Origin of the sequence: Phycobacter sedimenti (assembly GCF_038148855.1) — a bacterium.
Taxonomy (GTDB): Bacteria; Pseudomonadota; Alphaproteobacteria; order Rhodobacterales; family Rhodobacteraceae; genus Phycobacter; species Phycobacter sedimenti.
In genome coordinates this window covers 8,361-62,188 of the sequence record NZ_JBBVGR010000006.1, presented here as the reverse complement: position 1 = coordinate 62,188, position 53,828 = coordinate 8,361, and the positions used below count along the sequence as shown (strand labels likewise).

Genomic DNA, 53,828 nt, shown 5'->3' with positions numbered 1-53,828 from the left:
GTATGATGATGATGCACTCCAACAACCGGGAAGAGATCGAAGAAGCCTTTGCGGGCGACATCATCGCGCTGGCGGGTCTGAAAGACACCACCACCGGTGACACCCTCTGCGATGCGAAGGAACCGGTGGTTCTGGAAACCATGACCTTCCCCGATCCGGTGATCGAGATCGCGGTCGAGCCCAAAACCAAGGGCGACCAGGAGAAAATGTCCCAGGGTCTGGCCCGTCTGGCCGCTGAAGATCCGTCCTTCCGTGTTGAGACCGACCTCGAGTCCGGTCAGACCATCATGAAGGGCATGGGCGAACTTCACCTGGACATCCTGGTGGATCGTCTCAAGCGTGAATTCAAAGTGGAAGCCAACATCGGTGCCCCGCAGGTGGCCTACCGCGAGACCATCGGTCACGAGGTCGAGCACACCTACACCCACAAGAAACAGTCGGGTGGTTCGGGTCAGTTCGCCGAGGTGAAGCTGATCATCTCGCCGACCGAAGCCGGCGAAGGCTACTCCTTCGAATCCCGCATCGTTGGCGGTGCTGTTCCGAAGGAATACATCCCCGGTGTTGAAAAAGGCATCCAGTCCGTCATGGACAGCGGCCCGCTGGCCGGCTTCCCCGTGATCGACTTCAAGGTTGCCCTGATCGACGGTAAGTTCCACGACGTTGACTCCAGCGTTCTGGCCTTCGAAATCGCAGCCCGTATGGCCATGCGTGAAGGTATGAAGAAAGCTGGCGCCAAACTACTGGAACCGATCATGAAAGTCGAAGTGATCACCCCGGAAGAATACACCGGTGGTATCATCGGCGACCTCACCTCCCGTCGTGGTCAGGTGTCGGGCCAGGAGAACCGCGGTAACGCGATCGCGATCAACGCCTTCGTGCCGCTGGCGAACATGTTCGGTTACATCAACACTCTGCGTTCGATGTCCTCGGGCCGCGCCCAGTTCACCATGCTGTTCGATCACTACGATCCGGTTCCGAACAATATCTCCGAAGAGATCCAGGCGAAATACGCGTAAGCGTCATGACATTGGAAGGTTCGCGGCCCGCGCGGACCTTCTTCCAACCAAAAGGAGGCCACCATGGCTAAGGAAAAGTTTGAGCGTAATAAACCGCACGTCAACATCGGCACCATCGGCCACGTTGACCACGGCAAGACCACGCTGACCGCAGCGATCACCAAGTACTTTGGTGACTTCAAGGCGTATGACCAGATTGACGGCGCGCCCGAAGAAAAGGCCCGCGGCATCACCATCTCGACCGCGCACGTTGAGTATGAAACCGACGCGCGTCACTACGCCCACGTCGACTGCCCCGGCCACGCCGACTACGTGAAGAACATGATCACCGGTGCGGCGCAGATGGACGGCGCGATCCTGGTTGTGAACGCAGCCGACGGCCCGATGCCCCAGACCCGGGAGCACATCCTGCTGGCGCGTCAGGTTGGCGTGCCTGCGCTGGTCGTGTTCATGAACAAGGTTGACCAGGTTGACGACGAAGAGCTGCTCGAGCTCGTCGAAATGGAAATCCGCGAACTGCTGTCGTCCTACGACTTCCCCGGCGACGATATTCCGATCGTTGCAGGCTCCGCCCTGGCGGCGATGGAAGGCCGTGACCCGGAAATCGGCGAGAACAAGATCCGCGAACTGATGGCAGCCGTGGACGAGTACATCCCGACCCCGGCACGTGCTGTCGACCAGCCGTTCCTGATGCCGATCGAAGACGTGTTCTCGATCTCCGGCCGTGGTACCGTTGTGACCGGCCGTGTCGAGCGTGGCGTGATCAACGTTGGCGACGAAATCGAAATCGTCGGCATCAAAGACACCACCAAGACCACCTGCACCGGCGTTGAAATGTTCCGCAAGCTGCTGGACCGCGGTGAAGCAGGCGACAACATCGGCGCGCTGCTGCGCGGTATCGACCGTGAGTCGGTTGAGCGTGGCCAGGTTCTGTGTAAGCCGGGCTCCGTGACCCCGCACACCAAGTTCGAAGCCGAAGCCTATATCCTGACCAAGGAAGAAGGCGGTCGTCACACCCCGTTCTTTGCGAACTACCGTCCGCAGTTCTACTTCCGCACCACCGACGTGACCGGCACCGTGACCCTGCCGGAAGGCACCGAGATGGTGATGCCGGGCGACAACCTGAAGTTCTCGGTTGAGCTGATCGCGCCGATCGCGATGGAAGACGGTCTGCGCTTCGCCATCCGCGAAGGCGGCCGCACCGTCGGCGCTGGCGTCGTTTCCAAAATCATTGAATAATGATTTTGGGAACAGTGGGTGACAGGCGATTTTCCATCGGAAAATCTGCCGAGAACCCACAGCGTTCCAAATAGAAAGGGCCTCCCTCGGGAGGCCCTTTTTTTGTTCATAGAATGAGATATCCTAGCTACAGAGGAAGTTGGAAGGTCATTTCATGTTGGTCAACGTGCCAAGTGCGGAAGGGCTGAATGAAGCTGCACTAAGAAGCTACTTTGACGTTTGGATGCGGACGGTAGAGATCTACACTGATTTCGCGGAAAGCCACGACTTGAACGTCGGAGACCTTCAAGCCGAACATGCCCATAAAGAACTTTGGGATGAGTACTCGAATGACGCTCAACAAGAAATTAGCCATCTAATTTCAATGCTATTGCAAGCAATTGAGCTCCGCCTAAAGTCTCTTGTAGCACAGGTCAGTCCCTATCTTCTGTTGCTGAATGGTTCTTTTCAGTTTTCCCGAAAGGAAGCGCAGATAGACTTTGCAAGTTTGAAAACTCTGGACGCTATAGATCTACCTCGCGCAGTTATCGCTCTTACTGATTACGAATTGCCTCAGTCCTTTGAGCCAAGGTTTGATGAATTGAGGAGGATTAGAAATAGGATGATGCATCTCGGCGTACATGAAGCAGCTTTTGAACCTAGCGAACTGATTGCAACATTGGTGGAAGTTTATGCTATCCTATGGAGAGAGGGAGAATGGCTCACCAATAGAGTAAAATATGACGGCAAAAGCGCACGGCGTTTTTTTCATGACTACGAATGGTCGTCGCCTGTGTCAGACGCAATGGCTGATTTGCGACACTTGCAAGCATTAATGAGCAATGAAATGTTCAAGATGTGCATAGGCGCAAAGAAGTCAAGCATTCAGATTTTCTGCCCCCACTGCCTCGAAAGTGCGGCCAGCGAACTTCGACGCGAACTAGGGTGCGCAACTGCCATTCAGACGGGTCACGATAGCGCGAAGTGTTTGATGTGCCAGGCTGACTTAACAATTGCGCTGGCAAGCGAGCCTTGCTCAGATTGTGGGAGCGTGCACTTTGTTACGATTCCTCAAGACGAATGTGCTCTCGTCTGTTGTAAACAATGCGGATGCTACTGATCCTATTTCCTGTTTGCAGTGTCGCTACCATTCTTCGTTGCCCTTGTTTCGTAGACCTAAATACATCCCAAACCCACCGTCCGCCCCACCCGCAACCGTTTCGCGCGCGAAACATCTTGCTCCCCCGGTCCAACGGGTGTAACAGGCCCCATCCCGCATGTCGGGAACAGGGCGGGGTGATTCCCGCCCTTTGGGTTCGATGAGGGCGCGCGGTGGTCGTGGGCCCTCCTCTCAACTCCAACGCCTACAAAAGGCTGACGAAATGCAAAGTCAAAACATTCGCATTCGGCTGAAGGCTTTTGATTACCGTGTACTGGATGCCAGCACACAGGAAATCGTGAACACTGCAAAGCGCACCGGCGCGCAGGTTCGTGGCCCGATCCCGCTTCCGAACAAGATCGAGAAATTCACCGTTCTGCGTGGTCCCCACGTGGACAAGAAATCCCGTGACCAGTTCGAAATCCGCACGCACAAGCGCCTGCTGGATATCGTTGATCCGACTCCCCAGACCGTGGACGCGCTGATGAAGCTCGACCTCGCCGCTGGTGTGGACGTCGAGATCAAGCTGCAGTCGTAAGATCGGAGGGTAATGAATATGCGCTCTGGTATTATCGCAAAGAAAGTCGGCATGACCCGGCTGTTCATGGAAGACGGCAAGCAGATCCCTGTCACCGTTCTTCACCTGGACGGTCTGCAGGTCGTTGCTCAGCGTACCGAAGACAAAGACGGCTACACCGCCGTTCAGCTGGGTGCAGGTTCGGCCAAGGTAAAGCGCGTCTCCAAGGCGATGCGTGGTCACTTTGCCGCTGCAAAGGTTGAGCCCAAGCGGAAGCTGGTCGAATTCCGCGTTCCCGCCGATGCCCTGATCGAAGTTGGCGCCGAAATCTCGGCTGAGCACTTCCTGACAGGTCAGAAAGTGGACGTGACCGGCACCTCGATCGGTAAAGGTTTCGCAGGCGCCATGAAGCGCTGGAACTTTGGTGGTCTGCGCGCCTCGCACGGTGTTTCGATCTCCCACCGTTCGCACGGCTCCACCGGCCAGTGTCAGGATCCCGGCAAGGTCTTCAAAGGCAAGAAAATGGCCGGCCACATGGGTGCTGCCCGCGTGACCACCCAGAACCTCGAAGTCGTGAAAACCGACGCCGAGCGTGGCCTGGTGTTCATCAAAGGCGCCGTGCCCGGTCCGAAATCCGGTTGGGTAACCGTCAAGGATGCCGTCAAGAAGAAAGCGCCCGAAGGTCTGCCCTTCCCGGCAGGTCTGAAGGCCGCAGCAACCGAAGCACCGGCGGAATCTCCCGCGGAAGGTGGTGAAGCATGAAACTTGATGTGATCAAACTCGACGGCGGCAAGGCAGGCGACATCGAACTGTCCGAAGACCTGTTCGGTCTGGAGCCGCGTGCGGACATCCTGCACCGTGTGGTCCGCTGGCAGCGCAACAACGCGCAGGCCGGTACCCACAAGGTCAAGACCCGCTCGGAGACCTCCTACTCGACCAAGAAGATCTACCGCCAGAAGGGCACCGGTGGCGCACGCCATGGTGACCGCAACGCGCCGATCTTCCGCAAGGGTGGTATCTACAAGGGTCCGACCCCGCGCAGCCACGGCCACGAGCTGACCAAGAAGTTCCGCAAGCTGGGCCTGCGCCACGCGCTGTCCGCCAAGGCAAAAGCGGGTGAACTGGTCGTGATCGAGGACGCAACCGCGGAAGGCAAGACCGCTGCTCTGGCCAAACAGGTGAAAAACCTGGGCTGGAAGCGCGCGCTGGTCATCGACGGTGCCTCGGTGAACGAGGGTTTCCTCAAAGCATCGCGCAACATCGAAGGTCTGGATATCCTGCCGACGATGGGTGCAAACGTCTATGACATCCTCAAGCGTGACACCCTGGTGATCACCAAGGCGGGTGTCGAAGCACTGGAGGCTCGACTGAAATGAGCGCGAAGGCAGAACACTACGACGTGATCCGCAAGCCGATCATCACCGAGAAATCCACCATGGCGTCTGAAGCCGGTGCAGTGGTTTTCGAAGTGGCGATCGACAGCAACAAGCCCCAGATCAAGGAGGCCGTCGAGGCGCTCTTTGGTGTGAAGGTCAAAGCGGTCAACACCACCATCACCAAGGGTAAGGTCAAACGTTTCCGCGGCCAGATCGGCCGTCGCAAGGACGTCAAGAAAGCCTATGTGACCCTGGAAGAAGGCAACACCATCGACGTGTCCACCGGACTCTGAGATCTGTTCCCTTTGCAAAGATCGAAGGCCCTCGCGAAAGCGGGGGCCTTTTTCGTTGTGCTAATTCATAAAGCTTCATATGTTCACCTTGAGGTTGATTTCTTGCAGTTCGAGCTGTTTGGGGTGAAGGTGCCATCTAGGACTGAATTTGATCGAAGGGTTGAGAAGTGGATTTCGGGAAATCCGAATTGGCTTCAGAGACTTGCTGCAAGTTGCGCGTTTGTTAGGTACAATAGACTGCCAGCAGGTTTCCGCCTTTCGGGCTTGCTGCATTGGGTCTCAAAGTTCGGCCCCATGGCTGCAGTGCCGGGCCTGTCTCATTTTGTGTATGGCACAATAACACTTTTTCAGGCCGGAACGGCCACAGCGGTGTTATTCGTCGTCTACTTGGTGACAAGCGTTTTCGATGCTCGCTCTGCGACCAGAGCCAAGGCCGTTAGTCTTGCTTCAGCGGAGGCATGGATCCGGTTTGGGGATCTTGTGAACTCAGTTAAGTCAGAGGCCACCCCGTTGGAAAATAAGGACATAAGCATCACTTCTGCGCTTGGCGTAATTGAAGCATATGCTCGTCAGGTGACAAGATCCCTAAAGGGTGAAGTCTCGGTCAGTCTGGCTCTCTATACGGGCGAAGCAAAGGATCAAATGTTGATCCGACATCGCAATACAGGCAACGAGAGACCTGTAAATCGCTCTCTTAAGAAGTTGGAAAGAGTTTTGGGGCATATTGCTTGCACTTATGGTCCACAGCCACGAGTTGTGCCGGATCTAAAAAAGTTCGGGAAAGAGGCTTACTTTAGTCCTACGCAATCCTCGTGCAACTACCGTTCAATTGTCCTGATACCTGTTGAGGCCAAGTCTACTAGGCAGATAATCGGGTTCATATCGGTGGATTGTGCAAGGCCGCACGCGTTTCATGGCGCCATAGCAGAAAAATTGGTGGTGACAACTGAGCCACTAGTGGCGCATATTGAGGAACAACACTAGGAGGATCGTATGGGTTGGGTCGTTTTACGTTCGCCGCAAGGCGTTGCGAATTCTTCGGCAGGGTCTAATTCTGTTCGCGCCAACAAACTATACAAACTCAAGCAAGCGGCCAAGAAGATCCGCGAGGATCATGCGGCTGGCAAGATCTCCGCTGACGAAGCCGCGAGGCAAATATCTGAGTTGTACTCGATGAACTCTGCGGGTGAGAAATTGTCAGGGCCGTCACTGTTAAGTGCGTAGGTCGATGACGTTGGGCATAGGCTGTCTCACGGGAGTGACGCGGAAAGCAGCCGTTTTGAGCTGTAGCCCATTGCCACCCCCGCCAACCTCTGCTACATCGCACCAATCCTGAAGGCCTCGGATTCGTCCGGGGCTGTCTCTTTTGTCGGGATGCTGAATAACCTGGGACCTTCGGGGCCCTTTAGATCGGTCACCTGACCCGCCGCATGCGGCACATCAGGGGGCTTTAACATAGCGGGTCCAAAGACAAGAACCTAAGGGCCTGCACGCTAAACGGAAGACAGAAAGCATGGCACTTAAGTCGTATAAACCGACGACGCCGGGCCAGCGTGGGCTGGTTCTGATCGACCGTTCGGAGCTTTGGAAAGGGCGTCCGGTCAAGTCTCTCACTGAGGGTCTGACCAAATCGGGCGGCCGGAACAACACCGGACGGATCACTTCTCGCCGCCGTGGTGGTGGCGCAAAGCGTCTTTACCGGATCGTTGACTTCAAACGGAACAAATTTGATGTCGCCGCAACCGTCGAGCGCATTGAATATGACCCCAACCGGACTGCCTTCATCGCATTGGTGAAGTATGAGGACGGCGAGCAGGCCTATATCCTGGCCCCTCAGCGTCTGGCAGTTGGTGACAAGGTCATTGCCTCCGCAAAGGCAGACATCAAGCCGGGCAACGCGATGCCGTTCTCGGGCATGCCGATCGGTACCATCATCCACAACATCGAAATGAAGCCCGGCAAAGGCGGCCAGATCGCCCGTGCAGCCGGTACTTATGCTCAGTTCGTTGGCCGTGACGGTGGTTACGCACAGATCCGCCTGTCCTCGGGCGAGCTGCGCATGGTCCGTCAGGAATGCATGGCAACCGTTGGTGCGGTTTCCAACCCCGACAACAGCAACCAGAACTTCGGCAAAGCCGGCCGTATGCGCCACAAGGGCAAGCGTCCTTCGGTGCGTGGTGTGGTCATGAACCCGATCGATCACCCGCACGGTGGTGGTGAAGGTCGTACCTCTGGTGGTCGTCACCCGGTGACCCCGTGGGGCAAGCCGACCAAGGGTAAGCGTACCCGCAACAAAAACAAAGCGTCGCAGAAGCTCATCATCCGCTCGCGTCACGCCAAGAAGAAGGGGCGTTAACATATGTCTCGCTCTGTATGGAAAGGTCCTTTCGTTGACAGCTATGTGCTTAAGAAAGCCGAAGCTGCACGTGAATCGGGCCGCAATGAAGTGATCAAGATCTGGTCGCGTCGCAGCACCATTCTGCCCCAGTTCGTGGGTCTGACCTTTGGTGTCTACAACGGCCAGAAACACATCCCTGTCAACGTCTCGGAAGACATGATCGGTCAGAAGTTTGGTGAGTATTCGCCGACCCGGACCTATTATGGTCATGCTGCGGACAAGAAAGCGAAGCGGAAGTAAGTCATGGGCAAGGTAAAAAATCCCCGCCGCGTGGCCGACAACGAAGCAATGGCGAAAACCCGCATGCTTCGCACCAGCCCGCAGAAACTTAACCTGGTGGCTCAGATGATCCGTGGCAAGAAAGTGGACAAGGCCCTGACGGACCTGACTTTCTCCAACAAGCGGATCGCGCAGGACGTGAAGAAATGCCTTCAGTCCGCCATCGCGAACGCCGAGAACAACCACAACCTGGACGTCGATGAACTGATCGTCGCCGAGGCATGGGTTGGCAAGAACATGACCATGAAGCGCGGTCGCCCGCGTGCCCGTGGCCGTTTCGGCAAGATCCTGAAGCCGTTCGCTGAGATCACCATCAAGGTGCGTCAAGTTGAGGAGCAAGCCTAATGGGACATAAAGTCAATCCGGTCGGCATGCGCCTTCAGGTCAACCGCACCTGGGACAGCCGTTGGTACGCCGACACCAAGGACTACGGTGATCTTCTGCTGGAAGATCTCAAGATCCGTGAGTTCATCAAGGACGAGTGCAAGCAGGCAGGCGTTGCCCGCGTGATCATCGAGCGCCCCCACAAGAAGTGCCGTGTGACCATTCACACCGCGCGTCCGGGCGTGATCATCGGCAAGAAAGGCGCCGACATCGAAGTGCTGCGCAAGAAGCTCGCCGCGATGACCGACTCGGAACTGCACCTCAACATCGTTGAAGTACGCAAGCCCGAGCTCGACGCTCAGCTGGTTGGTGAGTCCATCGCTCAGCAGCTGGAGCGCCGCGTGTCCTTCCGTCGCGCGATGAAACGTGCCGTTCAGAACGCAATGCGCATGGGCGCCCTGGGTATCCGGGTGAACGTCGCTGGTCGTCTGGGTGGTGCAGAAATCGCCCGTACCGAATGGTACCGTGAAGGCCGTGTGCCGCTGCACACCCTGCGCGCCGACATCGATTACGCTCACTCCGAAGCCATGACCCCCTATGGGATCATCGGGATCAAGGTCTGGATCTTCAAAGGCGAGATCATGGAGCATGACCCGCAGGCGCGTGATCGTAAGTCTCAGGAAATCCAGGACGGCCCTGCACCCCGTGGTGCTGGTGGCGGTCGTCGCTAAGGAGGGTATGAGATGCTTCAACCCAAGCGTACGAAATTCCGCAAGATGCACAAAGGCCGGATCTCCGGCCAGGCAAAAGGCGGTTCGGATCTGAACTTCGGCACCTACGGTCTCAAGGCTCTCGAGCCCGAGCGCGTGACTGCACGTCAGATCGAAGCCGCACGTCGTGCCATGACGCGTCACATGAAGCGTCAGGGCCGCGTCTGGATCCGTATCTTCCCGGATACCCCCGTGACCTCCAAGCCCGTCGAAGTTCGTATGGGTAAAGGTAAGGGCTCCGTGGACTACTGGGCCTGCAAGGTGAAGCCCGGTCGCGTGATGTTCGAAATCGATGGCGTCAATGACGACATCGCCCGTGAGGCCCTTCGCCTTGCCGCGATGAAGCTGCCGATCAAGACCCGCGTTGTTGTCCGCGAAGACTGGTAAGTCCGGTTTTATCGCAACAATAGAACCCCCCGCCGAGCGATCGGCGGGGGTTTTTCTTTGCCCTGCAGGCTAGGTCTGTCGCCCTGAAAAGAGCGTGATGCACTCGATGCTGTTGGGCATGGGGGGGGAGGACTGCCATTACATTGTGACGGCAGGGCTCTGTTGTCGTGCACGATAGGGTGGGAGTGGGCGAGCTCGGTCGGCGGATTGCAGGGACCACGAAAACGGCCCGCAGGAAAACCTGCGGGCCGCCATGTCAACTGTCGTGCAGCTTGGGCCTTATGCGGCCCAGCTATCCTTGCTGACCGCTGATCCTGCTGTACCGCCCTTGGAATCTTTCAGACGGAAGCCCGAGATCGCAGTCAACAGGTTGTCCGCCTCCTGACGCAGCAACTGACCGGCAGCGGCCGTTTCTTCCAGCATGGCCGCGCCCTTCTGGGTGTCACTGTCCAGCGCCTCAACGGCGACGTTAACTTCGGAGAGGCCGTTGGACTGATCCACGGTGTTCTCGGCGATGACATTCGCCTTTTCAACGACCAGTTGGATCGCCTGGACGATGGCTTCCAGCGCGGTGCCTGTTTCATCGACCAGATCAACGCCAGAGGTGACTTCGGCGGTACTGGTGGCGATAAGGCTGTTGATTTCACGGGCGGCATCGGAGGACCTTTGTGCAAGGGCGCGCACTTCGGAGGCGACCACAGCAAATCCGCGGCCTGCTTCGCCGGCGCGCGCGGCTTCCACCCCGGCGTTCAGCGCCAGAAGGTTGGTCTGGAAAGCCACATCGTCGATCATGCCGGTGATCTTGGAGATCGCGTCCGAGGATTCCTTGATCCGGTGCATGGCTGCGACCGTGTCCTTCGCAACATCGCGGGTTTGTTCTGCTTTGGACTGGGCAGAATTCACAATCTCCCGCGTTTCCTGTGCGCTTTTTGCGGTGCCGCGCACCGTGTCGCTCACGGTTTGCAGGGCTGCGGCGGTTTCTTCGAGCGATGCGGCCGTGGTCTCCCCGCGGCGCGATGCATCATCCACAGCGGCAGAGATTTCGGCCGCCGTGTTGTGCAGCATGCTGCTGCTGGAGGTGAGCTGCGCCATCATCCCGCTCAGCGAGTCGGTAAGGTGATCGATGTCATTGGCGATGTCGTGGAAGATGCCCTTGTGCCCAGCGGGCATGGCTTGGGTCAGATCGCCCTTGGACAGGGCCGCCAGTACTTTCTGAACATCGCCGAGCCCTTTTTCGGCCACTTCTCCGATCGTGTTCATGCCCTTGCCGAGTTCGGCAAAGGTTCCGCCATCCTTCGCAACCGTGACGCGCTTTGAAAAGTCACCTTCGGCGCAGGCCGAGATCACGGTCGCGATCTCCTGGGTCAGCTGGTGTTTGGTCTCTTCGGCGGTGCGGAAGTTCCCTACGGCGGTGCTGATGGCCGAGAGTTCGTGAATGCGCGAGTTCGGGATCTTCGGGCTGAAATCGGCCTTGATCATCTGTTTGAGAACAAGGTCGATCTGCTTGAGCGGACGGGAGATGCCACGGGCCAGCAGGAGGGCGACGAGAACAAAGACCACGCCCCCGGCAATTCCAGCCTGAAGGGAGGTGCGCTGTGCTTTCTGGCTGAGAACAGTGGACTCTGCCAGGGTTTCCTCCAGAACGACGCGCACGTCCGCATGCACCTGTTCCAGTACCGGTTCGGCTTCGGCGTAGTGGGCGGAGACCTCACCGCGCAACCCGTCTTCGCGCAGGGTTTCATCCACAAAGGCGGCAAAGGACTGCTGATAGGTCGCAAGAAGTGCCTTGATCGCCGCTTCCTGATCCGCGTTTCCATAGTAGTTCGACGGGAAAGTGAGGAATTCGTCGACACGGGCATTCAGGCGGTCGAGATACTTCGAGGTTTTGCGCATGATGAAGTCTTTTTCGTGGCGACGCATCATCAGCATTTTGACCTGCATTTCAGGCTGATTGAGGGTCTCCAACTCGCCTTCGACATTGCGGACAGCCTCACGCAACTGTCCCTCAAGCCCCGAGTTCTCATCAAGACCCAGGCTGAGGTTGCTGTCGACGAGGCGTGCAAAAGCGGCGGTGTACCCGTCAATGGAGGTCGCGATCTGTTCCAGCGCAGCGCGCTTTCCCCTCAACTCGGGATGTGTTTCCATCAATTTCCCGGCGCGTTCGATATGAGATTGCATCGCGGCAATGGTCGCCGCGTGTTTCTCAACGTAGCGTTCATCACGCCGCAGCAGGAAATCCTTTTCCGAGCGGCGCGCCATCAGGAAGTCGATGCGGATTTCGTCGAGCGTTAGATATAGCTCTTCGATGGTCGCGACCTCTTTCTGGATGTCGTCGCGCACTTGGTGGGTGAAAAGGGAGGTTCCTGCCAGTGCGATCATGATCGCCCCACCCAAGGCAATAATGGACAGGATGGCGAGGTTTATCGAAACCTTGAAATTCATTTGGGGGTACTCGTTTCTTAGGGATGCATGCGTCACGGCATCCTTCGAGCTTACGTTGCGGAAATTAACATACTGTTGAATGACCCATGCAGCAAAGTGAGTTCTGTCATGCCTGCGTCACACATCGGAGGTTCCGGAGGCGTGCCCAAGCTGCCCTTTGAAGGCAGGACTCGCAATGGCGCCCGGTCCGCGCTAAGAGGCGGCATGGCTCAGATCGACTCTCTCTTCGTAACCCGTCTTTACCGCGCGTCCCTTTCTGAACACGGACCCAAGATCGACGCGGGCGAACTTGAAAACTCCTGCCTCGTCATTGCGACCGATGACGAGGCCGGCCAGGACTGGTGCGAGGAGAACGGCTATCCCGGCTATACCTCCTATGCCTCGCTGACCGATCTGCCCTGGCGGTTCCCGATCTTTGCTGATCTGGTGAAATCGCTCGATGCCCATGTGGCGGCCTTTGCCGAGGATCTGGAACTGGATCTTGATGACCGCAAACTGGTCCTGGAGGATCTCTGGATCAACATCCTGCCCGAGGGCGGCACCCACGCCAGTCACATTCACCCGCATTCGGTGATCTCGGGCACCACCTATGTGTCGATGCCCGAAGGCGCCAGCGCGCTGAAGCTGGAAGATCCGCGCCATGCGATGATGATGGCCCACCCCCCGCGCCGCAAGGATTGCCGCCAGGAGCTGAAGACATTCGTCTACCAGTCGCCCAAGGTTGGCGATGTCCTTCTGTGGGAAAGCTTCATCCGCCACGAGGTGCCTCTGAACCTGGCCGAGGACGAGCGGATTTCGGTGAGCTTTAACTACAAGTGGGAATGAGCGTCGTTCGGTCCTGCTCAGATCAAGCCTGAAGAGCTCGTATCTGGAGGTCTTTGGTGGGGCGGGGACGGGTGAGCTTGGTCCAATTTTAAGTAAGCGGATTGCCGAAGCGCCCCCATCCTTCATCGCTTTTTTACGCGCGACTGAAAGGTTCGGCAGAAACCTCGAACCCTCAGGTGCGTAATGTTGAGATTCCCCGATCACGCCGCTGCCAAACCGGCTATTCCAAAACATGTAATGGTCAAATGGCTCCTGGAGACTTTTCAGCGCCCTTACTTTTTCGTGCATATCCCCAAATGCGGCGGCACTTCTGTTGTCGATGCTCTGCAAGACTTCTACCTGCATGGGAAGGCATCGGTGTGGCGGAAACAGATCGGCACGAAACGGTGGGACAAACAGCAGACATTTGCTTTGGTGCGCCGCCCTTATGAGCGCATCTGTTCGCTTTACCGATACGCTTCGGAGATCGGAGCAAATGAAGCGGACTTTGCCGACCTGCCGCTCAACGAGTGGATTGAACGCTCCCTCGATGGCCGTGATCCGCAGCATCTTGCCGATACGCCAATGACACTGCACCCTTGCTTGCCCTGGGTCGTGGATGCAAATGGCGCGCCGCTGGTAAAGCTCATTATCCGTCTCGAGGAGGTCAACCAGGACTGGCCGCTGATCCAGCGTTTCATCGGCCGCGACATAGAATTGGCGGTCAAGAACAAGACCAAACATATGCCCGGAACAGGCGTTGCGGATCTGTCGGACCGGAGCATTGAGTTGATCGAATCCTACTATGCGGTGGATTTTGACAATTTTGGCTATGAGCGCCTTGGTGCTGAGAGGAAGCTGAAGCCGCGAGAAGAGGCACCCCTGGTCGGCATTACCTCTGGCGTCCGCTGCTGAGCGGACCGCTGCCCATGTTCTTTGCGCCGTTCACTGGTGCGCCCGCAGCAAGCTACCCCGGTGGGCAGGGGCAAGCGAATGCCTCTCTTCCGATACCCTGAAGAAGCATTCCGTCCAGGCCGCGGCGGGCATCTCAAACTGAAGCCCAGCCGTGCAGCCGTTTGCCAGCTATTGTGGCAAGGCTGCAGATCGCGGCAGTCACCGGATGCTTTTGACGGCGCCCTCCACCCGCAAATCTTTCCCTTGCCCCCATCTGCCATCTCTCCTATATGGACCCATCACCGCGCTCAGTGATGAGTCGCGGTGATCCATTTTTCGTGCCCGGAACACTTCGGACACGGGCGACATAACCCACCAGACCCAAGGGTGACCCGTCAAAAGGGGCCCTCTGGTGCCAAGGAAAAGGAACAAAGGCGATGAACGCCAATGATCTGCGCGAAAAGACCGTGGACGAGCTCCGCGATCTGCTTGCATCCATGAAAAAAGAGAGCTTCAACCTGCGCTTTCAGCAGGCAACCGGTCAGCTGGAAAACACCGCTGCAGTGCGCAACGCGCGCCGTAACGCAGCCAAGGTGAAAACCATCCTGAACGAAAAAGCTGCCGCAGCGGCTGAATAAGGAGCTACTCAGATGCCCAAACGTATCCTGCAAGGCGTCGTGACCTCCGACGCAAACGCACAGACCGTGACTGTCTCCGTAGAGCGCCGCTTTACGCATCCGGTTCTGAAGAAAACCATCCGTAAGTCCAAGAAATACCGGGCTCACGATGAAAAGAACGCTTTCAAGGTCGGCGACACCGTACGCATCATCGAATGCGCGCCGCGCTCGAAAACGAAACGTTGGGAAGTTCTGGAAGCCTAAGAGCCTGTAACAAGGCTCCTGGCGACTAGGCTTTTCAGCACAGTCGAAACCCTGGGGGATTCCGCCACGCATCGGCGCCCCAAAGGTCGGGAGAAACCACATGATCCAGATGCAAACCAATCTGGATGTTGCTGACAACTCCGGCGCACGCCGAGTTCAGTGCATCAAGGTTCTGGGTGGTTCCAAGCGTAAATACGCATCCGTTGGCGACATCATCGTCGTCTCGGTCAAGGAAGCCATCCCGCGCGGCCGCGTGAAGAAAGGTGACGTCCGTAAGGCCGTCGTCGTGCGCACCGCCAAAGAAGTCCGCCGCGAAGACGGTACCGCGATCCGCTTCGATCGCAACGCCGCCGTCATCCTGAACAACAACAACGAGCCGGTGGGTACCCGTATCTTTGGCCCGGTTGTTCGTGAGCTGCGCGCGAAGAACTTCATGAAAATCATCTCGCTTGCTCCGGAGGTGCTGTAATCATGGCTGCTAAACTCCGCAAAGGCGACAAGGTCGTCGTGCTGGCCGGTAAGGACAAGGGCAAGGAAGGGACTATCACTTCCGTTGACCCGAAGGCCGGTAAAGCTGTCGTCGATGGCGTGAACATGGCGATCCGCCACACCCGCGCGAGCCAGACAAGCCAAGGCGGCCGCCTGCCCAAGGCTCTGCCGATCGACCTGTCGAACCTGGCACTGCTGGATGCAAACGGCAAAGCAACCCGCGTTGGCTTCCGCATGGAAGGCGACAAGAAAGTGCGTTTTGCCAAGACCACGGGGGACGTGATCGATGCTTGATACCGCAAACTACACCCCGCGTCTGAAAGACCTCTACAAGGACACCATCCGTGGCGCCCTCAAAGAGGAATTCAGCTACAAGAACGAGATGATGATCCCCAAGCTGGACAAGATCGTTCTGAACATCGGCTGTGGCCGTGCTGCCGTCAAAGACAGCAAGAAAGCCAAGTCCGCTCAGGCCGACCTGACCGCAATCGCGGGCCAGAAGGCACTGACCACCATGGCCAAGAATTCCATCGCCGGCTTCCGCGTTCGCGAAGGCATGCCGATGGGTGCCAAGGTGACCCTGCGTGGCGACCGGATGTACGAATTCCTGGATCGTCTGATCACCATCGCAATGCCCCGTATCCGCGACTTCCGCGGTGTTTCGGGCAATTCGTTCGATGGTCGTGGCAACTACGCCATGGGCCTGAAAGAACACATGGTGTTCCCCGAGATCGACTTCGACAAGATCGACGAACCCTGGGGCATGGACATTGTGATTGCCACCACCGCGAACACCGACGCGGAAGCAAAGGCGCTGTTGAAAGCTTTCAACATGCCCTTCAACAGCTAAGCGCGGGAAGGAAGAGACATGGCTAAGAAAAGCATGATCGAACGCGAGAAGAAGCGCGAGCGCCTGGTGGCTCAGTATGCCGCAAAGCGCGCCGAGCTGAAAGAAATCGCAAATGACGAAAGCCGCCCGATGGAAGAGCGTTTCAAAGCGCGTCTGAAACTGGCGAAATTGCCGCGCAACTCGTCGGCAACCCGTCTTCACAATCGCTGCCAGCTGACCGGCCGTCCGCACGCTTACTATCGTAAGCTGAAGATCAGCCGTATCGCTCTGCGGGAACTGGGCTCGAATGGCCAGATCCCCGGCATGGTGAAATCGAGCTGGTAAGGGAGAGACTGATATGAACGATCCTATCGGCGATATGCTCACCCGTATCCGTAACTCTCAGATGCGCGGCAAATCCACCGTCATGACCCCGGCTTCCAAGCTGCGGGCATGGGTTCTGGATGTGCTGGCGGACGAGGGCTACATCCGCGGCTATGAGAAGACCACTGGTGAAAATGGCCACCCGGCTATTGAAATCAGCCTCAAATATTTCGATGGCGAACCTGTCATTCGCGAACTGAAGCGGGTCTCCAAACCCGGTCGTCGCGTTTACATGGGCGTCGATGACATCCCGTCGGTCCGTCAGGGCCTGGGCGTGTCGATTGTCTCCACCTCCAAAGGTGTGATGTCGGACGCAAACGCACGCGCAGCCAACGTCGGCGGCGAAGTGCTCTGCACCGTCTTCTAAGGAGGCTTATTGATGTCCCGTATTGGTAAGAAACCGGTCGAACTGCCCAGCGGTGTCTCCGCGAGCGTTTCCGGCCAGACCGTCGAAGTGAAAGGCCCGAAAGGGACCCGCAGCTTCACCGCCACCGACGACGTGACCCTGTCCGTTGAGGACAACATTGTGAAGATCGAGCCGCGCGGCAAGTCCAAGCGTGCCCGTCAGCAATGGGGTATGTCCCGTACCATGGTCGCGAACCTCGTGACCGGCGTGACCACCGGCTTCAAGAAAGAGCTGGAGATCCAGGGTGTGGGTTACCGGGCTCAGGTGCAGGGCAACACCCTGAAGCTGAACCTGGGCTACAGCCACGATGTCGACTTCGTTGCTCCGGAAGGTGTCACCATCACCGCGCCGAAGCAGACCGAAATCGTTGTGGAAGGTAACGACCAGCAGCAGGTTGGCGAAGTCGCGGCGAAAATCCGCGAATGGCGCCGCCCCGAGCCGTACAAAGGCAAGGGTATCCGCTACAAGGGCGAGTTTATCTTCCGCAAGGAAGGCAAGAAGAAGTAAGGACAAGCAAAATGGCAAACAGCAAACGTACCCTGTTTCTGAAGCGTCGCCTGCGCGTCCGGAACAAGCTTCGCAAGGTCAACGCAGGTCGTCTGCGTCTTTCCGTGCATCGCTCGAACAAGAACATCTCTGTTCAGCTGATCGACGATGTTGCGGGCAAGACTCTGGCAGCGGCATCGACCCTGGAAAAAGATCTCGGCTTTGTTGGCAAGAACAACATCGAAGCCGCCACCAAAGTGGGCTCGGTCATCGCCGAGCGTGCAAAGGCGGCCGGCGTCTCCGAGGCCTATTTCGATCGTGGTGGCTTCCTGTTCCACGGCAAGGTGAAGGCTCTGGCCGACGCCGCGCGTGAAGGCGGTCTGAAGATCTAAAGTAATGTGGGCGGCGCGCTGTGCCGCCCCGATGATCCGGGGGCAGGGCAGGTCTCTGCCTTGCTCACCAGGATTGGCAAAACCGGCGCCTGCTTTTGTGACGCGCCAGTCAGAAAGGAATGCCTGATGGCAGAACGTGAAAACCGCCGTGGCCGTGGCCGCCGCGAAGAGGAAACACCGGAATTCGCAGATCGCCTGGTCGCGATCAACCGCGTTTCGAAGACCGTTAAAGGCGGTAAGCGCTTTGGCTTTGCCGCGCTCGTCGTTGTCGGCGATCAGAAAGGCCGCGTCGGCTTTGGCAAGGGTAAGGCGAAAGAAGTGCCCGAGGCCATCCGCAAGGCAACCGAGCAGGCCAAGCGTCAGATGATCCGTGTGCCTCTGAAAGAGGGCCGCACCCTGCACCACGACATGAACGGTCGTCACGGTGCCGGCAAAGTCGTCATGCGCACCGCGCCTGAAGGTACCGGTATCATCGCCGGTGGTCCGATGCGTGCCGTATTCGAGATGCTCGGCATCAAGGATGTTGTGTCCAAGTCGATCGGCTCGCAGAACCCCTACAACATGATCCGCGCAACCATCAACGGCCTGACCAAAGAGCAGAGCCCGCGTTCGGTTGCACAGCGTCGTGGCAAAAAGGTCGCCGACATCCTGCCTAAGCGGGACGAAGCACCGGCTGCCGAAGCCGCTGAAGCGTAAGGAGACGGACACATGGCCAAGACCATCGTTGTAAAGCAGATCGGTTCTCCGATCCGCCGCCCCGCCAAACAGCGCCAGACGCTGATCGGCCTGGGCCTGAACAAGATGCACAAGACCCGCGAGCTGGAAGACACCCCGGCCGTGCGTGGGATGATCAACAAGATCCCCCACATGGTCGAGATCGTCGAAGAAAAAGACTAAGCCCTTTGGGATTGTCTCGAAAACGCCTCCGCATCGCGGGGGCGTTTTTGCATGAGAAGGCGGGAGTGCGGGGGGCTGCTGTACCAGGGCAGAATGTTCTGGCTCAGGCCGGAAGATCCGGCCAGAGACTGGTATCTAGGGCCGCGAGGAATTCGCCAAGGTCGCCTGAATGGTTCCGCCAGGTTCCGACAGACCGTTGGTGGACGGGTTGTCGGATTTGCGATGCACTGGCCGTCAGGGTCGGCGCATCGCTGTCCTGCGGGGCGGCCATTTCGGGTGCCCAGGTCAGCCCGCAGAAGTCCGCGATGGATTTGCTTGCGCCAACCGGATCAGACACGAGGTCCTCGTAGGCGAGCGTAATGATCTGATCGGGAAAGACCTTGGTCCAGTGATCCATCAACCGCGCGTAAAGCCCGAAGCGATGCGCCATTGCGGCCTGATCATAGGTGTAGGCCAAGGCACGACCCGAAAAGAACGATTTCCACATCGACAGCGCGACATCGCGTGGATCGCGCCTCACATGGACGATCCTGCACTGAGGGTAGGCTGTACACAGGAAACCGATGTAGCGGTAGTTCTCAGGCATCTTGTCTACATAGGCGAGGGTATCCGGACCAAGCTCCGGGAGCATGGCTCTATCCTGCCTGACGAAAGCCTCGGCGGCTTGCGCATCGAACGGAAGATCGTTGGCCAGGCTGTCCTGAACCAGCACGCCTGTGGCTGCGCGCTCGCCCAGTGTGGCGACATTCGCAAGTCGGCTCAGCATGGCTTCGACCAGGGATGTTCCGGATCGGGGCAGGCCGAGGACGTATATCGGGAAGGGGCCCTGGGGGTGCTCGACCAAGGCTGCCGTGGCCGTGGGAAACCGCGCCAGGATGCGACCGGTCTCTTCGGTGTCCTGCTGGGCATCATATGGGAACAGCTTTGCGAGGATCCCATTTGCCAGGTGCCGGGACTTGGCGGCCGCGCTTTTGTTTCCGCCAGCCTCCTGAATCCGTGACAGGGCGAAGTGCAATTCGGCAGCGCCGCTTGAGCCCGCGCGCTCATTTTTCAGGGCTTTCGTCACCGGCGCCTCGAGCGAGGTGAGCTCCTCGCGGTCAAGAAGCCGTGTCAGTTGATGAAAGGCTTGAGGATGGGAAGGGTCAAGCCGCAGGATGGCGAGAAATTGTTCTTTGGCCCGCCGGTAGTCCCCCGCTTCGACAAACGAGGTGCCGAGCCGCAATCGTGCTCCAATATGGGACGGAGCAAGTTGGACGGCTCGTTCAACCATCTGATGTCCGTCCTTGTGGCGGTTTTGCCTCGCCAGTGGCAGGCTGATGTTCACAAGGGTTTCCACATTGTCGGGATCCACCGCCAACGCTGCCTCAAAAGCAGAAATCGCCTCGATTTCGCGCCCCTGACTGTTAAGGATGAGCCCGCGCAGGTTCAGCGCGGGCGCAAAGGCGGGATTCAGAACCAGCGCCTGATCGATTGCTGCCTCCGCATCCACCAAGGCGCCGATCTGGAACTGGGCCTGCGCCAGAAAGAAACAGGCCTTCGAATCGGTGTCGCGCAAGGGGGAGGCGAGCTTGATGGCCAGTTCGAAACGCCCTGCCAAAATCAGTGTCTGCGCAAGGTTGTGACGCGCGTCGATAAAACCCGGATCGATCTTCAAGGCGCGCTGAAACTGGACAATCGCCTCGGGAAGCTTGGTCATTGCCGACAGGCAGATACCGGCGATGTTCAATGGAATCGGGTCGCGGGGGTATGCCTTTTGCAGGCGTTTTGCCAATTTCAAAGCCGATTTATAGGCCCCGGAGTTGAGGTGTGAAGTTACCGCGCTCAGGTCTCGTGTCGGTATCATCCAGAAATCGCCTTATCACTATGCCGTTACACTGCGATGTGTACGTTCGCGTGGGCAGATTCAATGTGAATTCCTTCTCAAACCAGCCGCAGACCGGCATTTTTTTTGTGGGAGCTGCGTGAGAGTTCTTCGCGAAGCCAAAATGCCGCTCAATTCATAACCATTCCCAAAACGCATAACAGCAAGTCACCGGTGTTGGTTGTTGATGTAGAACGCGCATCCTATGTCGGCGTTTCCTGAAAATGACACTTGTTTACCGGGCATGGGGTCCGCGTGAATGAAGAGAGAACGATCACGATGGCATATACAACACTGACAGCCGACCGCGGCCCAACACCGGTGGCACGCCTGCGCCAGATTGCGCAGTCCCTTCGCGCCGCATTGAAGCAGCGTTCCGAATATCGCCGCACGTATCGGGCGTTGCAGAACCTTACCGATCGCGAACTTGCAGACATCGGCCTGCATCGCTGCGACATAGTAGACGTAGCCCGTTGCAACGTCTTTGGCCGTTGAACGCATCGGGCGTTTACTTTCCCGACGCAGGATTTGTGAAGGTCGGTGCGGCAGGCATGTGACGCGCCTTGGCTGACCCGCGCTTTTTGACGCGCTGCTTGCTCCGTTTAAGGCGGTGTGATACCATTTCAACGGGCAGTGGGCTCCATCGTTTGAGAGCGGCCATGTGGTACCGAGTAGATGCGCAGAACGTGTTGAGAGAGGTCAGCCCGGATTGGGATGACTACGCAGTCGAGGCCAGAGCGTCAGGCGCCTCTGAGTACACAGTTCTAAACAGACCGTTGTGGGGCTTTGTCGCCGACATTGACACCCAGGCGTTTCTGAATGCTCTGTTCTTTCATGTAAGACAAACCGACGCAGCGATTGCTCTGCGATATCGATGCGATGGTCCGAATATTCGGCGCTGGTTTCAAATGAGAATTGAGCCAACGCGCGGTCAAGGCATTTTTGTTAGCCATGAATTACAGAAATCCGAGGCTGGATCATCGGTCGTAAAAATCCCACTGCTGGACGTAACGTGTCAGTGCACTCAGTGCCTGCGCTATCATGCCAACCAGCAGTGGATTGAAGGAACACTCAGCGATCCCGGACCGGATACGCTAATTGCCCGCCGGGTGTGCCCCGAATGCCGAGCCCGCGCGATTGCCGCTATTTCCGAGCAACCCAGTGTGAGCGCGCTTTACGCTTGACCCACCGCTCGGGACCTTGTTGCTGTGGGGTTGAAACAATCACGCCTGGGGGCTATACGCCCCCGGTGTCCTCCAGTGGCACAGAATCAAAATCAAGAAACGCCGTGTCTGTCCCATCACGCTTCGCGGGGCACGTCCGGCTTTAGGAGAAGCGATATGAAACTCAATGAACTGCGCGACAATCCAGGCGCCACCAAGAAACGCACCCGTGTTGGCCGTGGCCCCGGCTCCGGCAAGGGCAAGATGGGTGGCCGCGGTATCAAAGGTCAGAAATCCCGTTCGGGTGTGGCCATCAATGGCTACGAAGGCGGCCAGATGCCGCTCTATCAGCGTCTGCCCAAGCGTGGCTTCAACAAGCCGAACCGCAAGGCATTTGCCGTTGTGAACCTCGGCCTGATCCAGAAATTCATCGACGCTGGCAAGCTGGACGCTGCAACCATCACCGAAGATTCGCTGGTCGAATCCGGTCTGGTGCGGCGCAAGAAGGACGGGATCCGGATCCTCGCCAAGGGTGAGTTCTCGGCCAAGTCCAACATCACTGTCACCGGCGCTTCCAAAGCGGCCGTTGAGGCAGTTGAAAAAGCGGGCGGCACCGTGACCGTGGCAACTGCAGCCGCTGCTGAGTAACGCCTTGTGAGCGGCGTCGATGCCGCTTACATAGGTCATCAGTTTTCCCATACGCCGTCCGAGCCGGAAAACGGTCCGGGCGGCGTTTTCGCAAAAAGAGACCCATTTCATGGTATCAGCAGCAGAACAAATGGCGGCGAACACCAGCTGGTCCGCACTTGGCAAGGCGACGGATCTGCGCAATCGCATCCTGTTCACCCTCGGCCTTTTGATCGTCTACCGCCTTGGCACCTTCATCCCGGTCCCCGGAATTGACGCCGGCGCGCTTCGCGAGTTCATGGAGTCGGCCGGGCAGGGCATTGGCGGCATGGTGTCGATGTTCACCGGTGGTGCGCTTGGTCGGATGGGGATCTTTGCCCTCGGGATCATGCCCTACATCTCCGCCTCGATCATTGTTCAGCTTCTGACCTCGATGGTTCCGGCATTGGAGCAGCTCAAGAAAGAAGGCGAGCAGGGCCGCAAGAAGATCAACCAGTACACCCGCTATGGCACCGTTGCTCTGGCAACTGCGCAGGCCTATGGTCTTGCGGTTTCGCTGGAGGCGGGCAATCTGGCCCATGATCCCGGCATGTACTTCCGTATGGCCTGTCTGATCACCCTGGTGGGCGGCACCATGTTCCTGATGTGGCTCGGTGAGCAGATCACCCAGCGCGGCATCGGCAACGGCATTTCGCTGATTATCTTCGTCGGCATTATCGCCGAGGTCCCGGCAGCCATCGCCCAGTTCTTTGCCTCTGGCCGGTCTGGCGCCATCAGCCCCGCCGTTCTGATCGGTGTGATCGTGATGGTGGTTGCTGTCATCATGTTCGTGGTCTTCATGGAGCGCGCACTGCGCAAGATCCATATCCAGTATCCCCGCCGCCAGGTCGGCATGAAGGTCTATGACGGCGGCTCGTCTCACCTGCCGGTGAAAGTGAACCCGGCCAGCGTCATTCCGGCGATCTTTGCCAGCTCGCTGTTGCTGTTGCCGGTGACCATCTCGACCTTCTCGACCGACTCGAGCACGGGGCCGGTGATGTCCTGGCTGCTGGCGAACTTTGGCCCCGGTCAGCCGCTTTACCTGTTGTTCTTTGTCGCGATGATCGTGTTCTTTGCCTACTTCTACACGTTCAACGTTGCCTTCAAGCCTGAGGAAGTTGCGACCAACCTCAAGAACCAGAACGGATTCGTTCCGGGCATTCGCCCGGGCAAGAAAACCGCCGAATATATCGAGTATGTCGTCAACCGGATCCTGGTGCTGGGCTCGGCTTATCTGGCAGCGGTCTGTATCCTGCCTGAAATCCTGCGCGGCCAGTTTGCGATCCCGGTCTATTTCGGCGGCACCTCGGTTCTGATCGTGGTCTCGGTGACCATGGATACGATCCAGCAGGCGCAAAGCCATCTTCTGGCCCATCAGTATGAGGGTCTGATCGAGAAGAGCCAGCTGCGGGGCCGCAACAAGAAACGCACGAAACGGGGGCCTGCTCGCCGATGAACATCATTCTCTTGGGCCCGCCGGGCGCCGGTAAGGGCACCCAGGCCCGTCATCTTGTCGAAACCCGTGGAATGGTGCAGCTCAGCACCGGTGACATGCTGCGCGAGGCACAGGCCAGCGGCAGCGAGATGGGCAAGAAAGTTGCCGAGGTCATCGCCCGCGGTGAGCTGGTCACCGATGAGATCGTGATCGGCCTGATCCGGGAAAAGATCGCCGAAGGCGCAGATGGTGGCTTCATCTTTGATGGCTTCCCGCGCACCTTGGCCCAGGCCGACGCGCTGACCGTCCTGCTGTCAGACATGGGGCAAAGCCTCGATGCGGTTGTGGAGATGTCGGTGGATGATGCTGCGCTTGTCGCGCGTATCACCGGCCGGTCCACCTGCGGCGACTGCGGTGAAGTCTATCACGACGAGACCAAACCATGGCCAGCCGATGGCAAATGCTCCAATTGTGGCGGCACCAACATCAAGCGCCGCGCGGACGACAACGAGGACAGCCTCAAGACTCGTCTGATGGAGTATTACAAGAAGACCTCGCCGCTGATCGGATACTACTATGCCAAGGGCAAACTGAAGAAGGTCGACGGCTTGGCATCGATCGGGGATGTTCAGGCCGCGATTGCAAAGATCCTTGGCTGAGCCGATTTGACGCGAAACCTTGAATGAGCCGGGTATGCCCCGGCTCTTTTCATGTCAGGGATTTGAGACTGGAAAACCTGACAAAACCGGAAACCTGCATGTTTCTTTTGTGCCCGGGTTGACGTGATTGGCAAATCCACATAGGGAAGCCCATCCCTATTGGGAATCAACCCAGGCGGCGGGACTATTTCTGCCGTTTGACTACCTCGAGACAAGCTTGACGATCCGGCGGACCTGCCATTGTTGAGCGTTGTGAAAAAAGGTTCTGGAGCTACGGAACCGCAACGAAAGGAAAGTGACACGTGGCACGTATTGCCGGCGTAAACATCCCGACTGCCAAACGGGTCCCCATCGCCCTCACCTATATCACCGGTATCGGTACAACCTCCGCTCAGGCCATCTGCGAAGCAGTGGGCATCGACGCAAGCCGTCGTGTGAACGAGCTGTCCGACTCCGAAGTTCTGGCCATCCGCGAGCACATCGATGCGAACTACACCGTTGAAGGTGACTTGCGTCGTGAAGTGCAGATGAACATCAAGCGTCTGATGGATCTGGGCTGCTACCGTGGCCTGCGCCACCGCCGCAACCTGCCGGTTCGCGGTCAGCGGACCCACACCAACGCACGCACCCGCAAAGGCCCCGCAAAGGCAATTGCCGGTAAGAAGAAATAAGGGAGGATCCGGAACATGGCACGCGATAAATCCCGCATTAAGCGCAAAGAGCGCAAGAACATCGCCACAGGTGTTGCGCATGTGAACTCTTCGTTCAACAACACCAAGATCCTGATCTCCGACGTTCAGGGCAATGCGATCTCCTGGTCCTCCGCCGGCACCATGGGCTTCAAGGGCTCCCGTAAGTCCACGCCCTATGCCGCGCAGATGGCTGCCGAGGACGCAGGCAAGAAAGCTCAGGAACACGGCGTAAAGACCCTTGAGGTCGAAGTTCAGGGTCCCGGTTCGGGCCGTGAATCCGCGCTGCGCGCCTTGGCTGCAATCGGTTTCAACATCACCTCGATCCGTGATGTGACCCCGATCGCCCACAACGGCTGCCGCCCGCCGAAGCGCCGCCGCGTCTAATATTTCAGACTATTGCTGGGGCCCCGCCGGATGTGTCGGGCCCCAGTCCGTCATTTTGAACCTCGGGCGTCCGCACCTTTGGACATGGGGCGTGGACAGGAATGGAGGGATTGCATGATCCATAAAAATTGGGCCGAATTGATCAAGCCGACGCAGCTTGAAGTGAAGCCGGGAAATGATCCTGCGCGTCAGGCAACCGTTGTTGCCGAACCGCTGGAGCGTGGCTTTGGTCTGACCCTCGGCAACGCGCTGCGCCGCGTTCTGATGAGCTCGCTGCAAGGCGCCGCCATCACCAGCGTCCAGATCGACAACGTTCTGCACGAGTTCTCCAGCGTGGCTGGCGTACGTGAGGACGTGACCGACATCATCCTGAACCTCAAGGGCGTGTCCCTGCGCATGGAAGTCGAAGGCCCCAAGCGCCTGTCGATCAACGCCAAGGGTCCGGCAATCGTGACCGCCGGTGACATCTCCGAAAGCGCCGGGATCGAGGTTCTGAACCGCGATCACGTGATCTGCCACCTGGACGATGGCGCGGATCTGTTCATGGAGCTGACCGTCAACACCGGTAAAGGCTATGTCTCTGCCGAGAAGAACAAGCCGGAAGATGCACCCATCGGTCTGATCCCGATCGATGCGATCTACTCGCCGGTCAAGAAGGTCTCCTATGACGTTCAGCCGACCCGTGAAGGCCAGGTTCTGGACTACGACAAGCTGACCATGAAAGTGGAAACCGATGGCTCTGTCACGCCGGATGATGCTGTGGCCTACGCTGCGCGCATTCTGCAGGATCAGCTGTCGATCTTCGTGAACTTCGAAGAACCCGAGTCTGCTGGCCGTCAGGACGAAGACGACGGTCTCGAGTTCAACCCGCTTCTCTTGAAGAAAGTGGACGAGTTGGAACTGTCGGTGCGGTCTGCAAACTGCCTGAAGAACGACAACATCGTCTACATCGGCGATCTGATCCAGAAAACCGAAGCAGAGATGCTGCGCACCCCGAACTTTGGCCGCAAGTCCCTGAACGAGATCAAGGAAGTGCTGTCGGGCATGGGCCTGCACCTTGGCATGGACGTCGAGGACTGGCCGCCGGACAACATCGAAGATCTGGCCAAGAAGTTCGAAGATTCGTTCTAAGAATATGGGGGAGGGCTTCGGCCCTCCCCAGCCTCAAATGCCCACAGTGGTGGGGACGACCCGGGCACACCCGCCCCAAGGAGAGCGGCTGACACGCATCGGCCGCCAGACAAAGCAAAACCTTTAGAAGGAACTAGAAAATGCGTCACGCACGTGGATACCGCCGCCTGAACCGCACCCATGAGCACCGCAAGGCTCTGTTTGCAAACATGGCTGGCTCGCTCATCGAGCATGAGCAGATCAAAACCACTCTGCCCAAGGCAAAAGAACTGCGCCCGATCGTTGAAAAACTGATCACCCTGGCGAAAAAAGGCGACCTGCATTCGCGCCGCAACGCTGCGTCGCGTCTGAAGGAAGACCAGTATGTCACCAAACTGTTCGACATCCTGGGCCCCCGCTACAAGGACCGTCAGGGCGGCTACGTTCGCATCCTGAAGGCCGGTTTCCGGTATGGCGACATGGCTCCGATGGCGATCATCGAATTCGTTGATCGTGACGTGAACGCCAAGGGCGCAGCCGACAAGGCACGCCTTGCCGAAGCCGAAGCGGCAGCTGACGAAGAATAAGAACGCGGTCCATTTGGACTGACATTCTGACCCTCCCAGCCTGTCTGGGAGGGTTTTTTCGTGTCCGGGCGTGCAGCATCAAATCCGCCGATCCCTTTTGGAGGTGGTTGCATTCCCCAACGGCGCTCCGCATATCCTGAGGGAACAAGGCGAATAGGGCGATGAGGGTGAAATGATCCGCGCAGTATTGATTGCAGTAACGCTGCTCTTTGGCATGCAGGCCGCAGCAGAGACGCGAGTGCCGCAGTCACAGGCCGAAATCTCTCTGGGGTTCGCGCCCCTTGTGAAAGAGGCCGCCCCGGCGGTGGTGAATATCTACGCCAAGATCGTCACGCAGACGCGGCAACGCTCGCCCTTTGCCGGTGATCCCTTCTTTGATGACTTTTTCCGCAACTTTGCCAATCCACGCCCGCGGGTGCAGAACTCGCTCGGTTCGGGAGTGATCCTGTCCGAGGATGGCATCGTCGTATCGAACTATCACGTGGTCGGCATGGCCACCGAAATCCGGGTCGTGACCACGGATCGTAGGGAATATGGCGCCGAAGTCATCCTGGCGGATCAGGCCAGCGATTTGGCGATCCTGCGGCTGGAGGGGGCAGAGGACCTCCCGTTCCTTCGACTTCGGGACAGTGACCGGGTCGAGGTGGGCGAGTTGGCGCTGGCCATTGGCAACCCCTTTGGTGTAGGACAGACGGTCAGCAGCGGCATCATCTCTGGGCTTGCCCGCACCGGGACAGGCACCGGGGAAGGCTTTGGCTACTACATTCAGACCGATGCGCCGATCAATCCGGGCAACTCGGGCGGTGCTCTCATTGACGTGAACGGCGATCTGATCGGGATCAACACCCGGATCCTCAGCCGCTCGGGCGGCTCCAACGGAATCGGCTTTGCGATTCCTTCGAATCTGGTGCGGGAGTTCCTGCATCAGGCCCGCAGCGGTGTCGAATCCTTTGAACGCCCCTGGGCGGGCATGACAGGGCAGCCGGTGGATGCGGATCTGGCGGCCTCTTTCGGTATGGATCTGCCCGAGGGAATGGTGATCTCGGAATTGCACCCGGAAAGCCCCTTTGCCAAGGCTGGCTTTGAAGTGGGTGATATAGTCACCTCGGTTGATGGAGAGCCGGTGAACTCCCCTTCGGAAATGGTGTTTCGCATGACCATCGCGGGTCTTGGCGGGACATCGGAGGTTGAGCGCCTGCGCGGCGGAACGCGCGAGGTGGTGGCGGTTGCGATGTATACTGCGCCGGATGAACCAAAGGCGGCTCTTGTCGAACTGGGGGAGCGCAGCGTTCTGCCGGGGCTCAAGGTTGCGGGTGTGAACCCGCGGGTCATCGTCGATCTGCAGTTGCCCTTGTCAGCCAAAGGCGTCGTTGTGGTCGATCCCGGCCCCTATGGCGCCCGGGCAGGACTGCAGCGGGGTGATTTGCTTTTGGGCATCAACCGCGAAGAAGTCACAAGTCCCGGGGAGGTTGCGGATGCCCTTGCCGAGACCGGGCGCTGGCTGTCGATGGACCTGTTGCGCCGGGGCCAGCGCGTCAGTCTGCGCATGCGGCTTTGAGCAATGTCGGATCTCTTTGATAGCGAGCCGGGCACTGCACCGGATGGGCCAGAGCCAAACCGCCCTCTGGCGGACCGGTTGCGCCCCAAGTCCCTGTCGGAGGTGATCGGTCAGAGCCAAGTTCTTGGCCCCGAGGCGCCTTTGGGGGTCATGCTGGCATCGCGGTCGCTGTCTTCACTGATTTTCTGGGGCCCGCCGGGCGTGGGCAAGACCACCATCGCGCGGCTTCTGGCCAAGGAAACCGATCTGCATTTTGTGCAAATCTCGGCCATCTTTACAGGCGTGCCGGACCTCAAAAAGGTGTTCGAAGCGGCCAAACACAGGCGCGCCAACGGGCAGGGAACGCTCCTCTTCGTTGATGAGATCCACCGTTTCAACAAGGCACAGCAGGACGGCTTTCTGCCACATATGGAGGATGGCACCATCCTTCTGGTCGGCGCCACCACCGAGAACCCCAGTTTCGAGCTCAATGCAGCGCTTTTGTCCCGCGCGCAGGTCCTGGTGCTGGAGCGCCTGCCGCTCACTGAGCTAGAGTTGCTGACGCAGCGCGCCGAGAAAGAACTCGGGCGGGCGCTGCCGCTGACCGGAGATGCGCGCGATGCCCTGCAGGAGATGGCCGATGGCGATGGGCGGGCGCTCCTTAATCTGATTGAGCAGGTCGCGGCCTGGCGGGTCGAGGCACCCCTGGGCCGCGAGGCATTGGCAACGCGACTGATGCGGCGGGCCGCGAAATACGACAAGTCCGGTGATGAACACTACAACCTCATTTCGGCCCTGCATAAATCCGTGCGCGGCTCGGACCCGGATGCCGCGCTTTACTGGTTCGCACGCATGCTGGAGGGCGGAGAAGATCCCCGCTATCTGGCCCGGCGCCTGACGCGTATGGCGGTCGAGGATATCGCGCTCGCTGACCCGCAGGCGCAGGCGGTCTGCCTCCAGGCCTGGGAAACCTACGAGCGGATCGGCAGTCCAGAGGGAGAGCTGGCGCTGGCGCAGGCGGTGATCTATCTGGCGCTCGCGCCCAAGACCAACGCGGGCTATATGGCCTACAAGGCGGCGCGGCGTCTGGCCAAGGAAACCGGCAGCGCACCGCCGCCCAAACATATCCTCAATGCCCCGACCAAGTTGATGTCGGAGCAGGGCTATGGCGAGGGCTATGCATATGACCACGATGCCGAAGACGGGTTTTCAGGGCAGAACTACTTTCCCGAGGGCGTGAAACGCCCGGTCCTCTATCAGCCGGTCGAACGCGGGTTCGAGCGTGAGCTGAAACGCCGGACCGAGTTCTTTGCCAAGCTACGGCTGCAGCGGGGCAGCTGACCGGTTACGCCGTTACCTCGATCCAGGTGCCCATGCCGGCCGCGTGATGGGACAGCATGTGGCAATGCAGCAGCCATTTGCCGGGATTATGGGCGTTGAAAGCAATTGTGCGCGTCTCGCCCCGCATCATCAGCAGCGTGTCGCGCAAGGGGCCAAGGCCGCCGTCCGGCAAGACTTCGGCAAAATGCATCCCGTGCAGGTGCATGGCATGGGGAAAGGCGGTGTCGTTGGCCATGGTGATCTGGACGCTCTCACCAAGCGCGGCGCGCACAAGCGGTGTATCTGGCCTGCCAACAACCCCGTTGAAGGCCCAGAACTGCCCGGCCTGCGCGAGGGATCGCATGTCTTGTTCCTTTCCCTGCCAGTTTGCCGATTGCATCCCGCCCATGGCGCCGCCCTCCATGCGCAGGCTCGCTGCGCGTGCACTTTCCAGATCAATCGGATGGTCGGGGTTTGGCGGCAGCGGCGCGGACGTGCCACGCGTGGCTGAGGTTCCGGCAGAGATCGGGAAGATGGCCTGCGCATAGCCGCCATCGCGCTCGAACTGGATGAGGAAAGCGTCTTCTCCCGCATTGGCGGTCACATCGACGATCAGATCGATCCGCTGTGCAGGGGCCAACAGCATCCGGTCTGGGATGGCCTCTGGTGTGGTGAGCGGCATGCCGTCATAGGCCATGATCCGGCCGGTCAATCCCTGCAGGCCCAGCGCAAAGATGCGGGCATTTGCGCTGTTGATCAGCCGCAGCCGCAGCCGCTCACCCTGCGCCACCGGAAAGCTTGCCTCCATTTGGCCATTGGTCAGCATCACGTTGCCCAACCTTCCGGCGTGGGAGCGGTCATGGGGATGGGCGAATTGCGGATCGACTGAGGCATCGCTGGCCAGGCGGATGTCATCCAGCATCAGCACAAGATCCTGATCCACATCGGGTGCCTCGTCTTCCGCGATGATCAGCGGCCCTTGCAGCCCGCGCTCCACCTGTTCGACGGATTGCGCGTGGGAGTGGTACCAATAGGTGCCCGCATCGGGCAGGGCAAAATCGTAGGTGAACGTGCCACCCGGAGCGATCGGATCCTGCGTCAGGCCAGGTACACCGTCCATCGCATTCTCGATCCGAATGCCGTGCCAGTGCATCGAGGTGGCCTGAGGCAGGGCATTGTCGATTTCCACCCGCATCCGTTCCCCTCGGCGCGCCCGTAACGCCGGGCCGGGAACGCTGCCGTTGACACCCCAGAGATCCGTTTTGCCATACTGGGCAGGCGCGACTTGCAAGAGCGTCGGCGCCAGCCGCAGCCGATGCGCAGGTGCAGAGGCAAGGCTCATCCGAGGCAAGAGTGGCAGGCTGGCAAGCCCGGCAAGCAGGGATCTACGGGTCGGCATGGCGTCTCCTTTGGCTGTCTTGCCATTCAACGTAGACAAGGCATGCCCCTTGGCAAGATTTCTACCTACTGGAAGGTTGCCATGTTTCTTGTGCAGTGCGGCTTTGCGGCGGGAAGGGCGTGGAAAACTTGACATCCCGCGCCAGCCGCGCGACAGACCGCGCATGTATCCAACCGTTCTATATGTCGCCCTGGGCGGGGCTATTGGCGCTGCGCTGCGTTATCTTGCCGGGCTGGGCGTGGTGCGCCTGATTGGTCATTCAGAGTTTCCGCTCGCGATCATCACCGTCAACGTGATCGGCTCTTTCCTGATGGGCGCCTTTGTGGTTGCCGCCGCGCACAAGGGGCTGACCCATCTCGGCCCCTTCGTGATGACAGGTGTCCTTGGCGGGTTCACCACCTTCTCGGCGTTTTCGCTGGAGACGGCGAACCTGATCGAACGGGGTGCAATGGGGCAGGCGGCCCTTTATATTGCGCTGTCTGTGGGGCTGTCCGTCGGCAGTCTGTTTCTTGGCCTGATGGCCGCCAGAGGAGTATTCGCATGAGCGGCGTTCAGACCATTACCGTCACCGAAGAGGACGCAGGCCAGCGCGTGGACCGCTGGCTGCGGCGTCTGTTCCCGCATGTGAGCCAGGGGCGGATCGAAAAGATGTGCCGCAAGGGCGAGCTGCGCATCGATGGCGGGCGCGTCAAGGCCAGCACGCGGGTCGAGGCGGGCCAATCGGTGCGGGTGCCTCCACTGCCCTCGGCGGATCATCAGCCCATGACGCCGGAAAAGCGGCGCATATCTGATGCCGATGCCAAGATGATCCGCGACTGCGTGATCTACAAGGACGACGATGTGATTGTTCTGAACAAGCCGCACGGTCTGGCCGTGCAGGGGGGCAGCGGCACCACGAAACACGTGGATGGCCTGGCCGAGGCGCTGTGCTTTGACTACGAGGAAAAGCCGCGGCTGGTGCACAGGCTGGACAAGGATACCTCGGGCGTTCTCGTGCTGGCGCGCACCCGCGCAGCGGCGCAGGCGCTGACAGCCGCCTTCCGGCATCGCAACACGCGCAAGATCTACTGGGCGCTGGTGGCTGGTGTGCCTACGCCCTACCTGGGTGAAATCAAGGCGGGCCTTGTGAAGGCAGGCGGGCATGGGCGTAGCGGCGAAGGCGAAAAGATGATCGCCATTCATCCGTCCGAGATCGACAGCACGCCCGGCGCCAAACGTGCCCATACGCTTTACGCGACGCTTTACCGTGTGGCGGGGCGCGCCTCCTGGGTGGCGATGGAGCCCATCACGGGCCGCACCCACCAGCTGCGGGCGCATATGGCCGAGATCGGCCACCCCATTGTGGGCGATGGGAAATATGGTGGCTCTGGTCAGGAAAACCTTGGCGATGGCTGGGGCGCGCAACTGGGCGGGATCATCAGCAAGAAGCTGCATCTGCATTGCCGTCGCATGGCCTTTGAACACCCCACCACCAAGAAGACGATTTCGGTCACGGCAGAGCTGCCCGATCACATGAAGGATAGCTGGGAGACCTTCGGCTGGACCGAGGATCTGGCGGCGGAGGATCCCTTCGAGGAACTGCAATGAACGCGCCTCTGCGGCTGGTTCTCTTTGACGTGGATGGTACGCTGGCGGATAGCCAGGGCGCGATCACCGGAGCGATGGCAGAGGCATTCGCCGCGGTGGACCTGCCCATGCCGCCGCGGGATGCGATCCTGTCGATCGTGGGACTTTCCTTGCCGCAGGCCATGGCGCAATTGGCACCGGACGCCGATCCGTCGCTTCAGGGCGCGCTGGTCGAGGGTTACAAACAGGCCTACAAGTCTGCGCGCGAACAGGAGGGGGCGGGGCACTCTCCCCTGTTTCCCGGTGCCCGTGCAACACTTGAGGCGCTGCATGCGGTGCCCGAATACCTGCTCGGCGTGGCCACCGGAAAATCCCAGCGCGGGCTGGATGCGCTGATTGCGGCGCACCGGCTTGACTGTTTCGTTACCCGGCAGGTGGCAGATCATCACCCCTCCAAACCGCATCCCTCGATGGTTCTGACGGCTCTGGCCGAAACCGGGGTCGAGCCACAGCATGCGGTGATGATCGGGGATACGAGTTTTGATATGGACATGGGCCGGGCGGCCGGGGTGACGACGATTGCAGTCGATTGGGGGTATCACCCGGCGGAGCGGCTGGTCGCGGACCACAGGATCGGCGATTTCACCGAACTGGCGCCGCTTCTGAAACAGATCTGGAAGGCATGAGACGATGAGTGAATGGGCACCGAAACGATTTTGGAAAACCACCTCTGTCGCGGAGCTTGAGGATGGATACACGGTAGAGCTGGACGGGCGGCGCGTTCGCACTCCTGCAAAGTCTGCCCTGATCGTCCCATCCCTGCAGATGGCTGAGGCCGTTGCCTCAGAATGGGACGCGCAGAGCGAATCAGTTGATCCCTCGACGATGCCGTTCACGCGCTCTGCAAATGCTGCGCTCGACAAGGTGACACATCAGCACACTGAGGTCGCCGACATGTTGGCGGACTATGGGGACACCGATCTGCTGTGCTATCGCGCAGAGAACCCACAGGAGCTGGTGGCGCGTCAGGCCGAGGAATGGGACCCGGCGCTGGATTGGGCGCATGTGGCCTTGGGTGCGCGGTTGGCCCCCCGCAGCGGTATTCTGCACACACCGCAGGATGCTGAGGCCCTGGCCCTCCTGCGCACCCGTGTGTATGCGTTAACCCCTTTTCAACTTGCGGCTTTTCACGATCTGGTTTGCATGTCGGGGTCGTTGATACTGGGATTTGCCGCCGCTCACGGCTGGCGTGAAGCGGATGAAATCTGGGAGATGTCCCGGCTTGATGAGCGCTGGCAGGAAGAGCAATGGGGGGTGGATGACGAAGCGCGAGAATCGTCCGAGCTCAAAAAAGCAGCCTTCATGCACGCGAAACGGTTCTACCAGTTTTCATCCTGAGACATGAAATTGCTGTGGGGGCGGGCAAAGCGAAAAAATTTAACAATCGCCCCCTGTGTTCGCCATGCGTCCATCGAAATTGGTGATCGTGCCCTTGACGTTTGTTTATGAATCCGCCCAAACTTCCTTGCGATTTAGGTGTTTTCCCTAGGTCACACCGCTCCGGCGTTTACCCGTCGGTAAAAAAACCGCCAAAACAGGCGGAACATCAGGAAGAGGTAAAAATGAACAAATCCGTATTTTTGGGCGCGCTGACCGTTGCCGGTGTTGCTGCTGGTGCAGCTGCTGCCGGCACGCTGGACGATGTGAAAGCCCGCGGCAAACTGAACTGCGGCGTCACCACCGGTCTGGTCGGTTTTGCTGCTCCGAATGCGAATGGGGAATGGGAAGGTTTTGACGTCGCTGTCTGCCGTGCCGTCGCTGCGGCCGTGCTGGGCGACTCGACCGCTGTCGAATTCGTGCCGACCACCGGCAAAACCCGCTTCACGGCTCTGGCCTCGGGTGAAATCGACATGCTGGCGCGCAACACCACCTGGACCTTCTCGCGCGATGTCGACCTGAAGTTCGAATTCACCGGCGTGAACTACTACGACGGTCAGGGCTTCATGGTTCCCAAAGAGCTGGGCGTGTCCTCGGCCAAGGAACTGGACGGCGCAACCGTTTGCATCCAGACCGGCACCACCACCGAGCTGAACCTGGCGGACTTCTTCCGCTCGAACAACATCAGCTACGAGCCGGTTCCGATCGAAACCAACGCCGAAGCACAGCAGCAGTACCTGGCTGGCGCCTGTGACGTCTACACCACCGACGCTTCCGGTCTGGCGGCAACCCGCGCGACCTTTGACGACCCCTCCGCGCACGTCCTGCTGCCCGAGATCATCTCCAAAGAGCCGCTCGGCCCGCTTGTCCGCCACGGCGACAACGAATGGGGTGACGTGGTCCGCTGGACGCTGAACGCGCTGATCACCGCCGAAGAATTGGGCGTGACCTCTGCCAACCTGGCGGAAATGTCCGCAGGCACCACCAACCCGGAAATCAACCGTCTGCTGGGTACCGAAGGCACCCTGGGCGAGATGCTGGGTCTGTCGGCTGACTGGGCGAAAAACGCGATCGCCGCTGGCGGCAACTACGGTGAAGTGTTTGCCAAGAACATCGGTGAAGACACCCCGATCGGTCTTGCGCGCGGCCTGAACGCACAGTGGACCGAAGGTGGCCTGCTGTACTCGCCGCCCTTCCGCTAAACACACCAAGGAGAGGGCGCGGGTTCATTCCGCGCCCTTTTCCTAACCATATGAAAGCTTCGGATTTCTGCGGAGCGGGGAATAACCCCGCCGTGACATAAATTCGCTGCCTCGGGGATCTCTTTACATGTCAACTCTTACTGACCCTCCACAGGAGCAGTTTCGGCTGTCCATGTTGGTCAACGATACCCGCTATCGTTCGTTGACCTTCCAGGCCATCGCCGCGATCCTGCTGGCCCTGTCGATCTGGTATCTGGGCAACAACCTGATCCAGAACCTGCGCGCCGCAGGTCTCAACATCTCATACGACTTCCTCGGCAATCCCGCCGGCTACGATATCAACCAGCGCCTTGTCGAATATGACAACCAGGACAGCCATGGTCGCGCGGCTCTGGTTGGTATCCTGAACACGCTTCTGGTTGCCTTTCTTGCCTGTATCACCGCCACCATATTCGGCGTGATTGCCGGCGTTCTGCGCCTTTCCAACAACTGGCTCGTTTCCAAGCTGATGGCGGTCTATGTCGAGATCTTCCGGAACATTCCGGTTCTGATCTGGATCATCATCATTTTCACCATCATGACGGCGGCGCTGCCTGGCCCCAGGGAATTTCGGGGAGATAGCCCGGATGCAAGCATGGCGCTGGATCTCTTTGCCTTCACAAACCGTGGCGTCTACATCCCGATGCCCTGGTTCGAGAGCGGACTGTTTGCTTCGGCGGCGATGAACTGGCTGCTGGTGCTGGCGGTTCTTTTCGGCTCGTTCTTTGCGACCCGCAAGATCGATGCCTGGGCGACCCAGAAACAGGAAGCAACGGGCGTTCGCCCCAAGACCCTGCTGATGGTGCTGGGCGTGTGGCTGATTCCGTTCCTGCTTTTGATGGTCATCATGGGACTGACCTGGGAAGTACCCGCGCTGAAGGGCTTCAACTTCCAGGGTGGCATCAAGATCGGCGGGCCGCTGATCGCACTGTGGTTTGCGCTGTCGATCTATACCGGTGCCTTTATCGCCGAGAACGTGCGGGCCGGTATCCAGGCGATCTCCAAAGGTCAGACCGAGGCCGCTGCGGCTCTGGGTCTGCGTCCCGGACGCATCATGAACCTGGTGATCCTGCCGCAGGCGCTGCGGGTGATCATCCCACCGCTGATTTCGCAGTATCTCAACATCACCAAGAACTCCTCGCTGGCGATCGCCGTGGGCTATGCGGATATCACCGCGACCTTGGGCGGCATCACCCTCAACCAGACGGGCCGCGCGATCGAATGCGTGCTGCTGCTGATGCTCTTCTATCTCACCGCATCGCTGGTCATCTCGATGGTGATGAACATCTACAACGCCTCCGTGAAGCTGAAGGAGCGCTGAGCCATGAGTGACAAGACATCTGATTCGATCGCCTTTGTCGCCAAAGGCACCATTCCACCGTCGCCGCCGCCTGCCAGCCAGGCCGGGGTGGTCAAATGGCTGCGGGAAAACCTGTTCTCCAGCGTTCCGAACGGGATCCTCACGCTGGTTGCCTTGACAGTGATCTACCTGATCCTGCAGAAAACCGTGCCCTGGCTGTTCAACGGCGTCTGGACGACCACCTCTCTGAACGAGTGCCGCGAGGTGCTTGATGGCAAAGTGGGCGCCTGTTTCTCGGTCCTGACCGAGCGCTGGCATCAGCTCCTCTACGGGTTCAAATACCCGGCTGAGTTCTACTGGCGTCCGAATCTGGCCCTGGTTCTGCTGCTGGTTGCCGTGGCCCCGGTCCTGTTCTTTGACCTGCCGCGCAAGATGCTGATCTTTACCGGCCTCTATCCCTTTATCGCCTTCTGGCTGATCTGGGGCGGGACCATCATGGCGCCGATCATTGCTCTCTTGGGCTTTGTTGCCGGGGGGGTGGTGTTTCAGGTCTATGGTCGTGGTTCCTTTGCTGCGGGCTTTTTCGGGGGTATCGCAGCTGCGCTGATCATCTGGGCGCTGGGCGGGATGCTGATCCCTGAAGGGGCCTCGGAGAACGCCATGCTGCAGGCCGTGCCCTCGCGCGATCTGGGCGGCTTCATGCTGAACCTGATGCTGGGTGTGACCTGTGTGTCGCTGTCCCTGCCGCTGGGCATTGCCCTGGCGCTGGGCCGTCAGTCGAACATGCCGCTGATCAAGTGGATCTGCGTCGTCTTCATCGAGTTCGTGCGGGGCGTGCCGCTGATCACGCTTCTGTTCGTGGCTTCGGTGATGCTGGCCTACTTCTTCCCGCCGGATGCCACCGTGGACCTGTTCCTGCGCGTGGTCATCATGATCACCATGTTCTCGGCAGCCTATATCGCCGAGGTGATCCGGGGTGGCCTTGCTGCATTGCCCAAGGGCCAGTACGAGGCAGCGGATTCGCTGGGTCTCGACTACCCGCAGGCGATGCGTCTGATCATCCTGCCGCAGGCGCTGAAGATCTCGATCCCCGGTATCGTGAACGTGGCTGTTGGCCTGTTCAAGGACACCACGCTGGTTTCGGTCATCTCGATGTTCGACCTCGTGGGCATGATCCGCGGGCCGATCCTGGCTTCGACCGAATGGAACGGCGTCTACTGGGAGCTTCTGGGCTTTGCCGCGCTCCTGTTCTTCGTCGTCTGCTACGGCATCTCTCAATACTCGCAATGGCTGGAACGCCGTCTTGCGACCGATCACCGATAAGGAGGCCAAGATATGACTGGCACTTCACAAATGCAGGTATCCGACAAAGTCGCGATCACCATTGACGGAATGAACAAGTGGTACGGCTCTTTCCACGTGCTGCGGGACATCAACCTGACGGTCTACGAGGGGGAGCGGATCGTCATCTGTGGCCCCTCTGGATCTGGTAAATCGACCCTGATCCGCTGCATCAACGCGCTGGAAGAACACCAGCAGGGTTCGATTACCGTGGACGGGACGCTGCTGTCGTCGGATCTGAAGAACATCGACAAGATCCGGTCCGAGGTTGGCATGTGCTTCCAGCACTTCAACCTGTTCCCGCACCTGACCATCCTCGAGAACTGCACGCTGGCACCGATCTGGGTCCGCAAGACGCCCAAGAGGGAAGCCGAAGAACGTGCGATGCACTTCCTCGAGAAGGTCAAGATCCCGGATCAGGCCAACAAGTACCCCGGTCAGCTTTCCGGTGGTCAGCAGCAGCGTGTGGCCATCGCGCGCAGCCTGTGCATGATGCCGCGCATCATGCTGTTCGATGAACCGACATCGGCGCTGGATCCCGAGATGATCAAGGAGGTGCTCGACACCATGATCGAACTCGCGGAGGAAGGTATGACCATGCTGTGCGTAACGCACGAGATGGGTTTTGCCCGTCAGGTGGCGAACCGCGTGATCTTCATGGATGCGGGCCAGATCGTGGAACAGAACGAGCCGGAGGCCTTCTTCAACAACCCGCAAAGCGAGCGGACGCAGCTGTTCCTGAGCCAGATCCTCGGGCACTAAGCTCCGGGATTATAGGGCACAAAAAGACCCGCCGGGATGCCCCGGCGGGTTTTTCTGTTTGTAGGGGGCGCTCAGGCGCCCAAGAGTTCACGCGGGACGGTGAAGTCGACCACCTTGCCGCTGCTCCAGGTCAGATCGTTCCAGGTGTCGATGTCGAACCTGGCGATCAGCGTTGCGCCGGTTGGAAAATCGTCAAAGCGCGAGTGGTCCGGAGGATGGTTCACGATGGCATGGGCAAAGGCGGCAATGCCGGGATTGTGCCCCAGGATCATCGTTTGCGGATGGGCGGCTTCCCTCAGTACCTGAAAGATGATGTCCGAGCTGGCATGATACAGCCGCTCGGTAAATACGGCAGGCGCCTCTATGCCCATCAGATCGTATGTCTCCCGCGTGCGCTGCGCTGAGGAGGACAGAACCTGCGTTGGCAGCTGTTTGATATCCCTAAGCCAATCCCCAAGCGCTTTGGCCGAGGCCCGGCCCCGTTTGTTCAGCGGGCGGGAATGATCGCTGGGGGCGCTGGTGTCCCAGGCAGATTTTGCGTGGCGGGTCAGAATGAGGGTACAGGTCATGTCTTGTGGAAATAACTCATGTGATGGGCTGACTGCGCCGGGGCGCGGTCTGCGCCCTGGCTAAGGGGGCAGGCAAGCCTGGCAAGGCAACCGTTTGAAAGGCAGTGGAGCCCGTTCGGGGTCTCCAGGTGGCTGTGGCAGGCTGACAGGTCATAGGGACCTGCGTCAACCAGTGCGTGTACGGGGCAGGTCGTCAAGCAGGGACGGCCCGTACAGGTTTCGCACGGGGAGCGCTGCAATGGCGGTGCCGGTATTTCGATGTCCTGCCGCAAATGCAGCGCGCCCCTGTAAGATATCAACATGCCAACAGTATCATGGACCAGCATATGCGACGGGGATGTGAAAGCCCGGCCCGATGCCAGGGCCCAGCTCACAAAAGGACGATAGGGCGGCCCGCCAAAAGGATAATGCGTTGCAGCATCAAACTGCTGCCCCAGCCGATCAACCACGCGGCGAGACCATCGATCCAGAGGATCCGGTCTGCCGTCCAGAAACTCGGGCGTGTTTTGCAGGCGTGTCCAGCTGTCTTGCCCGGTCAGGCCAAGCAGGATCAGCGTCCCCGAGGTCAGCTCCTGTGTCGGTGTCCTGGCCGGATTGACTGCACCAAGGACGTCAAGGTGATGCTTGTGCGCAGCGTCCAGTATCTCCTGATATGTGACAACTGCTTTCATGGAGGCTCCTTGCGCGTACCCATGATCTTACTGGCGGATGAGAGGTTTCCAAAAGAAAACCGCCCTGCAGGGGGCGGTTTATGTCGTCATGAGGCAGAGGGCTGGTCAGGCGCGGATCATCGAGCCGGCACCGTGGTCGGTAAACAGTTCCAAGAGAACTGCATTTGGAACCCGCCCATCCACGATGGTACAGGCGCGCACACCATTGCGTACGGCGGCCAGGGCGGTTTCGGTCTTGGGGATCATGCCGCCCGCGATCACGCCGGATTCGGTCATCGCCTCGACATCCGCCGCCTTGAGTTCGGTCACCACCTCGCCGTCAGCGTTTTTTACTCCCGAGACATCTGTCAGCAGCAAGAGCCGGTCGGCGTTGAGCGATTCGGCGACCGCCCCGGCTGCGGTGTCGCCGTTGATGTTGAAGGTCTCCCCGTCGCGGCCTGCGCCGATGGGGGCAATGACCGGAATGATCTCTTTTTCGAAGAGATGACGCAGCACGGTCGGGTTCATCTCGACCGGCGTTCCGACAAACCCGAGGTCCGGGTTGGTCATTTCGCAGGTGATCAGGTTGGCATCCTTGCCCGAGAGGCCCACGGCCATGCCGCCCTGGGCGTTGATGGCCTGCACGATGCGTTTGTTCACAAGGCCGGACAGCACCATCTCCACGACGTCCATCGTCGCCTTGTCTGTGACCCGCTTGCCGTTGACGAACTCCGACTGGATCTGGAGCTTGTCGAGCATCGAATTGATCATCGGCCCGCCGCCATGCACGATGACAGGGTTCACCCCGACCTGGCGCAGCAGCACGATATCGCGGGCAAAGGTCTCCATCGCCTCGTCGCTGCCCATGGCGTGGCCGCCCAGCTTGATGACGATGATGGCATCGTCATAGCGCTGCATGTAGGGCAGGGCGCTGGACAAAGTCTCGGCGGTGGCAATCCAATCGCGGTTCATATCTTGTTTCTTCATAGCTGGGGTCCCTTTGGCGCACCGTGTTACGCGGTTCTGCGCCTCCTGCCAAGTGGGCGTTGCAGCGGCCGACGGGAATGATAGGGTCGCAGCATCCATCCCTCAGAGCGGAACACACCCCATGAGCCAGAAGACGCTTTTGCTCACCGGAGCCAGTCGCGGCATCGGTCATGCGACCGTGCGCCATTTCAACGCCGAAGGCTGGCGGGTCATCACCTGCTCGCGCCAGCCTTTCCCGCAGGAATGTCCCTGGGGCGGCGGAGAGGAAAACCACGTCCAGCTGGATCTCTCGGATCCCAGCGACACGATCAATGCCGTGGGCGTGATCCAGGAGCGTCTGGGGGGGCGGCTGGATGCCCTGGTCAACAATGCCGGGATATCGCCGAAGGGGCCGAACGGAGAGCGCCTGAACACGCTCGACACGGATCTCATGACTTGGGGCAAGGTGTTCCATGTGAACTTCTTTGCCTCGGTGGTGCTGGCACGTGGCCTCAAGGATGAATTGGCCGCCGCCAAGGGATCGGTGGTCAATGTGACTTCCATCGCAGGCAGCCGTGTGCACCCCTTTGCAGGCGCGGCCTATGCGACCTCAAAGGCCGCATTGGCGGCGCTCACGCGTGAGATGGCGCATGACTTCGGCCCGCTGGGCGTTCGGGTCAATGCCATTGCGCCAGGCGAAGTGGAAACGGCGATCCTTTCGCCGGGGACGGAACAGATCGTGGAAAAGCTGCCGATGCAGCGCCTTGGCCAGCCGGAAGAGGTCGCCGCTGCGATCTATTTCCTGTGTTCGGAGGGGAGTTCCTACATCTCGGGGGCCGAGATCGAGGTGAATGGCGCCCAGCATGTCTGACGGGCGCCTGCAGCGTTAGTCGATACCGGCGATAATCGTGCGCAGGGTCGCGATCCCGTCGCCCTTTTCCGAGGAGGTCAGGACAATCTCAGGATAGGCGGCAGGGTGTTTCGAGAGCGCGCCGCGCACCTGTTCCAGCACCTTGTCCAGATCCTTGGCCTTGACCTTGTCAGCCTTGGTCATGACGCATTGGAATGTCACCGCCGCACTGTCCAGAAGCGCCATGATTTCCTCATCGACCTTCTTGATGCCATGACGGCTGTCGATCAGCACAAAGGCGCGGCGCAGGGTCTGGCGGCCGCTGAGATAGCGTTTCAGCAGTTTCTGCCATTTTTCCACCACTGCCAGCGGGGCATTGGCATAGCCATAACCCGGAAGGTCCACGAGGTAGAGCTCGGGCCCTTGGGTGAAATAGTTGATTTCCTGCGTACGCCCCGGCGTGTTGGACGCGCGCGCCAGCCCCTTGGTGCCGGTCAGCGCATTGATCAGGCTTGATTTGCCCACGTTCGAGCGGCCTGCAAAACAAACCTCAACCCGGTCCGCCTCGGGCAGGCCGGTCATGGCGACGACGCCCTTCAGGAACTCCGACTGGCCCGCAAAAAGCTTGCGACCCTTTTCCGCGGTCACGTCATCGGGCGTTTCCGCCAGGGGAAATTGCAATTGCATCAAAGCACCTTTACCGGATCGCCGAGGCGGATGTCACCGCCGCGTACGACCTCTGCATAGACCGAAAAATCCTGATGGCCGAATGCGCCGTTCAGGGTCTTGAGCGTGTCGGCATCGCGCACGCCCGTGATTGGGTTCGCTGTTGTTGCCATGCAGCGCTGGGTGCGTTCGCGCACGGCAAAGACCGCTTCGCCAATCTGGACGTCACGGCCCAGCCAGTCATGTTCTGCCCAGGCCTCAACCAGATCGAACCAGATGTTCCCGCGCCAGCGCAAGGGAGACAGATCCTGACCCATGGCGGCCTCAACCGCGTGGTGGGAGGCAAGATTGCACAGGGTCACCGAGGGGAAATCGGTATCCGTCATGCCGCGTCCCGGAACGCGCACAATCCGTGCGGAGGTTGCGCGCCCGTCGGGCATCAGCGGGCGCACCCAGTCGAGAAAACGAGGCAGATCGTCCAGCGCATCGGGATTGAACGTCAGAGTGTCACGGTCGGGGTGGCTCAGGGACACTGTGCCTGCCGCGGCATCGTAGGCTGCGGTGATGGCCATCAGTTGCGGTGCCTTGGCGACGCGGCTGAAATTGGAGCAGGGCACCCAGGCGCTGCCGTCGGCCGTGGAGGCCTCATGGGCAACCGCCCAAACGCGATCGCCGGGCATGGTCTGCCCGGCGGTCAGCGTGACGCTCTCCAGCGCCTCCCGGCCATGTGATTTGACCGGGTGGCGCCAGATTTCTGTAACGGTGTGGCTCATTTTCCGTCCGTCTTTGGTTCGCGCTTGAGGCTCGACTTGATGTTGCCAAAGACGTCCGGCTTGTAGCCGTGGCTGCGCATGATCAGATACTGCTGGGTAAAGGTGATCGTGTTGTTTGCGATCCAGTAGACCACCAGACCCGAGGCGAAACCACCCAGCATGAACATGAAGACCCACGGCATCCAGGCAAAGATCATCTTCTGCGTCGGATCGGTGGGCGCCGGGTTCAGCTTCTGCTGCAGCCACATCGAGATGCCCAGCAGGATGGGCAGAATGCCGATGAAGATCAGCGACAGAACGCTCTCAGCGGCAGGGGCCGCGAAGGGCAGCAGGCCGAAGAGGTTCATCAGCGAGGTCGGGTCCGGCGCGCTGAGGTCCTGGAAGGGACCGAAGAAGGGGGCGTGGCGCAGTTCCAGCGTCACGAAGATCACCTTGTAGAGCGAGAAGAAGATCGGGATCTGGATCAGGATCGGCAGACAGCCGGCGGCCGGATTGACCTTCTCTTTCTTGTAGAGCTCCATCATCTCTTTCTGCAGCTTCTGTCGGTCATCGCCGGCGCGCTCTTTCAGCTTCTCCATCTCCGGCTGCAGTTCCTTCATTTTCGCCATAGAAGCGTAGGACTTGTACGCCAGCGGGAAGACGAGGATCTTGATGAAGATGGTGAGGCCGATGATCGCCCAGCCCATGTTGCCGATCAGGGCATTGAGCCAGTGCAGGACCGCGAAGATAGGCTTGGTCAGGAAGAAGAACCAGCCCCAGTCGATACTGTCGAGGAAGCCTTCGATACCGTCCTTCTGGTAGCCGCGGATGGTTGCCCATTCCTTGGCACCGGAGAACAGCATGGTGGTGACTTCTGCGGATTGACCATCCGCCAGGGTCTGGGTCGGCAGAACGATGTCTGTCTGGTAGATCTCGCGGCGCTCGTCATACTTTGCGATCGAGCGGAAGCCTTGGCCCGGTGCGGGCACCAGAGTGGACATCCAGTAGTGGTCGGTGAAGCCGATCCAGCCATTGCTTTCGATCTGCTTCACTTCGGCTCGGGCGCCGTCACGGGGGTCAGGTTCGAAATCCACCATGTCGTCATAGTCGATTTCGGCCAACTCGCCATCGGCCATACCCACAACGCCTTCATGCAGGATAAAGAAGTTCTTGAGATCGGACGGCTCGCCATGGCGGGCCAGCGTGCCGTAGGGGGCAAGGGCAACTGTCGAACCGCTGGCGTTGCGGACGGACTGGGTCACAGAAAAGAGGTAGTTTTCGTCAACCGATACTGTGCGAGAGAAGGTCAGCCCCTTGCCATTGTCCCAAGTCATGGTGATTGGGGTTTCGGGCGTCAGGGTTTGCCCCCCCTCTGCCGACCAGATGGTATTGGCGCCAGGGACATCCTCAAAGGTCAGGCCAGCGCCTGGTGCCCAGCCATAGAGCGCGTAAAAGGCTTCAGGCTGGCCGACAGGGGTCAGCACGTGAACGATATCCGCATCCTCATCCAGAGATTCGCGGTAGTCTTTCAGTGCAAGATCGTCGATGCGGCCACCCTGCAGCGAGATGCTGCCAGCCAGGCGCGGCGTGTCGATCTTCAGACGCGGAGCGCTCGGGGCTTTGACCTCCTCGCTCGGCTGCGTGCTGACGGCGGTGCCGCTCTGGGCGACGCCGGGGGCACTGGCAGTTGCGCTGGCCGGAGCGGTTTCAGCGGCAACCGGCTCGGGGGGCGTTTCCGGCTCTGGCGGAGGGAAAAAACTGTACCACCCGAGAATCACCAGGAAGCTGAGCGCTGTTGCGAGAATGAGATTCTTGTTCTGATCGTCCATTGGGGACCGCCACCTCGTGCATGGAATGACAGGGTGTGGTTCAACAGAGGTGAGCCGCAAAGGTCAAGCGGAATCGGGAAAATCGACGGCGTCATAGCGCCGCCGACCAGAGGTTTCCCTCTGCAATCCGCGATTTCAGGGGTTTTGGCGACCAATCAACGGCGCATCCTGCAGTTTCGCCTGATGGGCTGTCATCCAATCGAGAGTTTGGTCAAAAGGCATGGGGCGCCCAATACCAAAGCCTTGAACATGATCGCATCCCAGTTGTGACAGGAGGGCATGTTCCCCGACGGTTTCCACACCTTCGGCCAGGGTTTCCAGATCCAGACGCTCTGCCATGGTCAGAATGGCTGCGATCAACTTCTGCTGTTCTGGGTCGCGGTCCGATTTCATGACAAAGGAGCGGTCGATCTTGATGCGCGAGATATTGAACCGGCGAACCGCCGATATGGAGGCATGTCCGGTGCCAAAGTCATCCAACTCGATTCGGCAGCCCATTGCGCTGAGTGCGGCGATATTGCGGGTGACCACATCGTCGGGCTGATCGGTCATCACCGTTTCCAGTACCTCGACCGACAGGCGTTCCGGCGACAGGCCAAAGCGCTCAAGCTCCCAGCGCACATTGTCGGCAAGACCCGGGTTGCGCAGTTCCTGCGTGGCAAAGTTCACACCTACCGAGGGTACTTCGACTCCTGCAGCATCCCAGGCTTTGATCGCCGTAAGGGAGTGAAACAGCATCACCTGGCTCAGCCGCTCCATCAAACCGGCTTCTTCAAGCGCGGGCAGGAAGCTGTTTGGCGGAATAAGGCCGCGGACAGGATGCATCCAGCGCGCGAGCGCCTCGAAGCCGGAGACGCGGCCTGTGTCGGTCGAAATCTGTGGCTGGAACCACGGCACGATCTGCCCCGACTCCAAAGCCTCTGCAGCTTCATCCCGCAAATTGCACCGTGCCTTGTTGCGGTGATAGATGTCGGCTGAGTAGACGCGAATGCCGGAGGGTCCATTCTGTTGGGCATCTGCCAGGGCCGTGGCCGCAGCGCCGCTCCAATCCGATGGCTTGGTGCCCGGCGCCCGGCTGCGCAGACAAAAGCCGATCGAACAGGAGACGTATACCGAGGTGCCATCAAGGCTGATCGGCTCTTCCACGGCCGATTGCATGCGTCCCGAAAGCTGTACGCAGGATTCCAGATCAAGCTGCAAAACCGGGGTCAGGCAGACGCCGAACTTGCTGTCACCGATCCGCGCGACGGTGTCCTTGTTGCGCAGGGTGCTTGCGATGCGATCACCGCAGCGTTGAATGATCTGATCCCCGGCTTCCTGACCATAGCGGTCCACGATGTCTTTGAAGTCGTCGATCTCGATCAGGTAGATGACCGACCGCAGGCCAGTGTCGGTGGTTTCCTCGAACACCTCGCGTACTTCGGTTTCAAATCCCTCGCGCAGGATCATGCCGGTGATGCTGTCGCGGGGCGTGCCAAGGCTGCGAGAGCGGTCAAAGCCGCCAAGCGCGGCAAACAGCACAGGCAGGCCCAATGCCACCCACAAAAGAGCCGCCTCGCCGCCAAGCCAGAAGGTCGCGAGCGTCAGGGCAGGCAGGAAAGCAAGCACCGGTGGCGTGAACAACGCCGGTGCCACTTTTCTCCTGATGCGCGTCAGCAGACCTGATTGGAATTTGGGCATGAGCAGACCTTTCCCCTTCAGCACATGAGTGCAGGATGAGACTAGGGGCTGCTTCTGACCGCGGAGTTAACGCAATGCGGGAATCTCGTCGGATTCTGCTGCTTCAAACGCGTTTTTCAGCTCCAGTCCGGCAAAATCGAACAATTTCGGGTCCAAAAGGTGGGAGGGGCGCGCATTCATGAGGGCCCGGAACATCACCTGGCGCCGTCCCGGGCTGTTTGATTCCCACTGGTCCAGAATCTGTTTGACCTGCTGGCGTTGCAGCCCGTCCTGACTGCCGCACAGATCACAGGGAATGATCGGGTAATTCATGGCCTTGGCGAATTTTTCGCAGTCGGCCTCTGCCACATGGGCAAGGGGGCGAAACACGAACAGATCGCCTTCTTCATTGACCAGTTTCGGCGGCATGGTGGCCAGACGCCCTCCGTGGAACAGGTTCATGAAGAAGGTTTCAAGGATGTCGTCTCGATGATGCCCGAGCACGACGGCAGAGCAGCCTTCTTCGCGGGCAATCCGGTAGAGGTTGCCGCGCCGCAGGCGCGAGCAGAGCGCGCAATAGGTGCGCCCCTGCGGGACCTTGTCGACAACGATGCTGTAGGTGTCCTGATACTCTATGCGGTGTGGCACGCCCATCTTTTCCAGAAACTCGGGCAGAACCGTGGCCGGAAAGCCCGGCTGACCCTGATCCAGATTGCAGGCCAGAAGGTCCACCGGCAGAAGGCCGCGCCATTTCAGTTCGTAAAGCACCGCGAGGAGCGTATAGCTGTCCTTGCCGCCAGACAGGCAGACCAGCCAGCGCGGTGTGCTGCCATCGGCGCGGCGTTCCACCATACCGTATTGCTCAATCGCCTCGCGGGCATAGCGCACGATGCGTTTGCGCAGCTTCTTGAACTCGGTGGTAGAGGGCGCACCGGCAAACAGCGGGTGGATTTCGTCCAGATCATCATCAAGCATGACGGCCCCGTAGCCTCTGGAGCGGTTTTTGCCAAGAAGATTCCGTTGATCAGCCCCACAAGCGAGATCTTGGTCATCCAAAGGCCGCACCGCAGCGTAACCCTCCGAAAGGAGAAGATGATGCGAGCATTTTTTGTCTGTATCTATGCGCTGGTCCTGGGGCTGGTCTTGTCGGCCTGCGGGCGGCCTGATCTTGCGGACCAGAGCCTGAGTGACAAACGGTTGAACCTTGAGGAGTATTTTGACGGGCGGACGGTCGCCTACGGCCAGTTCACCGACCGGTTCGGCACTGTACGGCGCCGTTTCAAGGTCGAGATCGACGGTACCTGGGATGGTAACACGCTGAAGCTGGTCGAAAACTTCGAGTATGCCGATGGCAGCACCGAGCAGCGCATCTGGTCGCTGACACAGACTGGCGAGGACAGCTGGCAGGGCACTGCCGAAGGCGTTCAGGGCGTCGCAACGGGCGAAGAGAGTGGCGATACCTTCAACTGGCGCTACACCATCGATCTGCCGATGCCGGATGGTGACACGATGCGGGTCAGCTTTGATGACTGGATGTGGCTGCTGGAAGATGGACGCCTGCTGAACAAGGCCTACATGAGCCGCTTTGGAGTGACGCTTGGCGAGGTGACTATTTTCTTCGAGAAGAAATAGCCAATCAGTTGTCCGGTGCTTCGGGGGGCTGGGCGGTCTTGTCGGGAACCGGGTCGTAGCCATCCCCGCCAAACGGGTGGCACCGCCCGATCCGCCGCGCTGCAAGCCAGCTGCCCTTGATCGCCCCGTGCTTTTCCAGCGCCTCAAGCGCATAGGCAGAGCAGGTGGGCTGATACCGACAGTTGAACCCGACCCATGGGCTGAAGATCAGCCGATAGGCGTGCACGGGCAACGCTATGAGACGGGCAAAGGGTGACATGCGCTGTAGATAGGCTCCGATGACCTTGCATGAAAGCCCCGCAGGCCAGATCAGCCGTGGATTTTCCTGAGGGCGTAGATCAGGTCCCGCTTCAGCTCTTCGAAGGGGCGCTGGGCCGTGTCCTGCGCACGCCCGATCAGAACATAGTCCCAACCGGCACGGCCATGTGCGGGCAGCACCATCCGGGCCACTTCACGCAGGCGGCGCTTGGCGCGATTGCGGGCAACCGCATTGCCGACTTTCTTGGAGCAGGTAAAGCCGACGCGAATCCCGCCATCATCACGGCGGTTGCGCCCCTGAACCATCATGCCCTTGCTGCCCTGACGGCGCGCGCGGGCCGCCGCAAGAAAATCACGGCGTTTGGTGATGACTTCGATGTTGGTCAGTGTTTCGGCATCATCCTGACAAACGGAAACCGCCGAAGGCGTGTCCCGCGTGTCGGCAGAGCCGTCCTTGGGGGCCTTCGGCGGTGTCATTCCGTCAACGCGTGCAGCGTGGCGCGAACTTATGCGCTCAGCTCTTTGCGGCCACGTGCGCGGCGTGCGTTCAGGATCTTGCGGCCTGCCTTGGTGGCCATGCGCGCACGGAAGCCGTGGCGGCGTTTGCGAACCAGGTTCGAAGGCTGATAGGTGCGTTTCATCGCTCCGGTCTCCACATTATGTCATCGGGCGCGGCGCGGAATCGCCTGCCGGGTCTAATCTCGAAGCCCGGTCTTTAGGAGGGATCGGGCGCCAAGTCAAACCCATTGGCCGGGTTTTTCGCGGCTTTTCTGACCTTGATACAATATTTATGTCACAAAACCGCGTTGCGCAGCCGGAAAAGAGGCGTTTCCTTCGCGGAATATTTCAGATCGGCGCCCGCTTGACGGACATTATCACAAATACGATCTCCAAAGATCAAGCGACCGTGAACTGCTATGCCCTAAACGTGCACTCTGGCCATATTGGCGGTAGGAAGCGGCAAGAGACAGGAGAGGCACCAAGATGAGCAACGGCACAGTTCCACAACCGGATCCCCAGAAGACGGGGCTGGCCCGGCATTTGCCACTGATTGTCGTTGCCATCGTTGCGATCATCGGTGCGGTGACGCTCAAGGATTATCTGACCTTTGAAACCCTGCGTGACAATCGCGAGGCGCTTCTCGGCTTTCGGGATCAGAACTTTCTGGGCCTCGCTGCCTCCTTTGCGGCCATCTACGTCGTGATGGTTGTCTTTTCGCTGCCGGGCGCGGCGGTGGCTTCGGTCACGGGCGGGTTCCTGTTCGGCCTGGCGACTGGGACAGCATTGAACGTGGTTTCGGCCACCATCGGGGCTGCCGGTATTTTTCTTGCGGCGCGCTGGGGGCTGGGCGACATGCTGTCGGCGCGCTTCGAGGCTGCCGAAGGGCGGGTGCAGATGCTGAAGCATGCCTTGCGCCAGAACGAGATCGAGGTGCTCCTGCTGCTGCGGCTGGTGCCTGCGGTGCCGTTCTTTGTGGCGAATCTCCTGCCGGCCATGGTGGGGGTGAAGTTCGGCAACTTCCTGTGGACCACTGCGCTGGGCATCATCCCTGGTGCCATCGTCTTTACCTGGATCGGGGTTGGGGTTGGCGCGGTCTTTGACCGCGGGGAGGATCCGGATCTGTCGCTTCTGTGGGAGCCACACGTAATCGGCCCGATCCTGGGGCTATGTGTGCTTGCGGTCATGCCGATCATCGTGAAATCCGTGCGTGGCAAGGCGCCCGGCAAAAGGCCGGAGGCCTGATCATGAAAAAACTCGCATGTGACCTGTTGGTGATCGGCGCTGGGTCCGGGGGGCTGTCCGTTGCCGCCGGGGCCAGCCAGATGGGCGCGGATGTTGTTCTTCTGGAAGGGCACAAAATGGGCGGCGACTGCCTGAACTACGGCTGCGTGCCGTCCAAGGCGCTGCTTGCCAGTGCCAAGGCGGCCTATGGTCAGGCACATTCCAGCCCCTTTGGTGTCGCCGGTCAGGCGCCGCAGGTGGACTACGCTGCGGCAAAGGATCATGTGCGCGATGTGATCGAAACCATTGCACCGGTCGACAGTCAGGAGCGGTTCGAAGGCTTCGGGGTGCATGTCATCCGGGAGTTCGGCCGATTTGTCTCTGCGCGCGAAGTGGAGGCCGGGGGCTATTCCATAACCGCAAGGCGGATCGTGATCGCGACCGGCTCTTCCCCGCTGGTGCCGCCGATTCCCGGTCTCGATCAGGTGCCCTACGAGACAAACGAAACCCTGTTCGATCTTCGCGAACGCCCGGAACACCTGCTGATTATCGGCGGTGGTCCCATCGGCATGGAGATGGCACAGGCCCACGTCCGCCTTGGCTGCAAGGTGACGGTTATCGAAGGCGGTACGGCGCTGGGCCGGGACGATCCCGAGGCGGCAGCAGTGGTGTTGGATCACCTGCGCAGCGAAGGCGTCGAGATCGCCCAGCAGGCGTTGGCTGCCGAGGTGCGTGGGCAGGCGGGTGCCATTGAAGTCGAGGTCCAGGATGGCCGTATCTTCAAAGGCACGCATCTGCTGGTCGCGGTGGGGCGCAAGGCCAACATGGATCGGCTGGATCTCACGAAAGCAGGGATCGACCGGACCAAAACGGGCATCAAGGTCGACGCCAGCCTGCGGACCTCCAACCGGAGAGTCTATGCCATCGGCGATGTGGCGGGTGGGCTGCAATTCACTCATGTGGCAGGCTATCATGCCGGGGTGATCATCCGCTCCAGCCTCTTTGGCCTGCCCTCAAAGGCCAAGACCGCCCATATTCCCCGCGCCACCTACACGGATCCGGAGCTGGCGCAGGTCGGTCTGACCGAAGCCGAGGCGCGGCAGGTGCATGGCGAAAGGCTTGAGGTCGCGCGCTTCGATTTCAGCCACAACGACCGCGCCCTGGCCGAGCGCAAGGCCAAGGGATTCATCAAGGTGATGGTGGTCAAGGGGCGCCCCGTGGGCGTGACCATCGTGGGGCATCAGGCCGGAGAGCTGATCAATCTCTGGTCGCTTGTCCTCGCCAACAAAATGAAAATGAGCCAGGTTGCAGCCATGGTCTCCCCCTATCCGACGATCGGGGAGGTCAACAAACGCGCTGCGGGGGCCTATTTCTCTCCGCGCCTATTTGATAATCCCAAGGTTGAACGCGTGGTCCGGTTTGTTCAACGCTGGATCCCCTAGGCCGAAAGGGGCGCAATGCTGAATACGCTGTCGGGCAGATTCCTGGTTCTGACCACGGTCTTTGTGATGCTGGCCGAAGTGCTGATCTTTGTGCCCTCGGTCTCAAGGTTTCGCCTCGATTACCTGTCTGACCGGCTGGAGCGCGCGCAGATCGCCTCGCTTGCACTTTTGGCGGATGATATGCTGGACAGCGACCTGGAAGCAGAGCTTCTGGAGAATGCCGGCGTGTTCAACGTGGTTCTGCGCCGGGATGAGATGCGACAGCTGGTTCTGTCTTCCCCGATTCCTCAGCCTATTGAAGGCACGTTCGATCTGCGGATGACCGGACCCTTCACCCTGATTGGTGATGCGATGAAACGCATGGTGACGCCGGGCAACCGGATCATCCGGGTCATTGGTGCACCGGTGCGGGATGCAGGGCTGCTGATCGAGATCACCATGGAAACGGCTCCACTCAGGGCTGCCATGATCGACTATGGTGTGAGGATCCTTGTCCTGTCAGCGGTGATCTCGGTCTTTACCGCGCTCTTGCTGTTCATGGCGGTGCGCGTCTTTCTGGTGCGCCCGATCAAGGGGGTGGTGGGCTACATGCAGCGCTATGCGGCAGCACCCGAAGATGCGCGTGGCATCATCCAGCCCAATGCCGGCGTGACCGAGCTGCGCGAAGCCGAAGAGGCGCTGATGAAGCTTCAGACCGAACTGACGCATGCGCTGAAACAGAAAGAACGTCTGGCCCAGCTTGGCGGAGCCGTGGCCAAGGTCAGTCACGATCTTCGCAATATCCTTACCTCGGCGCAGCTGTTCACCGACCGCATTGAAACCAGCGAAGATCCTCTGGTGCGCAGGCTTGCACCCAAGCTGGTGAATTCGATCACCCGCGCTGTTTCCCTGTGCGAAGGGACCTTGGCATTTGGGCGCGCAGAGGAGCCGGCGCCGACGTTCACGCAGGTGGCGCTGCTCGAGATTGCCAGCGATGTGGCCGAAAGCGAATCTCTGGCGGCTACGGGAACCGAGATCGACATCGTCGCCTCTGTTCCTGCCGACCTGGTGGTGCGGGCCGATCAGGAACAGTTGTTTCGGATCGTGATGAATCTGGTGCGCAATGCCCGGCAGGCCATCGCGGCGACCGGGAAACCGGGCCGGATCACCATCTCTGCGCAGGACGAGGCAGAAACCTGGCTAATCCGTATCGAAGACACCGGACCGGGCCTGCCCCAGAAAGCGCAGGATAAGCTTTTCAAGCCATTTCAGGGCGGGGCTCGAAAGGGCGGCAGTGGTCTGGGCCTGGCCATCGCGCAGGAGTTGGCGCGCGGTCACGGGGGCGGGGTCTACTTGCGCCAGACAGGTCCAGAGGGAACGGTTTTCGAGATTTGCCTGCCAAAGGGAGATGGGGCCTTTTAGCCGGTGCGGATGGATGACGCCTCCCACTCAAACTAATTTCGTTTTTGGGGTTGCGCCGGTCATCTGCTAGGATTAAACCCCGCCTCCAGTGGACCGATAGCTCAGCTGGATAGAGTACTTGACTACGAATCAAGGGGTCGGGGGTTCGAATCCTCCTCGGTCCGCCACTACCCGAACCGCCGGTCGCGGCAGTTCGGAACAGGCCAAATGGAACGTGACATACAGTTCCATGCCGGGAGCCTCAATCCCGCAGCAGTGGACCGATAGCTCAGCTGGATAGAGTACTTGACTACGAATCAAGGGGTCGGGGGTTCGAATCCTCCTCGGTCCG

The 53,828-nt window shown here is 59.6% G+C and carries 62 protein-coding genes and 2 tRNA genes (1 of these 64 only partly in view); 51 read left to right on the top strand and 13 right to left on the bottom strand.

Going from position 1 to position 53,828, the window contains the following annotated elements; all coding sequences use genetic code 11:
• The 12 genes from fusA to rplP form a co-directional block, all read left to right on the top strand.
• Window positions 1-1,016 carry the 3' portion of an elongation factor G gene (fusA, locus tag AADA15_RS11695; RefSeq protein WP_341641735.1) on the top strand. 1,102 nt of this gene lie to the left of the window's left edge, so 1,016 of the gene's 2,118 nt are visible here — the last part of the coding sequence; its start codon lies off the left edge, out of view; it ends in the stop codon at window positions 1,014-1,016.
• Window positions 1,017-1,079: 63 nt separating this feature from the next.
• Window positions 1,080-2,255, top strand: a complete 1,176-nt coding sequence (gene tuf, locus AADA15_RS11690; RefSeq protein WP_341641734.1) for an elongation factor Tu — start codon at window positions 1,080-1,082, stop codon at window positions 2,253-2,255.
• A 154-nt stretch (window positions 2,256-2,409) separates the two neighbouring features.
• Complete coding sequence (locus AADA15_RS11685; RefSeq protein ID WP_341641733.1) at window positions 2,410-3,354, top strand: hypothetical protein; 945 nt, start codon at window positions 2,410-2,412, stop codon at window positions 3,352-3,354.
• 262 nt (window positions 3,355-3,616) lie between these two features.
• Entirely contained in the window at window positions 3,617-3,931 is a 315-nt protein-coding gene (gene rpsJ, locus AADA15_RS11680; RefSeq protein WP_005621947.1) for a 30S ribosomal protein S10, read from the top strand.
• 18 nt (window positions 3,932-3,949) lie between these two features.
• Window positions 3,950-4,672, top strand: coding sequence for a 50S ribosomal protein L3 (gene rplC / locus AADA15_RS11675; RefSeq protein WP_341641986.1), 723 nt, complete (start codon window positions 3,950-3,952; stop codon window positions 4,670-4,672).
• Window positions 4,669-5,286 carry a 50S ribosomal protein L4 gene (gene rplD, locus AADA15_RS11670; protein WP_192965365.1) on the top strand — a complete coding sequence of 206 codons (618 nt, stop codon included), beginning with the start codon at window positions 4,669-4,671 and terminating at the stop codon, window positions 5,284-5,286. The genes rplC and rplD overlap by 4 nt, the downstream gene beginning before the upstream one ends.
• On the top strand, window positions 5,283-5,579 hold the full coding sequence (locus AADA15_RS11665; RefSeq protein ID WP_192965366.1) for a 50S ribosomal protein L23: 297 nt from the start codon (window positions 5,283-5,285) through the stop codon (window positions 5,577-5,579). The genes rplD and AADA15_RS11665 overlap by 4 nt, the downstream gene beginning before the upstream one ends.
• 1,513 nt (window positions 5,580-7,092) lie before the next feature.
• Window positions 7,093-7,935 carry a 50S ribosomal protein L2 gene (gene rplB, locus AADA15_RS11660; protein ID WP_341641732.1) on the top strand — a complete coding sequence of 281 codons (843 nt, stop codon included), beginning with the start codon at window positions 7,093-7,095 and terminating at the stop codon, window positions 7,933-7,935.
• Between the two features lie 3 nt (window positions 7,936-7,938).
• Window positions 7,939-8,217, top strand: a complete 279-nt coding sequence (rpsS, locus tag AADA15_RS11655) for a 30S ribosomal protein S19 (RefSeq protein WP_058335693.1) — start codon at window positions 7,939-7,941, stop codon at window positions 8,215-8,217.
• Between the two features lie 3 nt (window positions 8,218-8,220).
• Window positions 8,221-8,601 (top strand): 50S ribosomal protein L22, encoded by a 381-nt coding sequence (gene rplV, locus AADA15_RS11650; protein ID WP_192965369.1) that lies wholly within the window; start codon window positions 8,221-8,223, stop codon window positions 8,599-8,601.
• Window positions 8,601-9,311 carry a 30S ribosomal protein S3 gene (gene rpsC / locus AADA15_RS11645; protein ID WP_341641731.1) on the top strand — a complete coding sequence of 237 codons (711 nt, stop codon included), beginning with the start codon at window positions 8,601-8,603 and terminating at the stop codon, window positions 9,309-9,311. The genes rplV and rpsC overlap by 1 nt, the downstream gene beginning before the upstream one ends.
• A 12-nt stretch (window positions 9,312-9,323) precedes the next feature.
• Complete coding sequence (gene rplP, locus AADA15_RS11640; protein WP_341641730.1) at window positions 9,324-9,737, top strand: 50S ribosomal protein L16; 414 nt, start codon at window positions 9,324-9,326, stop codon at window positions 9,735-9,737.
• A 279-nt stretch (window positions 9,738-10,016) separates the two neighbouring features.
• Here the strand turns inward: rplP and AADA15_RS11635 are convergent, their stop codons facing one another.
• Window positions 10,017-12,179: a methyl-accepting chemotaxis protein gene (locus AADA15_RS11635; RefSeq protein ID WP_341641729.1), complete on the bottom strand. Its 2,163-nt coding sequence runs from the start codon at window positions 12,177-12,179 to the stop codon at window positions 10,017-10,019.
• 204 nt (window positions 12,180-12,383) lie between these two features.
• Between AADA15_RS11635 and AADA15_RS11630 the strand changes: the two genes are divergently transcribed.
• The 13 genes from AADA15_RS11630 (at window position 12,384) to rpmD (ending at window position 18,641) form a co-directional block, all read left to right on the top strand.
• A complete protein-coding gene (locus tag AADA15_RS11630) occupies window positions 12,384-13,004 on the top strand; it encodes a TIGR02466 family protein (protein WP_341641728.1) in 621 nt (206 codons plus the stop codon).
• 183 nt (window positions 13,005-13,187) lie between these two features.
• On the top strand, window positions 13,188-13,898 hold the full coding sequence (locus tag AADA15_RS11625; RefSeq protein ID WP_341641727.1) for a sulfotransferase family 2 domain-containing protein: 711 nt from the start codon (window positions 13,188-13,190) through the stop codon (window positions 13,896-13,898).
• A gap of 416 nt (window positions 13,899-14,314) precedes the next feature.
• Window positions 14,315-14,515: a 50S ribosomal protein L29 gene (gene rpmC, locus AADA15_RS11620; RefSeq protein ID WP_274849426.1), complete on the top strand. Its 201-nt coding sequence runs from the start codon at window positions 14,315-14,317 to the stop codon at window positions 14,513-14,515.
• 12 nt (window positions 14,516-14,527) lie between these two features.
• Complete coding sequence (gene rpsQ, locus AADA15_RS11615) at window positions 14,528-14,758, top strand: 30S ribosomal protein S17 (RefSeq protein WP_341641726.1); 231 nt, start codon at window positions 14,528-14,530, stop codon at window positions 14,756-14,758.
• Between the two features lie 100 nt (window positions 14,759-14,858).
• Window positions 14,859-15,227 carry a 50S ribosomal protein L14 gene (gene rplN, locus AADA15_RS11610; RefSeq protein WP_005621870.1) on the top strand — a complete coding sequence of 123 codons (369 nt, stop codon included), beginning with the start codon at window positions 14,859-14,861 and terminating at the stop codon, window positions 15,225-15,227.
• Window positions 15,228-15,229: 2 nt separating this feature from the next.
• Window positions 15,230-15,541, top strand: a complete 312-nt coding sequence (gene rplX, locus AADA15_RS11605; RefSeq protein WP_341641725.1) for a 50S ribosomal protein L24 — start codon at window positions 15,230-15,232, stop codon at window positions 15,539-15,541.
• Window positions 15,534-16,097, top strand: a complete 564-nt coding sequence (gene rplE, locus AADA15_RS11600; RefSeq protein ID WP_341641724.1) for a 50S ribosomal protein L5 — start codon at window positions 15,534-15,536, stop codon at window positions 16,095-16,097. The genes rplX and rplE overlap by 8 nt, the downstream gene beginning before the upstream one ends.
• 18 nt (window positions 16,098-16,115) lie before the next feature.
• On the top strand, window positions 16,116-16,421 hold the full coding sequence (rpsN, locus tag AADA15_RS11595) for a 30S ribosomal protein S14 (RefSeq protein ID WP_192965379.1): 306 nt from the start codon (window positions 16,116-16,118) through the stop codon (window positions 16,419-16,421).
• Window positions 16,422-16,434: 13 nt separating this feature from the next.
• Complete coding sequence (rpsH, locus tag AADA15_RS11590) at window positions 16,435-16,827, top strand: 30S ribosomal protein S8 (RefSeq protein ID WP_341641723.1); 393 nt, start codon at window positions 16,435-16,437, stop codon at window positions 16,825-16,827.
• 12 nt (window positions 16,828-16,839) lie between these two features.
• Window positions 16,840-17,373 carry a 50S ribosomal protein L6 gene (gene rplF / locus AADA15_RS11585; protein WP_341641722.1) on the top strand — a complete coding sequence of 178 codons (534 nt, stop codon included), beginning with the start codon at window positions 16,840-16,842 and terminating at the stop codon, window positions 17,371-17,373.
• 11 nt (window positions 17,374-17,384) lie between these two features.
• Window positions 17,385-17,744: a 50S ribosomal protein L18 gene (rplR, locus tag AADA15_RS11580; RefSeq protein WP_192965382.1), complete on the top strand. Its 360-nt coding sequence runs from the start codon at window positions 17,385-17,387 to the stop codon at window positions 17,742-17,744.
• 126 nt (window positions 17,745-17,870) lie between these two features.
• Entirely contained in the window at window positions 17,871-18,440 is a 570-nt protein-coding gene (gene rpsE, locus AADA15_RS11575; protein ID WP_341641721.1) for a 30S ribosomal protein S5, read from the top strand.
• A 12-nt stretch (window positions 18,441-18,452) separates the two neighbouring features.
• A complete protein-coding gene (gene rpmD, locus AADA15_RS11570; protein WP_341641720.1) occupies window positions 18,453-18,641 on the top strand; it encodes a 50S ribosomal protein L30 in 189 nt (62 codons plus the stop codon).
• Window positions 18,642-18,744: 103 nt separating this feature from the next.
• Here rpmD and AADA15_RS11565 read toward each other — a convergent pair whose 3' ends face one another.
• Window positions 18,745-20,484, bottom strand: coding sequence for a tetratricopeptide repeat-containing sulfotransferase family protein (locus tag AADA15_RS11565; RefSeq protein WP_341641719.1), 1,740 nt, complete (start codon window positions 20,482-20,484; stop codon window positions 18,745-18,747).
• Window positions 20,485-20,781: 297 nt separating this feature from the next.
• On the opposite strand from AADA15_RS11565, the gene AADA15_RS11560 reads away from it, so the two are divergent.
• From AADA15_RS11560 to AADA15_RS11510, 11 genes are all read left to right on the top strand, one after another.
• On the top strand, window positions 20,782-20,997 hold the full coding sequence (locus AADA15_RS11560) for a DUF1127 domain-containing protein (RefSeq protein WP_341641718.1): 216 nt from the start codon (window positions 20,782-20,784) through the stop codon (window positions 20,995-20,997).
• A gap of 164 nt (window positions 20,998-21,161) precedes the next feature.
• Complete coding sequence (locus AADA15_RS11555) at window positions 21,162-21,686, top strand: hypothetical protein (RefSeq protein ID WP_341641717.1); 525 nt, start codon at window positions 21,162-21,164, stop codon at window positions 21,684-21,686.
• 156 nt (window positions 21,687-21,842) lie between these two features.
• Window positions 21,843-22,313 carry a 50S ribosomal protein L15 gene (rplO, locus tag AADA15_RS11550; RefSeq protein ID WP_341641716.1) on the top strand — a complete coding sequence of 157 codons (471 nt, stop codon included), beginning with the start codon at window positions 21,843-21,845 and terminating at the stop codon, window positions 22,311-22,313.
• A gap of 109 nt (window positions 22,314-22,422) precedes the next feature.
• A complete protein-coding gene (secY, locus tag AADA15_RS11545; protein WP_341641715.1) occupies window positions 22,423-23,787 on the top strand; it encodes a preprotein translocase subunit SecY in 1,365 nt (454 codons plus the stop codon).
• Window positions 23,784-24,425, top strand: coding sequence for an adenylate kinase (locus AADA15_RS11540; RefSeq protein WP_341641714.1), 642 nt, complete (start codon window positions 23,784-23,786; stop codon window positions 24,423-24,425). Before secY ends, AADA15_RS11540 begins: the two co-directional genes overlap by 4 nt.
• A 302-nt stretch (window positions 24,426-24,727) precedes the next feature.
• A complete protein-coding gene (rpsM, locus tag AADA15_RS11535; protein ID WP_341641713.1) occupies window positions 24,728-25,096 on the top strand; it encodes a 30S ribosomal protein S13 in 369 nt (122 codons plus the stop codon).
• A gap of 15 nt (window positions 25,097-25,111) precedes the next feature.
• On the top strand, window positions 25,112-25,501 hold the full coding sequence (rpsK, locus tag AADA15_RS11530) for a 30S ribosomal protein S11 (protein ID WP_341641712.1): 390 nt from the start codon (window positions 25,112-25,114) through the stop codon (window positions 25,499-25,501).
• A 114-nt stretch (window positions 25,502-25,615) separates the two neighbouring features.
• Window positions 25,616-26,632, top strand: a complete 1,017-nt coding sequence (locus AADA15_RS11525; RefSeq protein WP_341641711.1) for a DNA-directed RNA polymerase subunit alpha — start codon at window positions 25,616-25,618, stop codon at window positions 26,630-26,632.
• A 140-nt stretch (window positions 26,633-26,772) separates the two neighbouring features.
• On the top strand, window positions 26,773-27,198 hold the full coding sequence (rplQ, locus tag AADA15_RS11520) for a 50S ribosomal protein L17 (protein ID WP_341641710.1): 426 nt from the start codon (window positions 26,773-26,775) through the stop codon (window positions 27,196-27,198).
• A gap of 172 nt (window positions 27,199-27,370) precedes the next feature.
• The gene (locus tag AADA15_RS11515; RefSeq protein ID WP_341641709.1) at window positions 27,371-28,756 is read left to right on the top strand and encodes a trypsin-like peptidase domain-containing protein; all 1,386 of its coding nucleotides are present in this window, start codon (window positions 27,371-27,373) and stop codon (window positions 28,754-28,756) included.
• Window positions 28,757-28,759: 3 nt separating this feature from the next.
• On the top strand, window positions 28,760-30,076 hold the full coding sequence (locus tag AADA15_RS11510) for a replication-associated recombination protein A (RefSeq protein WP_341641708.1): 1,317 nt from the start codon (window positions 28,760-28,762) through the stop codon (window positions 30,074-30,076).
• A 4-nt stretch (window positions 30,077-30,080) separates the two neighbouring features.
• On the opposite strand, the gene AADA15_RS11505 is transcribed toward AADA15_RS11510, so the two are convergent.
• Complete coding sequence (locus tag AADA15_RS11505; protein ID WP_341641707.1) at window positions 30,081-31,454, bottom strand: multicopper oxidase family protein; 1,374 nt, start codon at window positions 31,452-31,454, stop codon at window positions 30,081-30,083.
• 163 nt (window positions 31,455-31,617) lie between these two features.
• Between AADA15_RS11505 and crcB the strand changes: the two genes are divergently transcribed.
• The 8 genes from crcB to AADA15_RS11465 all read left to right on the top strand — a co-directional run bounded on the left by crcB (window position 31,618) and on the right by AADA15_RS11465 (window position 39,101).
• Window positions 31,618-31,998, top strand: a complete 381-nt coding sequence (gene crcB, locus AADA15_RS11500) for a fluoride efflux transporter CrcB (protein ID WP_341641706.1) — start codon at window positions 31,618-31,620, stop codon at window positions 31,996-31,998.
• Window positions 31,995-33,041 (top strand): RluA family pseudouridine synthase, encoded by a 1,047-nt coding sequence (locus AADA15_RS11495; RefSeq protein ID WP_341641705.1) that lies wholly within the window; start codon window positions 31,995-31,997, stop codon window positions 33,039-33,041. Before crcB ends, AADA15_RS11495 begins: the two co-directional genes overlap by 4 nt.
• The gene (locus tag AADA15_RS11490) at window positions 33,038-33,706 is read left to right on the top strand and encodes an HAD-IA family hydrolase (RefSeq protein ID WP_341641704.1); all 669 of its coding nucleotides are present in this window, start codon (window positions 33,038-33,040) and stop codon (window positions 33,704-33,706) included. The genes AADA15_RS11495 and AADA15_RS11490 overlap by 4 nt, the downstream gene beginning before the upstream one ends.
• Window positions 33,707-33,710: 4 nt before the next feature.
• On the top strand, window positions 33,711-34,418 hold the full coding sequence (locus tag AADA15_RS11485; protein WP_341641703.1) for an ATP12 family chaperone protein: 708 nt from the start codon (window positions 33,711-33,713) through the stop codon (window positions 34,416-34,418).
• Between the two features lie 224 nt (window positions 34,419-34,642).
• Complete coding sequence (locus AADA15_RS11480) at window positions 34,643-35,659, top strand: amino acid ABC transporter substrate-binding protein (protein ID WP_341641702.1); 1,017 nt, start codon at window positions 34,643-34,645, stop codon at window positions 35,657-35,659.
• A gap of 127 nt (window positions 35,660-35,786) precedes the next feature.
• Window positions 35,787-37,019: an amino acid ABC transporter permease gene (locus AADA15_RS11475; protein WP_341641701.1), complete on the top strand. Its 1,233-nt coding sequence runs from the start codon at window positions 35,787-35,789 to the stop codon at window positions 37,017-37,019.
• A gap of 3 nt (window positions 37,020-37,022) precedes the next feature.
• Window positions 37,023-38,321 carry an amino acid ABC transporter permease gene (locus AADA15_RS11470; protein ID WP_341641700.1) on the top strand — a complete coding sequence of 433 codons (1,299 nt, stop codon included), beginning with the start codon at window positions 37,023-37,025 and terminating at the stop codon, window positions 38,319-38,321.
• 30 nt (window positions 38,322-38,351) lie between these two features.
• Window positions 38,352-39,101 carry an amino acid ABC transporter ATP-binding protein gene (locus tag AADA15_RS11465; RefSeq protein ID WP_341641985.1) on the top strand — a complete coding sequence of 250 codons (750 nt, stop codon included), beginning with the start codon at window positions 38,352-38,354 and terminating at the stop codon, window positions 39,099-39,101.
• A 71-nt stretch (window positions 39,102-39,172) separates the two neighbouring features.
• Here the strand turns inward: AADA15_RS11465 and AADA15_RS11460 are convergent, their stop codons facing one another.
• Window positions 39,173-39,670 carry a SixA phosphatase family protein gene (locus tag AADA15_RS11460; protein ID WP_341641699.1) on the bottom strand — a complete coding sequence of 166 codons (498 nt, stop codon included), beginning with the start codon at window positions 39,668-39,670 and terminating at the stop codon, window positions 39,173-39,175.
• Between the two features lie 776 nt (window positions 39,671-40,446).
• Entirely contained in the window at window positions 40,447-41,307 is an 861-nt protein-coding gene (argB, locus tag AADA15_RS11455; RefSeq protein WP_341641698.1) for an acetylglutamate kinase, read from the bottom strand.
• Between the two features lie 121 nt (window positions 41,308-41,428).
• On the opposite strand from argB, the gene AADA15_RS11450 reads away from it, so the two are divergent.
• The gene (locus tag AADA15_RS11450; protein WP_341641697.1) at window positions 41,429-42,157 is read left to right on the top strand and encodes an SDR family NAD(P)-dependent oxidoreductase; all 729 of its coding nucleotides are present in this window, start codon (window positions 41,429-41,431) and stop codon (window positions 42,155-42,157) included.
• A gap of 15 nt (window positions 42,158-42,172) precedes the next feature.
• On the opposite strand, the gene yihA is transcribed toward AADA15_RS11450, so the two are convergent.
• The 5 genes from yihA to ttcA all read right to left on the bottom strand — a co-directional run bounded on the left by yihA (window position 42,173) and on the right by ttcA (window position 48,017).
• Window positions 42,173-42,823 (bottom strand): ribosome biogenesis GTP-binding protein YihA/YsxC, encoded by a 651-nt coding sequence (gene yihA, locus AADA15_RS11445; protein ID WP_341641696.1) that lies wholly within the window; start codon window positions 42,821-42,823, stop codon window positions 42,173-42,175.
• The gene (locus AADA15_RS11440) at window positions 42,823-43,575 is read right to left on the bottom strand and encodes an MOSC domain-containing protein (protein WP_341641695.1); all 753 of its coding nucleotides are present in this window, start codon (window positions 43,573-43,575) and stop codon (window positions 42,823-42,825) included. Before AADA15_RS11440 ends, yihA begins: the two co-directional genes overlap by 1 nt.
• Window positions 43,572-45,383, bottom strand: coding sequence for a membrane protein insertase YidC (gene yidC, locus AADA15_RS11435; protein WP_341641694.1), 1,812 nt, complete (start codon window positions 45,381-45,383; stop codon window positions 43,572-43,574). The genes AADA15_RS11440 and yidC overlap by 4 nt, the downstream gene beginning before the upstream one ends.
• Before the next feature lie 135 nt (window positions 45,384-45,518).
• Window positions 45,519-47,063: a putative bifunctional diguanylate cyclase/phosphodiesterase gene (locus tag AADA15_RS11430; RefSeq protein WP_341641693.1), complete on the bottom strand. Its 1,545-nt coding sequence runs from the start codon at window positions 47,061-47,063 to the stop codon at window positions 45,519-45,521.
• Window positions 47,064-47,129: 66 nt separating this feature from the next.
• Window positions 47,130-48,017: a tRNA 2-thiocytidine(32) synthetase TtcA gene (gene ttcA / locus AADA15_RS11425; protein ID WP_341641692.1), complete on the bottom strand. Its 888-nt coding sequence runs from the start codon at window positions 48,015-48,017 to the stop codon at window positions 47,130-47,132.
• Between the two features lie 120 nt (window positions 48,018-48,137).
• On the opposite strand from ttcA, the gene AADA15_RS11420 reads away from it, so the two are divergent.
• On the top strand, window positions 48,138-48,674 hold the full coding sequence (locus AADA15_RS11420; RefSeq protein ID WP_341641691.1) for a DUF3833 domain-containing protein: 537 nt from the start codon (window positions 48,138-48,140) through the stop codon (window positions 48,672-48,674).
• A gap of 4 nt (window positions 48,675-48,678) precedes the next feature.
• Here AADA15_RS11420 and yidD read toward each other — a convergent pair whose 3' ends face one another.
• From yidD to rpmH, 3 genes are read right to left on the bottom strand one after another with little or no spacing between them, the layout of a single operon-like run.
• On the bottom strand, window positions 48,679-48,933 hold the full coding sequence (yidD, locus tag AADA15_RS11415; RefSeq protein WP_341641690.1) for a membrane protein insertion efficiency factor YidD: 255 nt from the start codon (window positions 48,931-48,933) through the stop codon (window positions 48,679-48,681).
• Window positions 48,934-48,983: 50 nt separating this feature from the next.
• Window positions 48,984-49,409 carry a ribonuclease P protein component gene (gene rnpA, locus AADA15_RS11410; RefSeq protein ID WP_341641689.1) on the bottom strand — a complete coding sequence of 142 codons (426 nt, stop codon included), beginning with the start codon at window positions 49,407-49,409 and terminating at the stop codon, window positions 48,984-48,986.
• Between the two features lie 29 nt (window positions 49,410-49,438).
• Window positions 49,439-49,573: a 50S ribosomal protein L34 gene (gene rpmH, locus AADA15_RS11405; RefSeq protein ID WP_008554144.1), complete on the bottom strand. Its 135-nt coding sequence runs from the start codon at window positions 49,571-49,573 to the stop codon at window positions 49,439-49,441.
• 343 nt (window positions 49,574-49,916) lie between these two features.
• Between rpmH and AADA15_RS11400 the strand changes: the two genes are divergently transcribed.
• The 5 genes from AADA15_RS11400 to AADA15_RS11380 all read left to right on the top strand — a co-directional run bounded on the left by AADA15_RS11400 (window position 49,917) and on the right by AADA15_RS11380 (window position 53,828).
• Window positions 49,917-50,675: a TVP38/TMEM64 family protein gene (locus AADA15_RS11400; protein ID WP_341641688.1), complete on the top strand. Its 759-nt coding sequence runs from the start codon at window positions 49,917-49,919 to the stop codon at window positions 50,673-50,675.
• A 2-nt stretch (window positions 50,676-50,677) separates the two neighbouring features.
• Complete coding sequence (locus tag AADA15_RS11395; RefSeq protein ID WP_341641687.1) at window positions 50,678-52,096, top strand: dihydrolipoyl dehydrogenase family protein; 1,419 nt, start codon at window positions 50,678-50,680, stop codon at window positions 52,094-52,096.
• Window positions 52,097-52,111: 15 nt separating this feature from the next.
• The gene (locus AADA15_RS11390) at window positions 52,112-53,497 is read left to right on the top strand and encodes a sensor histidine kinase (protein WP_341641686.1); all 1,386 of its coding nucleotides are present in this window, start codon (window positions 52,112-52,114) and stop codon (window positions 53,495-53,497) included.
• Window positions 53,498-53,587: 90 nt separating this feature from the next.
• Window positions 53,588-53,664 (top strand) — tRNA-Arg (locus AADA15_RS11385).
• Between the two features lie 90 nt (window positions 53,665-53,754).
• A tRNA-Arg gene (locus AADA15_RS11380) sits at window positions 53,755-53,828 on the top strand.

Excerpts from the sequence above, each read along its gene's own strand:
- rplD (WP_192965365.1), top strand. The coding sequence starts at position 4,669 with ATGAAACTTGATGTGATCAAACTCGACGGCGGCAAGGCAGGCGACATC.
- AADA15_RS11525 (WP_341641711.1), top strand. The coding sequence starts at position 25,616 with ATGATCCATAAAAATTGGGCCGAATTGATCAAGCCGACGCAGCTTGAA.
- argB (WP_341641698.1), bottom strand. The coding sequence starts at position 41,307 with ATGAAGAAACAAGATATGAACCGCGATTGGATTGCCACCGCCGAGACT.
- AADA15_RS11625 (WP_341641727.1), top strand. The coding sequence starts at position 13,188 with ATGTTGAGATTCCCCGATCACGCCGCTGCCAAACCGGCTATTCCAAAA.
- AADA15_RS11400 (WP_341641688.1), top strand. The coding sequence starts at position 49,917 with ATGAGCAACGGCACAGTTCCACAACCGGATCCCCAGAAGACGGGGCTG.
- yidC (WP_341641694.1), bottom strand. The coding sequence starts at position 45,383 with ATGGACGATCAGAACAAGAATCTCATTCTCGCAACAGCGCTCAGCTTC.
- secY (WP_341641715.1), top strand. The coding sequence starts at position 22,423 with ATGGTATCAGCAGCAGAACAAATGGCGGCGAACACCAGCTGGTCCGCA.
- rnpA (WP_341641689.1), bottom strand. The coding sequence starts at position 49,409 with ATGACACCGCCGAAGGCCCCCAAGGACGGCTCTGCCGACACGCGGGAC.
- AADA15_RS11460 (WP_341641699.1), bottom strand. The coding sequence starts at position 39,670 with ATGACCTGTACCCTCATTCTGACCCGCCACGCAAAATCTGCCTGGGAC.
- AADA15_RS11665 (WP_192965366.1), top strand. The coding sequence starts at position 5,283 with ATGAGCGCGAAGGCAGAACACTACGACGTGATCCGCAAGCCGATCATC.
- rplB (WP_341641732.1), top strand. The coding sequence starts at position 7,093 with ATGGCACTTAAGTCGTATAAACCGACGACGCCGGGCCAGCGTGGGCTG.
- rplF (WP_341641722.1), top strand. The coding sequence starts at position 16,840 with ATGTCCCGTATTGGTAAGAAACCGGTCGAACTGCCCAGCGGTGTCTCC.
- AADA15_RS11480 (WP_341641702.1), top strand. The coding sequence starts at position 34,643 with ATGAACAAATCCGTATTTTTGGGCGCGCTGACCGTTGCCGGTGTTGCT.
- AADA15_RS11515 (WP_341641709.1), top strand. The coding sequence starts at position 27,371 with ATGATCCGCGCAGTATTGATTGCAGTAACGCTGCTCTTTGGCATGCAG.
- rplN (WP_005621870.1), top strand. The coding sequence starts at position 14,859 with ATGATCCAGATGCAAACCAATCTGGATGTTGCTGACAACTCCGGCGCA.
- rpsJ (WP_005621947.1), top strand. The coding sequence starts at position 3,617 with ATGCAAAGTCAAAACATTCGCATTCGGCTGAAGGCTTTTGATTACCGT.
- rplE (WP_341641724.1), top strand. The coding sequence starts at position 15,534 with ATGCTTGATACCGCAAACTACACCCCGCGTCTGAAAGACCTCTACAAG.
- rplO (WP_341641716.1), top strand. The coding sequence starts at position 21,843 with ATGAAACTCAATGAACTGCGCGACAATCCAGGCGCCACCAAGAAACGC.
- rpmC (WP_274849426.1), top strand. The coding sequence starts at position 14,315 with ATGAACGCCAATGATCTGCGCGAAAAGACCGTGGACGAGCTCCGCGAT.
- AADA15_RS11450 (WP_341641697.1), top strand. The coding sequence starts at position 41,429 with ATGAGCCAGAAGACGCTTTTGCTCACCGGAGCCAGTCGCGGCATCGGT.
- AADA15_RS11390 (WP_341641686.1), top strand. The coding sequence starts at position 52,112 with ATGCTGAATACGCTGTCGGGCAGATTCCTGGTTCTGACCACGGTCTTT.
- yihA (WP_341641696.1), bottom strand. The coding sequence starts at position 42,823 with ATGCAATTGCAATTTCCCCTGGCGGAAACGCCCGATGACGTGACCGCG.
- rpmH (WP_008554144.1), bottom strand. The coding sequence starts at position 49,573 with ATGAAACGCACCTATCAGCCTTCGAACCTGGTTCGCAAACGCCGCCAC.
- rplV (WP_192965369.1), top strand. The coding sequence starts at position 8,221 with ATGGGCAAGGTAAAAAATCCCCGCCGCGTGGCCGACAACGAAGCAATG.
- AADA15_RS11635 (WP_341641729.1), bottom strand. The coding sequence starts at position 12,179 with ATGAATTTCAAGGTTTCGATAAACCTCGCCATCCTGTCCATTATTGCC.
- AADA15_RS11420 (WP_341641691.1), top strand. The coding sequence starts at position 48,138 with ATGCGAGCATTTTTTGTCTGTATCTATGCGCTGGTCCTGGGGCTGGTC.
- crcB (WP_341641706.1), top strand. The coding sequence starts at position 31,618 with ATGTATCCAACCGTTCTATATGTCGCCCTGGGCGGGGCTATTGGCGCT.
- AADA15_RS11685 (WP_341641733.1), top strand. The coding sequence starts at position 2,410 with ATGTTGGTCAACGTGCCAAGTGCGGAAGGGCTGAATGAAGCTGCACTA.
- yidD (WP_341641690.1), bottom strand. The coding sequence starts at position 48,933 with ATGTCACCCTTTGCCCGTCTCATAGCGTTGCCCGTGCACGCCTATCGG.
- rpsS (WP_058335693.1), top strand. The coding sequence starts at position 7,939 with ATGTCTCGCTCTGTATGGAAAGGTCCTTTCGTTGACAGCTATGTGCTT.
- AADA15_RS11540 (WP_341641714.1), top strand. The coding sequence starts at position 23,784 with ATGAACATCATTCTCTTGGGCCCGCCGGGCGCCGGTAAGGGCACCCAG.
- AADA15_RS11440 (WP_341641695.1), bottom strand. The coding sequence starts at position 43,575 with ATGAGCCACACCGTTACAGAAATCTGGCGCCACCCGGTCAAATCACAT.
- AADA15_RS11470 (WP_341641700.1), top strand. The coding sequence starts at position 37,023 with ATGAGTGACAAGACATCTGATTCGATCGCCTTTGTCGCCAAAGGCACC.
- AADA15_RS11490 (WP_341641704.1), top strand. The coding sequence starts at position 33,038 with ATGAACGCGCCTCTGCGGCTGGTTCTCTTTGACGTGGATGGTACGCTG.
- AADA15_RS11395 (WP_341641687.1), top strand. The coding sequence starts at position 50,678 with ATGAAAAAACTCGCATGTGACCTGTTGGTGATCGGCGCTGGGTCCGGG.
- rpsH (WP_341641723.1), top strand. The coding sequence starts at position 16,435 with ATGAACGATCCTATCGGCGATATGCTCACCCGTATCCGTAACTCTCAG.
- rplC (WP_341641986.1), top strand. The coding sequence starts at position 3,950 with ATGCGCTCTGGTATTATCGCAAAGAAAGTCGGCATGACCCGGCTGTTC.
- tuf (WP_341641734.1), top strand. The coding sequence starts at position 1,080 with ATGGCTAAGGAAAAGTTTGAGCGTAATAAACCGCACGTCAACATCGGC.
- ttcA (WP_341641692.1), bottom strand. The coding sequence starts at position 48,017 with ATGCTTGATGATGATCTGGACGAAATCCACCCGCTGTTTGCCGGTGCG.
- rpsC (WP_341641731.1), top strand. The coding sequence starts at position 8,601 with ATGGGACATAAAGTCAATCCGGTCGGCATGCGCCTTCAGGTCAACCGC.
- AADA15_RS11560 (WP_341641718.1), top strand. The coding sequence starts at position 20,782 with ATGGCATATACAACACTGACAGCCGACCGCGGCCCAACACCGGTGGCA.
- AADA15_RS11465 (WP_341641985.1), top strand. The coding sequence starts at position 38,352 with ATGCAGGTATCCGACAAAGTCGCGATCACCATTGACGGAATGAACAAG.
- rplR (WP_192965382.1), top strand. The coding sequence starts at position 17,385 with ATGGCAAACAGCAAACGTACCCTGTTTCTGAAGCGTCGCCTGCGCGTC.
- AADA15_RS11555 (WP_341641717.1), top strand. The coding sequence starts at position 21,162 with ATGTGGTACCGAGTAGATGCGCAGAACGTGTTGAGAGAGGTCAGCCCG.
- AADA15_RS11630 (WP_341641728.1), top strand. The coding sequence starts at position 12,384 with ATGGCTCAGATCGACTCTCTCTTCGTAACCCGTCTTTACCGCGCGTCC.
- rpsN (WP_192965379.1), top strand. The coding sequence starts at position 16,116 with ATGGCTAAGAAAAGCATGATCGAACGCGAGAAGAAGCGCGAGCGCCTG.
- rplP (WP_341641730.1), top strand. The coding sequence starts at position 9,324 with ATGCTTCAACCCAAGCGTACGAAATTCCGCAAGATGCACAAAGGCCGG.
- rplQ (WP_341641710.1), top strand. The coding sequence starts at position 26,773 with ATGCGTCACGCACGTGGATACCGCCGCCTGAACCGCACCCATGAGCAC.
- AADA15_RS11475 (WP_341641701.1), top strand. The coding sequence starts at position 35,787 with ATGTCAACTCTTACTGACCCTCCACAGGAGCAGTTTCGGCTGTCCATG.
- AADA15_RS11510 (WP_341641708.1), top strand. The coding sequence starts at position 28,760 with ATGTCGGATCTCTTTGATAGCGAGCCGGGCACTGCACCGGATGGGCCA.
- rpmD (WP_341641720.1), top strand. The coding sequence starts at position 18,453 with ATGGCCAAGACCATCGTTGTAAAGCAGATCGGTTCTCCGATCCGCCGC.
- rpsK (WP_341641712.1), top strand. The coding sequence starts at position 25,112 with ATGGCACGCGATAAATCCCGCATTAAGCGCAAAGAGCGCAAGAACATC.
- rplX (WP_341641725.1), top strand. The coding sequence starts at position 15,230 with ATGGCTGCTAAACTCCGCAAAGGCGACAAGGTCGTCGTGCTGGCCGGT.
- rpsE (WP_341641721.1), top strand. The coding sequence starts at position 17,871 with ATGGCAGAACGTGAAAACCGCCGTGGCCGTGGCCGCCGCGAAGAGGAA.
- AADA15_RS11485 (WP_341641703.1), top strand. The coding sequence starts at position 33,711 with ATGAGTGAATGGGCACCGAAACGATTTTGGAAAACCACCTCTGTCGCG.
- AADA15_RS11430 (WP_341641693.1), bottom strand. The coding sequence starts at position 47,063 with ATGCCCAAATTCCAATCAGGTCTGCTGACGCGCATCAGGAGAAAAGTG.
- rpsQ (WP_341641726.1), top strand. The coding sequence starts at position 14,528 with ATGCCCAAACGTATCCTGCAAGGCGTCGTGACCTCCGACGCAAACGCA.
- AADA15_RS11495 (WP_341641705.1), top strand. The coding sequence starts at position 31,995 with ATGAGCGGCGTTCAGACCATTACCGTCACCGAAGAGGACGCAGGCCAG.
- AADA15_RS11565 (WP_341641719.1), bottom strand. The coding sequence starts at position 20,484 with ATGATACCGACACGAGACCTGAGCGCGGTAACTTCACACCTCAACTCC.
- AADA15_RS11505 (WP_341641707.1), bottom strand. The coding sequence starts at position 31,454 with ATGCCGACCCGTAGATCCCTGCTTGCCGGGCTTGCCAGCCTGCCACTC.